The sequence below is a fragment of the Leifsonia sp. YAF41 genome (assembly GCF_052113185.1).
Lineage (GTDB): Bacteria > Actinomycetota > Actinomycetes > Actinomycetales > Microbacteriaceae > Cryobacterium.
Window position 1 is genome coordinate 285,020 of record NZ_JBFRCS010000001.1, and the last position, 56,609, is coordinate 341,628.

The 56,609-nt window shown below is 62.8% G+C and carries 54 protein-coding genes and 1 pseudogene (1 of these 55 cut by a window edge); 26 read left to right on the top strand and 29 right to left on the bottom strand.

What is annotated here, in order from left to right:
• Positions 1–113: 113 nt before the first annotated feature.
• From AB4Y63_RS01315 to AB4Y63_RS01325, 3 genes are read right to left on the bottom strand one after another with little or no spacing between them, the layout of a single operon-like run.
• A complete protein-coding gene (locus tag AB4Y63_RS01315; RefSeq protein ID WP_441789225.1) occupies positions 114–1,196 on the bottom strand; it encodes a phosphotransferase family protein in 1,083 nt (360 codons plus the stop codon).
• The gene (locus AB4Y63_RS01320; RefSeq protein ID WP_441789226.1) at positions 1,193–2,416 is read right to left on the bottom strand and encodes an acyl-CoA dehydrogenase family protein; all 1,224 of its coding nucleotides are present in this window, start codon (positions 2,414–2,416) and stop codon (positions 1,193–1,195) included. Before AB4Y63_RS01320 ends, AB4Y63_RS01315 begins: the two co-directional genes overlap by 4 nt.
• On the bottom strand, positions 2,413–3,204 hold the full coding sequence (locus AB4Y63_RS01325) for an SDR family oxidoreductase (protein ID WP_441789227.1): 792 nt from the start codon (positions 3,202–3,204) through the stop codon (positions 2,413–2,415). Before AB4Y63_RS01325 ends, AB4Y63_RS01320 begins: the two co-directional genes overlap by 4 nt.
• A 123-nt stretch (positions 3,205–3,327) precedes the next feature.
• Between AB4Y63_RS01325 and AB4Y63_RS01330 the strand changes: the two genes are divergently transcribed.
• Positions 3,328–3,948 (top strand): TetR family transcriptional regulator, encoded by a 621-nt coding sequence (locus tag AB4Y63_RS01330; protein WP_441789228.1) that lies wholly within the window; start codon positions 3,328–3,330, stop codon positions 3,946–3,948.
• 114 nt (positions 3,949–4,062) lie between these two features.
• Here AB4Y63_RS01330 and AB4Y63_RS01335 read toward each other — a convergent pair whose 3' ends face one another.
• The 5 genes from AB4Y63_RS01335 to AB4Y63_RS01355 form a co-directional block, all read right to left on the bottom strand.
• On the bottom strand, positions 4,063–5,007 hold the full coding sequence (locus AB4Y63_RS01335; protein WP_441789229.1) for a pseudouridine synthase: 945 nt from the start codon (positions 5,005–5,007) through the stop codon (positions 4,063–4,065).
• Between the two features lie 132 nt (positions 5,008–5,139).
• On the bottom strand, positions 5,140–7,506 hold the full coding sequence (locus AB4Y63_RS01340) for an arylsulfatase (RefSeq protein WP_441789230.1): 2,367 nt from the start codon (positions 7,504–7,506) through the stop codon (positions 5,140–5,142).
• Positions 7,496–8,851, bottom strand: coding sequence for a chloride channel protein (locus AB4Y63_RS01345; RefSeq protein ID WP_441789231.1), 1,356 nt, complete (start codon positions 8,849–8,851; stop codon positions 7,496–7,498). Before AB4Y63_RS01345 ends, AB4Y63_RS01340 begins: the two co-directional genes overlap by 11 nt.
• A 101-nt stretch (positions 8,852–8,952) precedes the next feature.
• Positions 8,953–10,662, bottom strand: a complete 1,710-nt coding sequence (locus tag AB4Y63_RS01350) for an ABC1 kinase family protein (RefSeq protein ID WP_441789232.1) — start codon at positions 10,660–10,662, stop codon at positions 8,953–8,955.
• 5 nt (positions 10,663–10,667) lie between these two features.
• A complete protein-coding gene (locus tag AB4Y63_RS01355; protein WP_441789233.1) occupies positions 10,668–11,213 on the bottom strand; it encodes a PadR family transcriptional regulator in 546 nt (181 codons plus the stop codon).
• Between the two features lie 192 nt (positions 11,214–11,405).
• Here AB4Y63_RS01355 and AB4Y63_RS01360 point away from each other — a divergent pair, with 192 nt between their 5' ends.
• Positions 11,406–11,915: a methyltransferase family protein gene (locus AB4Y63_RS01360; protein WP_441789234.1), complete on the top strand. Its 510-nt coding sequence runs from the start codon at positions 11,406–11,408 to the stop codon at positions 11,913–11,915.
• A gap of 210 nt (positions 11,916–12,125) precedes the next feature.
• Positions 12,126–13,502: an NAD-dependent succinate-semialdehyde dehydrogenase gene (locus AB4Y63_RS01365; protein WP_441789235.1), complete on the top strand. Its 1,377-nt coding sequence runs from the start codon at positions 12,126–12,128 to the stop codon at positions 13,500–13,502.
• A gap of 75 nt (positions 13,503–13,577) precedes the next feature.
• Here the strand turns inward: AB4Y63_RS01365 and AB4Y63_RS01370 are convergent, their stop codons facing one another.
• Together AB4Y63_RS01370 and AB4Y63_RS01375 are read right to left on the bottom strand one after the other, a co-directional pair.
• A complete protein-coding gene (locus AB4Y63_RS01370) occupies positions 13,578–14,576 on the bottom strand; it encodes an alpha/beta hydrolase (RefSeq protein WP_441789236.1) in 999 nt (332 codons plus the stop codon).
• 60 nt (positions 14,577–14,636) lie between these two features.
• Positions 14,637–15,833, bottom strand: coding sequence for a RimK family alpha-L-glutamate ligase (locus AB4Y63_RS01375; RefSeq protein ID WP_441789237.1), 1,197 nt, complete (start codon positions 15,831–15,833; stop codon positions 14,637–14,639).
• A gap of 24 nt (positions 15,834–15,857) precedes the next feature.
• On the opposite strand from AB4Y63_RS01375, the gene AB4Y63_RS01380 reads away from it, so the two are divergent.
• Entirely contained in the window at positions 15,858–16,361 is a 504-nt protein-coding gene (locus tag AB4Y63_RS01380; protein WP_441789238.1) for an ATP-dependent zinc protease family protein, read from the top strand.
• Between the two features lie 35 nt (positions 16,362–16,396).
• Here AB4Y63_RS01380 and AB4Y63_RS01385 read toward each other — a convergent pair whose 3' ends face one another.
• Both AB4Y63_RS01385 and AB4Y63_RS01390 read right to left on the bottom strand, forming a co-directional pair.
• Entirely contained in the window at positions 16,397–16,813 is a 417-nt protein-coding gene (locus tag AB4Y63_RS01385; RefSeq protein WP_441789239.1) for a nitroreductase/quinone reductase family protein, read from the bottom strand.
• Between the two features lie 143 nt (positions 16,814–16,956).
• The gene (locus tag AB4Y63_RS01390; protein ID WP_441789240.1) at positions 16,957–17,559 is read right to left on the bottom strand and encodes an HNH endonuclease; all 603 of its coding nucleotides are present in this window, start codon (positions 17,557–17,559) and stop codon (positions 16,957–16,959) included.
• A 163-nt stretch (positions 17,560–17,722) separates the two neighbouring features.
• On the opposite strand from AB4Y63_RS01390, the gene AB4Y63_RS01395 reads away from it, so the two are divergent.
• Positions 17,723–18,382: a dihydrofolate reductase family protein gene (locus tag AB4Y63_RS01395; RefSeq protein ID WP_441789241.1), complete on the top strand. Its 660-nt coding sequence runs from the start codon at positions 17,723–17,725 to the stop codon at positions 18,380–18,382.
• Between the two features lie 43 nt (positions 18,383–18,425).
• Here AB4Y63_RS01395 and AB4Y63_RS01400 read toward each other — a convergent pair whose 3' ends face one another.
• From AB4Y63_RS01400 to AB4Y63_RS01410, 3 genes are all read right to left on the bottom strand, one after another.
• Entirely contained in the window at positions 18,426–19,187 is a 762-nt protein-coding gene (locus tag AB4Y63_RS01400; protein WP_441789242.1) for a PspA/IM30 family protein, read from the bottom strand.
• Positions 19,187–19,813 (bottom strand): hypothetical protein, encoded by a 627-nt coding sequence (locus AB4Y63_RS01405; protein WP_441789243.1) that lies wholly within the window; start codon positions 19,811–19,813, stop codon positions 19,187–19,189. The genes AB4Y63_RS01400 and AB4Y63_RS01405 overlap by 1 nt, the downstream gene beginning before the upstream one ends.
• Before the next feature lie 159 nt (positions 19,814–19,972).
• Positions 19,973–20,395: a DUF1801 domain-containing protein gene (locus AB4Y63_RS01410; RefSeq protein ID WP_441789244.1), complete on the bottom strand. Its 423-nt coding sequence runs from the start codon at positions 20,393–20,395 to the stop codon at positions 19,973–19,975.
• Positions 20,396–20,528: 133 nt separating this feature from the next.
• Between AB4Y63_RS01410 and AB4Y63_RS01415 the strand changes: the two genes are divergently transcribed.
• The gene (locus AB4Y63_RS01415) at positions 20,529–21,065 is read left to right on the top strand and encodes a dihydrofolate reductase family protein (RefSeq protein ID WP_441789245.1); all 537 of its coding nucleotides are present in this window, start codon (positions 20,529–20,531) and stop codon (positions 21,063–21,065) included.
• On the opposite strand, the gene AB4Y63_RS01420 is transcribed toward AB4Y63_RS01415, so the two are convergent.
• From AB4Y63_RS01420 to AB4Y63_RS01435, 4 genes are all read right to left on the bottom strand, one after another.
• Positions 21,003–21,680 (bottom strand): hypothetical protein, encoded by a 678-nt coding sequence (locus tag AB4Y63_RS01420; RefSeq protein ID WP_441789246.1) that lies wholly within the window; start codon positions 21,678–21,680, stop codon positions 21,003–21,005. The two genes, AB4Y63_RS01415 and AB4Y63_RS01420, sit on opposite strands and share 63 nt — an antisense overlap.
• Positions 21,677–22,222, bottom strand: coding sequence for a dihydrofolate reductase family protein (locus AB4Y63_RS01425; RefSeq protein WP_441789247.1), 546 nt, complete (start codon positions 22,220–22,222; stop codon positions 21,677–21,679). The genes AB4Y63_RS01420 and AB4Y63_RS01425 overlap by 4 nt, the downstream gene beginning before the upstream one ends.
• Before the next feature lie 240 nt (positions 22,223–22,462).
• Positions 22,463–22,945, bottom strand: a complete 483-nt coding sequence (locus AB4Y63_RS01430; RefSeq protein ID WP_441789248.1) for a glutathione peroxidase — start codon at positions 22,943–22,945, stop codon at positions 22,463–22,465.
• A 77-nt stretch (positions 22,946–23,022) separates the two neighbouring features.
• Positions 23,023–23,517, bottom strand: coding sequence for a DUF1801 domain-containing protein (locus AB4Y63_RS01435; RefSeq protein ID WP_441789249.1), 495 nt, complete (start codon positions 23,515–23,517; stop codon positions 23,023–23,025).
• Between the two features lie 280 nt (positions 23,518–23,797).
• Between AB4Y63_RS01435 and AB4Y63_RS01440 the strand changes: the two genes are divergently transcribed.
• Entirely contained in the window at positions 23,798–24,985 is a 1,188-nt protein-coding gene (locus AB4Y63_RS01440) for an alkaline phosphatase family protein (RefSeq protein ID WP_441789250.1), read from the top strand.
• Positions 24,986–25,283: 298 nt separating this feature from the next.
• Positions 25,284–25,907: a YdeI/OmpD-associated family protein gene (locus AB4Y63_RS01445; RefSeq protein ID WP_441789251.1), complete on the top strand. Its 624-nt coding sequence runs from the start codon at positions 25,284–25,286 to the stop codon at positions 25,905–25,907.
• Between the two features lie 71 nt (positions 25,908–25,978).
• Here the strand turns inward: AB4Y63_RS01445 and AB4Y63_RS01450 are convergent, their stop codons facing one another.
• A complete protein-coding gene (locus tag AB4Y63_RS01450; RefSeq protein ID WP_441789252.1) occupies positions 25,979–26,908 on the bottom strand; it encodes an alpha/beta fold hydrolase in 930 nt (309 codons plus the stop codon).
• Positions 26,905–27,375: a MarR family winged helix-turn-helix transcriptional regulator gene (locus AB4Y63_RS01455; RefSeq protein WP_441789253.1), complete on the bottom strand. Its 471-nt coding sequence runs from the start codon at positions 27,373–27,375 to the stop codon at positions 26,905–26,907. The genes AB4Y63_RS01450 and AB4Y63_RS01455 overlap by 4 nt, the downstream gene beginning before the upstream one ends.
• A 65-nt stretch (positions 27,376–27,440) precedes the next feature.
• Here AB4Y63_RS01455 and AB4Y63_RS01460 point away from each other — a divergent pair, with 65 nt between their 5' ends.
• Positions 27,441–28,373, top strand: coding sequence for an NAD-dependent epimerase/dehydratase family protein (locus AB4Y63_RS01460; RefSeq protein WP_441789254.1), 933 nt, complete (start codon positions 27,441–27,443; stop codon positions 28,371–28,373).
• A 137-nt stretch (positions 28,374–28,510) separates the two neighbouring features.
• On the opposite strand, the gene AB4Y63_RS01465 is transcribed toward AB4Y63_RS01460, so the two are convergent.
• Complete coding sequence (locus tag AB4Y63_RS01465; RefSeq protein ID WP_441789255.1) at positions 28,511–29,038, bottom strand: YbhB/YbcL family Raf kinase inhibitor-like protein; 528 nt, start codon at positions 29,036–29,038, stop codon at positions 28,511–28,513.
• A gap of 179 nt (positions 29,039–29,217) precedes the next feature.
• On the opposite strand from AB4Y63_RS01465, the gene AB4Y63_RS01470 reads away from it, so the two are divergent.
• The 4 genes from AB4Y63_RS01470 (at position 29,218) to AB4Y63_RS01485 (ending at position 31,510) form a co-directional block, all read left to right on the top strand.
• Positions 29,218–30,324: a serine hydrolase domain-containing protein gene (locus AB4Y63_RS01470; protein WP_441789256.1), complete on the top strand. Its 1,107-nt coding sequence runs from the start codon at positions 29,218–29,220 to the stop codon at positions 30,322–30,324.
• Between the two features lie 83 nt (positions 30,325–30,407).
• Complete coding sequence (locus AB4Y63_RS01475; protein WP_441789257.1) at positions 30,408–30,644, top strand: hypothetical protein; 237 nt, start codon at positions 30,408–30,410, stop codon at positions 30,642–30,644.
• Between the two features lie 193 nt (positions 30,645–30,837).
• A complete protein-coding gene (locus AB4Y63_RS01480) occupies positions 30,838–31,086 on the top strand; it encodes a hypothetical protein (protein WP_441789258.1) in 249 nt (82 codons plus the stop codon).
• Positions 31,087–31,192: 106 nt separating this feature from the next.
• The gene (locus AB4Y63_RS01485) at positions 31,193–31,510 is read left to right on the top strand and encodes a pyridoxamine 5'-phosphate oxidase family protein (RefSeq protein ID WP_441789259.1); all 318 of its coding nucleotides are present in this window, start codon (positions 31,193–31,195) and stop codon (positions 31,508–31,510) included.
• Positions 31,511–31,637: 127 nt separating this feature from the next.
• Here the strand turns inward: AB4Y63_RS01485 and AB4Y63_RS01490 are convergent, their stop codons facing one another.
• Positions 31,638–32,072 carry a hypothetical protein gene (locus tag AB4Y63_RS01490; RefSeq protein WP_441789260.1) on the bottom strand — a complete coding sequence of 145 codons (435 nt, stop codon included), beginning with the start codon at positions 32,070–32,072 and terminating at the stop codon, positions 31,638–31,640.
• Between the two features lie 183 nt (positions 32,073–32,255).
• Between AB4Y63_RS01490 and AB4Y63_RS01495 the strand changes: the two genes are divergently transcribed.
• Together AB4Y63_RS01495 and AB4Y63_RS01500 are read left to right on the top strand one after the other, a co-directional pair.
• Positions 32,256–32,891, top strand: coding sequence for a Type 1 glutamine amidotransferase-like domain-containing protein (locus tag AB4Y63_RS01495; protein ID WP_441789261.1), 636 nt, complete (start codon positions 32,256–32,258; stop codon positions 32,889–32,891).
• Positions 32,892–33,083: 192 nt separating this feature from the next.
• The gene (locus tag AB4Y63_RS01500; RefSeq protein WP_441789262.1) at positions 33,084–33,992 is read left to right on the top strand and encodes an arginase family protein; all 909 of its coding nucleotides are present in this window, start codon (positions 33,084–33,086) and stop codon (positions 33,990–33,992) included.
• Between the two features lie 20 nt (positions 33,993–34,012).
• On the opposite strand, the gene AB4Y63_RS01505 is transcribed toward AB4Y63_RS01500, so the two are convergent.
• Both AB4Y63_RS01505 and AB4Y63_RS01510 read right to left on the bottom strand, forming a co-directional pair.
• The gene (locus tag AB4Y63_RS01505; RefSeq protein ID WP_441789263.1) at positions 34,013–35,086 is read right to left on the bottom strand and encodes a DNA polymerase IV; all 1,074 of its coding nucleotides are present in this window, start codon (positions 35,084–35,086) and stop codon (positions 34,013–34,015) included.
• 309 nt (positions 35,087–35,395) lie between these two features.
• Positions 35,396–36,187 carry a TIGR02391 family protein gene (locus AB4Y63_RS01510; protein ID WP_441789264.1) on the bottom strand — a complete coding sequence of 264 codons (792 nt, stop codon included), beginning with the start codon at positions 36,185–36,187 and terminating at the stop codon, positions 35,396–35,398.
• A 661-nt stretch (positions 36,188–36,848) separates the two neighbouring features.
• Here AB4Y63_RS01510 and AB4Y63_RS01515 point away from each other — a divergent pair.
• Together AB4Y63_RS01515 and AB4Y63_RS01520 are read left to right on the top strand one after the other, a co-directional pair.
• Positions 36,849–40,544 (top strand): NACHT domain-containing protein, encoded by a 3,696-nt coding sequence (locus tag AB4Y63_RS01515; RefSeq protein ID WP_441789265.1) that lies wholly within the window; start codon positions 36,849–36,851, stop codon positions 40,542–40,544.
• Between the two features lie 680 nt (positions 40,545–41,224).
• Positions 41,225–41,959, top strand: a complete 735-nt coding sequence (locus AB4Y63_RS01520) for a Mut7-C RNAse domain-containing protein (RefSeq protein ID WP_441789266.1) — start codon at positions 41,225–41,227, stop codon at positions 41,957–41,959.
• Positions 41,960–42,143: 184 nt separating this feature from the next.
• Here the strand turns inward: AB4Y63_RS01520 and AB4Y63_RS01525 are convergent, their stop codons facing one another.
• Complete coding sequence (locus AB4Y63_RS01525) at positions 42,144–42,800, bottom strand: pyridoxine/pyridoxamine 5'-phosphate oxidase (protein WP_441789267.1); 657 nt, start codon at positions 42,798–42,800, stop codon at positions 42,144–42,146.
• A gap of 315 nt (positions 42,801–43,115) precedes the next feature.
• Here AB4Y63_RS01525 and AB4Y63_RS01530 point away from each other — a divergent pair, with 315 nt between their 5' ends.
• On the top strand, positions 43,116–44,135 hold the full coding sequence (locus AB4Y63_RS01530; RefSeq protein WP_441789329.1) for a glycosyltransferase: 1,020 nt from the start codon (positions 43,116–43,118) through the stop codon (positions 44,133–44,135).
• A gap of 30 nt (positions 44,136–44,165) precedes the next feature.
• Entirely contained in the window at positions 44,166–46,610 is a 2,445-nt protein-coding gene (locus AB4Y63_RS01535; RefSeq protein WP_441789268.1) for an HAD-IC family P-type ATPase, read from the top strand.
• Here AB4Y63_RS01535 and AB4Y63_RS01540 read toward each other — a convergent pair.
• Together AB4Y63_RS01540 and AB4Y63_RS01545 are read right to left on the bottom strand one after the other, a co-directional pair.
• Entirely contained in the window at positions 46,528–46,953 is a 426-nt protein-coding gene (locus AB4Y63_RS01540; RefSeq protein WP_441789269.1) for a hypothetical protein, read from the bottom strand. The two genes, AB4Y63_RS01535 and AB4Y63_RS01540, sit on opposite strands and share 83 nt — an antisense overlap.
• 215 nt (positions 46,954–47,168) lie before the next feature.
• Complete coding sequence (locus tag AB4Y63_RS01545) at positions 47,169–47,579, bottom strand: hypothetical protein (RefSeq protein WP_441789270.1); 411 nt, start codon at positions 47,577–47,579, stop codon at positions 47,169–47,171.
• 322 nt (positions 47,580–47,901) lie between these two features.
• Between AB4Y63_RS01545 and kdpF the strand changes: the two genes are divergently transcribed.
• The 4 genes and pseudogenes from kdpF (at position 47,902) to kdpC (ending at position 52,488) form a co-directional block, all read left to right on the top strand.
• Positions 47,902–47,991 (top strand): K(+)-transporting ATPase subunit F, encoded by a 90-nt coding sequence (gene kdpF / locus AB4Y63_RS01550; RefSeq protein ID WP_441789271.1) that lies wholly within the window; start codon positions 47,902–47,904, stop codon positions 47,989–47,991.
• Positions 47,992–49,665, top strand: coding sequence for a potassium-transporting ATPase subunit KdpA (kdpA, locus tag AB4Y63_RS01555; RefSeq protein WP_441789272.1), 1,674 nt, complete (start codon positions 47,992–47,994; stop codon positions 49,663–49,665). It begins immediately after the preceding gene.
• Positions 49,665–51,815 (top strand): annotated as a pseudogene (gene kdpB, locus AB4Y63_RS01560) (potassium-transporting ATPase subunit KdpB). Before kdpA ends, kdpB begins: the two are co-directional and overlap by 1 nt.
• A gap of 52 nt (positions 51,816–51,867) precedes the next feature.
• Complete coding sequence (gene kdpC, locus AB4Y63_RS01565) at positions 51,868–52,488, top strand: potassium-transporting ATPase subunit KdpC (RefSeq protein WP_441789273.1); 621 nt, start codon at positions 51,868–51,870, stop codon at positions 52,486–52,488.
• Positions 52,489–52,939: 451 nt separating this feature from the next.
• Here kdpC and AB4Y63_RS01570 read toward each other — a convergent pair whose 3' ends face one another.
• Positions 52,940–53,620 (bottom strand): hypothetical protein, encoded by a 681-nt coding sequence (locus AB4Y63_RS01570; protein ID WP_441789274.1) that lies wholly within the window; start codon positions 53,618–53,620, stop codon positions 52,940–52,942.
• Positions 53,621–54,290: 670 nt separating this feature from the next.
• Between AB4Y63_RS01570 and AB4Y63_RS01575 the strand changes: the two genes are divergently transcribed.
• From AB4Y63_RS01575 to pdxY, 3 genes are all read left to right on the top strand, one after another.
• Positions 54,291–55,274, top strand: a complete 984-nt coding sequence (locus AB4Y63_RS01575; RefSeq protein WP_441789275.1) for an AraC family transcriptional regulator — start codon at positions 54,291–54,293, stop codon at positions 55,272–55,274.
• A gap of 716 nt (positions 55,275–55,990) precedes the next feature.
• Positions 55,991–56,230 carry a CHAP domain-containing protein gene (locus AB4Y63_RS01580; protein WP_441789276.1) on the top strand — a complete coding sequence of 80 codons (240 nt, stop codon included), beginning with the start codon at positions 55,991–55,993 and terminating at the stop codon, positions 56,228–56,230.
• 236 nt (positions 56,231–56,466) lie between these two features.
• On the top strand, positions 56,467–56,609 hold the start of the coding sequence (gene pdxY, locus AB4Y63_RS01585; RefSeq protein ID WP_441789277.1) for a pyridoxal kinase PdxY. The gene runs 709 nt beyond the window's last position; the window shows 143 of its 852 coding nt (coding positions 1–143); the start codon lies at positions 56,467–56,469; its stop codon lies beyond the right edge, outside the window.

The following is a 56,609-nucleotide window of genomic DNA, read 5'->3' on the forward strand; positions in this document are numbered from 1 at the left end:
GAAGTGACCACGCGAGCCGATGTTCAGACGTCACGTTTGAGGTTCGGCTCACGAGGTCTCGAGACGGCCGCGGGCGGCCTCCTCGACCAACGACATGGTCGCCCCGAGCAGCCTTAGCCCATCTCGATCAGGCGGGCCGATTCCCTCACCAGCGCGGGCACTCCATCGGCGAGGGTCGGGGCGAACCTGTCGCCCGGACGCTCACCGTTCAGCCAGCGCGTGTAGATCGCTTCGCAGAACACCGCCGCTTTCCAGAGCGCCAAGGCCTGATACCAACGCAGCTCCGACAGGTCGAGGCCCGTTGCCGTGCCGTAGCGCTCCGCGAGTTCGGCCCGCGTCGGATACCCCTCGAGTCTGGTGACCGGCGTGAGCTCAAGCGGAGTGCTCGTCGCCCCGGCCTCCGCATAAGTCGCGAGAAAGTAGCCGAGATCGGCGAGCGGGTCGCCGACCGTCGCCATCTCCCAGTCCAGAATCGCAAGCACGCGAGGCGGAGCCGAGCGTTCAAACATGAGGTTGCCCAGTCGAAAATCGCCGTGCACGACCGAGGCCCGCTGACTGGTCGGCACATTCGCTGCGAGCCACGAGGCCACCGAGCTGATCTCCGGAACCGAACGCAACGTCGTCGCGTCCCAGAGCGACGAGAACAGTGCGACCTGACGCTCCAGATAGCCCTCGGGCCGCCCCACCCTTTCCAGGCCGCCGCGCGTGACGTCGACCGCGTGTAGCGTGACGAGCGTGTCGACCGCCGCGAAGGCTGTCGCTCGACGCTGCTCGGGTGTGTCGAACCCGGCCAGCTCGGTATCGGTGATGACGGCACCGTCGAGGAAGTCCATCACGTAGAAGGGCACGCCAAGCACCGACTCGTCGACGCACACCGCCACGATGTCTGGCACCGCAATGCCCGCGGCCTTCACCAGCAACTGGATGCGCGACTCGCGCACCATGTCATGTGTCGACTTCGGCAGCGGGGGTCGCGGACCACGACGAAGCACGAGCAAGCGCTCACCGCGACGCAACAGGTACGTCAGATTCGAGTGCCCGTCACCGATGCGCTGCCACGCGATCGCACCCGAACCGAGCCCCTCGGAATCCAGAAACTCGGCGAGCGCGTTGAGAACCAGCAGGGGCGGATGCTCCAGGCCCACCGCATCCGCTCGCGTCGCCACGACCTCCACCCCGTCGGGTGTCGAGATCACGAATCCGCTCCACCCACGATGTCCATCCGTGCGGCGCCAGCCGCCACCTCTCTACGGCGGCGCGAGGAGGCCCGGCGGGAAATCGCCCACTTGTGCGTCTCGTTCGAACCGTCGTAAATGCGAAACGGCCGCACCTCGTTCATGTACGAGGCGAGCGGAAGGTTGTCGGTGACGCCGTCACCCCCGCAGAGCTGAATCGCGCGGTCGATCACCCGGCAGATGGCCTCAGAGCAGTGCACCTTCGCAATTGACGACAGGGCCGATCCGGCCTTCGGGTCGGTCTCGAGGAGGACCGCCGTCTTGGCGATGATTGCATCGCTCGTCTCGATGTCGATGACCGACAGCGCGAGCATGTCCTGCGCGATGCCCAGCTCATTGATGCGGTGCCCGAAGATCTCGCGCTCGTTCGTGCGGTCCAGCACGATATCGAGGGCGCGGCGGGCCAGCCCGAGCCAGCGCATGCAGTGCGTGAGCCGGGCGGGGCCCAGCCGCACCTGTGCGTAGCGGAAGCCCTCCCCCGGCATACCGAGCACGGCGTCATCGGCGACGAAACAGTTCTCGTAATGAACATGCGGATGCCCGCCGGCAATGGCACGGTCGATGGCATAGATCTGCTCGCCGATGCGAACTCCGGGGTTGTCCATGTCGACCAGCAGCATGGTGGCTCCGGCCGGCACTCCGTCGCTGGCGTCGTTCCGGGCCATCACGATCGCGAAGTCGGCCACCTCTGCGCCGCTGATGAACCGTTTGTGACCGTTGATCAGCCATCCGCCCTCTACCCGCACCGCCTCGGTCTGCAGGGCTTCGGGGTCGGATCCCGCACCCGGGTGCGGCTCCGTCATGGCGAAACACGAGCGCTTCTCGCCGGCCGCGAGGGGAGCGAGGTAGCGCTGCTTCTGCGCATCCGTCGCGATGATGCTGAGCATGTGCATATTGCCCTCATCGGGCGCCATGCAGTTCAACACGATCGGCCCGATCGGTGAGTAGCCGGCCTCCTGGAAGATGGCCGACCAGTGCTCGATCGGCACCCCCTGGCCGCCGTATTCACGCGGAACGTGTGGAGCGAAAACGCCGGCTTCCTTGGCTGCGGCCATCAGTGTGGCGCGCAGTTCTTCACTCAGACGCTCGTCGGGGCCGGGCTCGGCGGGCACGACGACGGTGCGGATGAAATCGCGGGTGCGCACGCGAAGCGCTTCCCATTCGGGAGTAAGGGTGCTCATGCTGTTCCTCCGGCCGACAGCAGTCCGCCATCGAGGGTCAGGGTCTGCCCGGTCACCCAGGACGCGTCGTCGGAGGCGAAGTAGGCGACGGCACCGGCGACATCCTCCGGCGTACCGAGTCGGGCAAGCGGATAGGCAGCCGCGACCTCGTCTTCCTTGCCTTCATACAGAACGCGAGCGAACTGGGTTTTGACGACGGCCGGTGCGACAGCGTTGACACGGATGTCGGGTCCGAGTTCCACGGCCAGCGTGCGTGTGAGGTGGATGAGCGCGGCCTTCGTGATCCCGTACATGCCGATACCTTCGGCGGGCACGATTCCGGTCACCGACGCAATGTTGATCACCGACCCGCGCCGTTCCGCGAAGCCAAGAGCGTCGTGGTGGTAGGCGGCCTGGGTCCAGGCGAGCGTGCCGAGCAGGTTGACTTCGACGAGCTTGCGCGCACCGGTGAGATCGAGGTCGATGAGCGGGCCATAGACCGGGTTGATGCCCGCGTTGTTGACCAGGATGTCGAGGCCGCCGAACTCGCGCGCGATCGTGTCCATGACCTCGGCACGGTGTTCGGGGTCATCGCTCTTGCCCGCCACCCCGATCGCGCTCCCCGCGGGGAATGACGCGGCGGCTTCGGCGAGCGGTTCCGGTTTGCGCGCGGTGATGCACACGCGAGCACCCTCGGCGACAAGCCGCTGGGCGATGGCCAGCCCGATGCCACGACTGGCACCGGTGACGAGGGCGGTCTTGCCGGCCAGGCGATGAGCGTTGACTGCGTTGTCGTTGTTCATAAGCATCCGTTGTTCTCGAACCGAGCGAGCGCTCGGTAAGCTCAAGTGTGGAGTGGCACAGCCGGGGCGTCAAGCATTTGCTCCTGGCACGATTCGATCCGGCAGGCGGAGGATTGGCGATGGGGAGCTATGGGCAGCGACGCTGAGTCGGCGGTGCAGTTGGACTGGCGCGACTTCGACGACGACTCGCTGCCGCCGCTGCTTCAATCGGCCGTGCAGACCTTCGTGGCCCACGGCTATCACGGAACCACCACGCGCACGCTGGCGGCAGCCGCGAACATGTCAGTGCCCGGTCTCTACCATCACTTCGCCTCGAAGCAGGCGATCATCGTGGCCATCATGGATTACGCCATGGACGACCTCTGGCGCCGCAGCATCGTGGCGCAGGCCGAGGCGGGGCCCGACCTTGAGCGGCAGCTGGCCCTGCACATCGAGTGCCTCGCCCTGTTCCACGCGCATCGCAAGGAACTCGCGTTTCTCGCCGCGACCGAGCTGCGCAGTCTTGAGCCCGACGCGCGCACTCAGCACATCGCGGCCCGGGATCGTCAGGAGCGGATGCTTGTCGAGATTCTGCGCGCGGGCGCGGCAACCGGAGCCTTCCGCGCAACCGACGCCCGTCAGGTGGCCCGCGCGCTGATCACCATGTGCACGGGAATCTCGCAATGGTTCGATGCGGCCGGTCCGCTCTCCGCCACCGCGATCGCGGAGGACTACGTCGGCTACGCGCGGCGCATCGTCCTCGGTGGTTGAGGAGCACGCGACGAAGGAGCGCGCATCTCGAAACCTCGCGAGCCAATCCTCAAACCCGGGATGCGTCCGGAGATCGGCTCACGAGGTTTCGAGACACTCGCTGGCGCTCGCTCCTCAACCACCGGTCTCAGCAGTAACCGCACTCCGCAACGGAAGCGCACGCACACTCCCAAATTGACGGGAGCTCCCGTCGATCGGGTCAGAAAAGGCGAGGTCACTCGCGAGCAACTGCAGCGGCGTGCTGAAATCGTCGAGCGGAGTCTGGCGATCCACCGGGTAGAGCGGGTCGCCACAGATCGGGATGCCGAGGCTCAGCATGTGCAGACGCAGCTGGTGGGTGCGCCCGGTGCGGGGGCTCAGCCGGTAGACGGCGGTGCCGTCGCCCAGGTCTGACTCCAGCTCGACGAGCGACTCCGCGTTCACCGGGGCATCCGGTACGACAACGCCCTGCAGCTGGCCGCGATGCTTGGCGAGGTGGTTGCGCACGGTTGCCGGCAACGCGAGTTCGGGGCGGAGCGGTGCCTGAGCCCGGTAGGTCTTGGTGACGACACCGTCTTGGAACATCATCTGATACGGCGCCCGCCAGCGCTTCTCGGTGGCCAGCAGCAGCAGGCCGGAGGTCACCCGATCGAGCCGGTGCAGCGGCGCCAGTTCGGGCAGCCCGAGTTCGTGCCGCAGACGAACGACGACGCTTTGCTGCACATGGCGGCCGCGCGGGATGGTGGAGAGAAACGGCGGCTTGTCGATCACGACGATCCGCTCGTCGCGATGCACGACATGGATGTCGCCGGGGACGTGCTTCTCCTCGGACAAGTCACGATGGAACCAGACGAACGTGTGCGGGCCGTATTCGTCGCGGCCGGTCACCACCCGGCCATTCTCGTAGACGAAGCGGCCGTCGCGGAGAAAGCCATCGACATCCACAAACTCGTGCAGCCGAGACAGCAGCCACTCCCCCATCGTCGCCCACGGCCGCGGTCGCTCGATGTCGTGATCGGGGGTGCGCATCCACGCGGCGTCGAGGCCGTGACGCTGCGGCAAGGGGGAACGAGGAGGCACCGGTCGATCTTACGTCGCGGCGAGGCGAGCCTGCTTTGCGGGGCCGTCGGGTGCACTCATGCTTGAGCGGGGCCCGCTGCCGTCACGACGACAAAACGGACCCCGCCCGGTGAGCAACCCCACGTGCCGCGGCTACTGGCGCGCCATGATGATTCGCAAACGCTCCTCAGGGTCGATGAGGTGATCATGGTCGTCGTCGCCGAGGTCGATCTGCACCCAGTTGATCGTGCCGGCGAATCGGCTGCTCGCCGTGTTGTACTCGGGCGACACCGCAGTACCGGATTCGTATCCGACGTCGGTGGTCTCATCGGCAGAGAAAACCATCGCCTGGGTCATTCCCACCCGCCCGCTGCCGACCGCCACGCCGTCGTAGTACACGGTGACGTCGCCGCCCTTCCCAAGCCCTCCGCCGTCGTAGGCGAATTCCATGCGCACCTGGTGTTTTCCGACGGGGATCGGTTCATCGGCCACCGTGACGAACTCCTGAATTCCGAGCAGGTTGTATAGAAATTTGACAGCGCCGTCCTTCACATAGAGAGTCCATCCGCCGAACCGGCCGCCTTGGGCGATGATGACACCCTCCGCTCCATTCACCGGCACCTCAATCTCCGCGGTGACAGAGAAGGACTTGTTCTTGATGCTCACGACGCTGTTTTCGGAGAGGCGCCCCATCCCGGGATAGAGCAATTGCGTGTTGCCCCGGATGAGGGTCGGTCGCCCGGCGATCTCGGGAGTCGCGCGCTCGATGCCACGGTCATCGATCGGGAGAACGTTGTACTTCGTCGCCTCGATCAGCCACAGCCGTTGCAGCTTGGCCAAAAGCTCAGGATTCGAACCGGCGAGATTACGCGCCTGACTGTAGTCGGTACTTCCGTCGTAGAGCTCCCACACATCATCATCGAATGCGGCGAGCGTGCCGCCGACCATCTCCCAGGGGGTGCGGTGCTTCGTCACGGCGCTCCAGCCTTTGTAGTACAGGCCGCGGTTGCCGAACATCTCGAAGTACTGCAGGTCGTGGCGCTCGGGCGCGTCAGGCTTGTCGAAGGTGTACAGCATGCTCGTGCCCTCCATGGGCGATTGCTGCACGCCGTTGACCATCGTCGGTTCCGGCAGGCCGGCCGCGTCGAGGATTGTGGGCGCCACGTCGATCACGTGGGTGAACTGTGATCTCTGGCCACCCTTGTCCGAAATGCCTTTGGGCCACGACACGATCGTTCCGTTGCGAGTTCCGCCCCAGTGGGAAGCCACTTGCTTGGTCCATTGGAACGGGGTGTCCATCGACCATGCCCAGCCGACCGCGTAGTGGTTGTACGAGGTCGGTGTTCCCAGCTCGTTCATCTTCGAAAGCATGAATTCCGGCGATTCAAGTGCAGCCATGCCGTTGAAGTTGGCCATCTCGTTGAAGGCCCCATTCAGCGTGCCCTCTGCCGAAGCGCCATTGTCGCCGAGGATGTAGTAAATGAGCGTGTTCTCGAGCACACCGAGATCTTCAATCGCGTCGATGACCCGCCCGACGTGGTGATCGGTGTGTTCGAGAAAGCCGGCGTACACCTCCATCTCACGCTCGAGCACTGGCTTGAGTTCGGCCGGCATGTCCTCCCACGCCGGAATCTCCGCGTGCCGGGCAGTGAGCTCCGCATCGGCCGGGATGATGCCAAGCTCCTTCTGCTTGGCAAACGTCTTCTCGCGCTGGGCATCCCATCCTTCGGCGAACTTGCCCTTGTATTTGTCGGCCCACTCCTGGGGCACGTGGTGCGGTGCGTGCGTTGCCCCCGGCGCCAGATAGACGAAGAACGGCCGCTCGGGCATCAGCGCCTTCTGCGTGCGAATCCAGTTGACGGCGTGATCGGCGAGGTCCTCGGTCAGGTGGTAGCCCTCCTCCGGAGTGGCCGGCGGTTCGACCGGCGTCGTGCCCTGGTAGAGAGCAGGGTCCCACTGGTTACTCTCGCCACCGATGAAGCCATAGAACGTCTCGAAGCCGCCACCGCCCGTTGGCCAGGCGTCGAACGGCCCCATGGGCGAGGACTGCCAGACAGGCACCTCGTGACATTTGCCGAACTGGGCCGTCGAGTACCCGTTCAGTTTCAGGGTCATCGCGACGGGCGCTTTCGTGTTCGGCTTCAGCGAATTGTTGCCGGGGGCCGAGGTTGCGGTCTCGGTGATACTGCCCATGCCGACCGAGTGGTGGTTGCGTCCGCTGAGCATTGCCGCTCGAGTGGGAGCGCAGAGGGCCGTGGTGTGAAAACGGTTGTAGGTCAGGCCTCCGGCGGCCAGCTTCTCCGCGTTCGGCGTGTTGCATGGGCCACCGAAGGCGCTCGACGCCCCGAAGCCGGTGTCGTCGATCAATACGATCAGCACGTTCGGCGCGCCCTCCGGAGGGAGCAGCGGCTCAATCGGAGGATAAGACGTGTCCGGATCCTTCGCATCGTACGTCGTCAGGCCCGGCTTCGGCCGGTCCGGAATTGGCAACATCGTGCGTGCGTGACGATCAGGACTCATGAGTCTTCCTCTCTTCGTGCGGAACATGCGGAGGTGGAGCGAGCAAACCGGGCGGTCGACGCGTGAACCGCGCAGAGGCGACATGGGCAACGACGACCGCGACGATCACGAGCGGCATGAGCGTCAGCCCGTCCGCCGCCAGGATCAGCGTCGGGAGCAAAACGGAGGTGAGCGGCAGTTTGAGCATGACGACCGACATCGCCCCGATGCCCATGGCGACGCCCGTGATCATGGGCAAGCCCGGCAAGTGTGACAGGGCGGCCCCGCCGACGGCTCCGATGAAGAGAGCGGGGAAGGTGGGCCCGCCGCGAAAGCTACTGAGTGCGAGGCCGTAGGCAAGCCCCTTGCACACGATGAGGAGGAGTAACGCGCCGACGGTGTAGTCGGACGCATTGGCGACGAACGGTCCGAGGGCGTTTTGTCCCGAGAACAGCACCTCCGACGCATTCCTTCCGCTGATCACGGCATAGCCGACGGCCAGCGCCGCGATGCCCAGGCCGACGACGGGCATGAGGAGCACCATCCGACGTTCGATGTGCGGACGAAGAGCGACACCCAGCCAGCGGATTCCGGCGCCGACCGGCACGGCGAGCAGCCCGATCACCACAGCCCAGAGAAATTGCACACCGTTCGGAGCTTCGAAGGGTGGGATGTCGGTGATCGCCAGCGAGAAAGTACCCAAGCCGGTCCAGGCGTCAAGGCCGATGAAGACCAGCGAGCCGATCCCCGCCGCCAGGAGGCCAGGCATGAGCACGAGACCCAGGCTGACGCCGCCGAGTCCCGACGCCTCCATGAGCAGGAACGCGCCGGTGAGCGGCGAGCCGAGCAGTGTGCTGATGGCGGCGAAGCTGCCCGCGGCGGCCATCATCGTCTGCGCTTGAGGCGGCGCGTCGCGCTTGACGAGCCTGACCGTGAGAGCGCCGAGTCCCGCCCCGAGGGCAAGCAATGGTGCCTCGGGGCCGAGCACAACGCCCAGGCTCAGGGTTGCCAGTGCTGCGAGCACGACGCCGGGGAGCATTCGCCCACTCGGGGGGCCTCCCATCACGAATCCGTCGGCCGGGGAATGCCCGCCTTTGCCGGGCAGGTAGCGGATCGCCAGCGCGACGAACACCCCGGCGACCGCGAGGGGAATGAACGGCCACCAAATGGGCGCGGTGCCGGAGCCCAGCGCTTCGGGAACCGTGGTGAAGAACAGCTCCTGCAAGGCCGCGACGAGCGCAAGAAAGTAGTAGGCCACGGCGGAAATGGGAACACCGATGAGCGCCGCCAAAACAAGCAGCCCGAGATAGCTTTTGGATCTCAGTACGGCGATCGGATCAGGCGACGGGCTCGTGGTCGAAGACACGAAAGTGACCCTATCCAGACGGTGCGTGGCCCGTCATCACCCACTTCGCGTGAGAACGAGAAACCCTCTGTGTGCGTCTTATGCCAGATCGGGTGATCCGCTCAGCTGCGACGACCCGAGAACAGCGTGTGCATCAACGGGATGATCGACGCCACCAGCACCACCGTGCCGAACACTATGTCGTCGGCGCGCAGCCGGGAGCCGGCGACGAGAAGTGCACCGAAGAGAAGCGCCGACACCGCCCGCCGTGCGGTGCGCTCCAGCCGGTCGATCCGGCGGTCGATGCTGGGGATCGCCACCGACAAGGTGCCGTCCTCGAGCTGGGTGAGAATCCCATCGATTCGCTTCGGCAGACGCCACACCACGCCGGCCATCTCCATTGCCTGCTTCGCGGCATCCGACACCACGTTGCCGCCTTCCTCGCGCAGCAGCTGTGCCGCATAGGGCTCGATGGAGTCCCACACATTGAACTGGGGATCGAGTGCGCTGCAGACGCCGGAGGTGAGGGACATCGCCCGGATGATCAGCAGAAAGTTCTCGGGCAGCTGCACCGGCAGCGAGCGCACCATGTCACCGAACTGCATCGCGAAGTCGCGGAACTCGCGCGGGTCGACATCGCGCAGCTCGGCGAAGCCCATGCCACCGAAACGGGCGAACAGCTGAACCATCGCTCGCTCGAGCTCTGTCGTCTCGGCGGAGGGCATGAGCACTCCCATGTCGCGCATCGCATCCACCAAGCCCTTGCCGTCGCGCGAGGCGGCAGCGATCAGCAGCTTCCGCAGGCCCCGGCGTGTGCCGGTGGACACCTCACCCATCATGCCGAAGTCGATGAATGTCAGTTTCCACGGCCGGCCGCCGGCTCCATGGGCGGCCGGGGTGACGAAGATATTGCCGGGATGCGGATCGGCGTGGAAGAAGCCGTTGGTGAACAGCTGGTCGAACATCACCGTCGCAAAGGCGGGGGCCACCTCGGCCGGGTCGATGCCCGCCGCGCGCAGTGCCGCTGCATCGGTGATCTTGATCGCCGTCACGTCTTCGAGGGTGAGCACCCGCCGGGTCGTGCGCTCCCAGACGACCGCGGGTACGGCCATCCGATCGTCACCGGCGAAGTCTGCCGCGAAGCGTTCGGCGCTCGTCGCCTCGTGCAGGTAGTCGATCTCCTCGAGGCTCGTTGACGCAAACTCCTTGATGAGGGCAGGCATATCGACACGGTCGGAGACCAGTCGCACCCGGCTGAGCCAGCCGGCCACCTTGCGCAATGCCGCCAAGTCGACATCGACGATCTTGTCGATGCCCGGCCGCTGCACCTTGAATATCACCTGGTCCATGCCGGTCTCGGCGGCATCAAGCGGCGCGAGCCAGGCGCGGTGAGCCTGACCGAGGGAGGCCGCGGCCACCGGCGTCTCGTCGACCGCTGCGAACGCGCGCTCCAGCGGCATACCCAGCTCCGCCTCGGCGAGCGCACGGATGGCCGGGAACGGCACCGGCGGCACCTCGTCTTGCAGCCCTTCAAGCTCTTTTGTGATCTCGGGCGGCAGGATGTCGAGCCGCGATGACATGAACTGACCGACCTTGATCATCAGCCCACCCAGGTCAACCGCGAGCAGATGGAACCGCTGCGCGAACCTCCCCAGACGCTTCGTGCGCGTGCGTTCGGCGACGCCCGCGAGTCCGATGCGCGGGAGGACCAGCTCATACCACCAGGTCTGCGCCAGGTACCGGCCAGCAAAGCGCAGGATACGGCGGTAGCGAGCGCGGGTGTTTCCGGCGCCGGGGATCGAATCTGCGCGCTCCCGACGAACCGACGCCACCCTCGTCAGTCCTGCGCGAGAATCGAGTAGATCCGACGACGCGCTTCGTCGAGCGCTGTCACGGCCTGCTGAATCTGCTCCGGCGTCCCGGTGCGACCAACCTGGGCTGCAGCCTGGGCGAGTTCGAAACCGGCCTTAGGCAGAGCAGTGAATCCGGTGCCGTCATCGGCGCCCATGGTCGCCCACGGCGCCGTTGCGCTTGCTGCGGGAGCTTCCGCGCGACCCGCGTCGGTGAGTGCGTATGTCTTGCGGCCGTTTGACTCCTCCGCGCTGATCAGACCCTCATCAGCGAGCAATTGCAGCGTCGGGTAGACGGAACCTGCGCTGGGCTTCCACCGGCCGCCGCTGCGCTCCTCGATCTCGCGAATGATCTGATAGCCGTGCATCGGCTGTTCGGCGAGCAGCGCGAGCACTGCAGCGCGCACGTCGCCTCGGCCCATGCGACTGCCGGAGCGCTTCTCGAAGTTTGAGCGCAGCTGCTCCATCATCTGCCACATGCCTTCACCGCGACCGCCGGGTGAAAACCCGCTGGTTGGGAACGAACTGCCCATGGTGACCTCCCGTGAATTCCTCCGTGAACTGCGAACGATACTTAACGCTATGTCGCGAGGCGGCTTTGCGATAGGGGCGCGTGAGAAGGTCTACTCGTGTCGGGCCTCGACCGCGCACGGTCATGGCGCGAAGCGCTCGGAGCTGTACTAGGTGCACCACTCGACCGAAGGAATCGGGCTAGCGTGATGCCTATGGTCCAGGCAGCCTCGCCCGCACGAGCATGGATCGGGACGATTGTCTTCCTTTTCCTCGCGCCTGGCGTCGTTGCGGGCCTCATTCCCTGGCTCATTTCTGACTGGCAACGGTTCGCATGGGGCGGTGCGACGTGGGTCGTCGTGCCGATCGCTTGGATCGCGATCACCGTCGGGGTGGCCTTCCTCCTGCACGCCTTCGCGCTCTTCGCCCTGCACCGCGGAACGCCTGCTCCGCTCGCTCCGACCGAGACGCTTGTCGTGACCGGGGTCTACCGCTTTGTGCGCAACCCGATGTACCTGGCGGTGCTGGCGATCATCCTCGGTCAGGCACTGCTGTTCGGCAGCTGGTGGCTCCTGCTCTATGCCGCGATGGTCTTCGGCGCGGTCTTTGCGTTCGTGAAGGGCTACGAGGAGCCGACCCTCACCCGCACCTACGGCGAACAGTATCTCGATTACCGGCGCAATGTTCCGGGGTGGTGGCCGCGGGCCTCGCCGTGGCAAGGGTGACCGCGCACCCGCGAGCCACCTGGCGTCGATAGGGAATACGCCGGAAACATCGGAACCAATCGAGCAGCGGTTGCAGGCCGATGTCGTTCTTCCACTAACCTCAAACCATCGGTACGCACAAGACACGCAGCCGCAGAGAAGCGACAGCAACCGGCGATAGCCATGGTTCGTCGCGTGTCGTGCGTGCCCCTATCTGGAGGAAAGATAAGCATGTCCAAGTACCGGGTGCAGAATCCTGCCACGGGCGAAGTTCTCGAGACGTTCGAGAACGCGACCGATGCGCAGATCGAAGAGGCGCTGACTAGCGCCGACGCCGTGTACCAAGAGTGGCGGGAGCGCAGCGTGCAGGAGCGCGCCGCCGTCGTCAAACGAGTTGCCGAGCTCTTCGAGGAACGCAAGGACGAGCTAGCGCGCCTCATCGCGGTCGAGATGGGCAAGTCGATTGCCGAATCGATCGACGAGGTCGAGTTCGCGACATCCATCATCGACTACTACGCGGTGCACGGCCCGAGCCTGATCACCGACTACGAGATCCCGAGCACAGTTCCGGGCAAGGCCTACATCGAGCACCGCCCAGTCGGCACGTTGCTCGGCGTGATGCCGTGGAACTTCCCGTACTACCAGGTCGCCCGCTTCGCAGCGCCGAACCTCGTGCTCGGCAACACGATCCTGCTCAAGCACGCAGACATCTGTGCCGGCTCGGCCCTCGCGATCCAGCAGATCATGGAGGATGCCGGCGTGCCCGTCGGCGGGTACCAGAACGTGTTCGCTTCGCACGATCAGATCGCAACGATCATTGCGGACCCGCGCGTACAGGGCGTCTCGCTGACCGGCTCCGAGCGTGCCGGCGCGATCATCGGTGCGCAGGCCGGCCGAAACCTCAAGAAGTGCGTGCTCGAACTCGGCGGCATCGACCCGATGGTCGTGCTCGACTCTGACGACGTCGCGGCCGTTGCCAAGCAGGCGTGGGACTTCCGCGTCTACAACGTCGGCCAGGTGTGCAACTCGAACAAGCGCCTGATCGTCATGGATGACATCTATGACGAGTTCGTCGCCGAGCTGAAGAAGCTCGCCACGGGTCTGGTGCCGGGCGATCAGCTGAACCTCCCCGACGGCGCCTTCACACCGATGTCGTCGCGTGTCGCAGCCGAGACGGTGCACGCGCAGGTACAGAAGGCCGTGTCAGAAGGAGCGACGCTCGAGGCGGGCGGCGTGCTGTCGGACGGTCCGGGCGCGTACTATTCGCCGGCCGTGCTCACCGGCGTGCCGCGCGACTCCGAGTCGTACGGCGTGGAGATCTTCGGGCCGGTTGCGACCGTCTACAGGGTGTCGAGTGATGAGGAAGCGCTGGAGCTCGCGAACGACTGCGCGCTGGGCCTGGGCGGTTCGGTCTTCTCGACCGATGTCGCTCGCGCGACGCGCGTTGCCTCGCAGCTTGAGGTCGGCATGTCGCATGTGAACACGATCGCAGCGGAGTCGGCCGAACTGCCGTTCGGCGGCGTGAAGCAGTCCGGCTTCGGTCGTGAGATGGGTCCGGTCGGCATTGGCGAGTTCGCCAACAAGCGACTGTTCTTCGTCTCCGCATAACCCGCAGTAGAAGCATTTCGAGGGCCGCAGGATTCCTGCGGCCCTCGTTCTGTTTCCCTGCCTGACCGTCAGGCGCTATTCGCTGAACGAATCCACGAACGCGAGGGTCGCATCGGTGATTTCAGTGCGTGCGGCGTCGCGGGTGATTGTCGGCTGACCGTCGCCTGCTTGGGGTCCGTAGTCCCCGAAGTACGCATGGATACCGCCGTTGATGACGGTGAAAGTGGTGTCCTCGGGCAACAACTCTCGCGAAGCATCGATCTTCTCCGGAGTTGCCAGCCCATCATTCGAACCGGAGATCGAGAGCACCTGTGCCTCCAGCGTGCTCATGTCGGTTGCCGGATAGGAAGCGTAGAAGAACACTCCGACGACCGGATCAGTCGGTGCTGCCGAGAAGGATTCCGCGTCTATCGCGGAAACGACGCCTCCCAGCGAATGGCCACCGACCACCCACCGGTCGACCGGAGGGTGGTCGGCACGTGCGGCGGCGAATGCGCCCGTGGACAAGAAGGCGATGCCGAACGGCTGCTTCGGGATGACGACGGTATGACCGTTCTCCGCGAGCGGCCGCAGAACCGCCGCGTAGGCCCGGGCGTCGACGCGGGCCCCGGGCTGGAAGAACACGCCGACATCCCGTGCGTCCTTGGTCGGAGTCATCACGATCTGGGTCGGAGTCTCGGTGACGGTGACCGTGGCATCCGACTTCATGGCGGCGAGGGCCGGCTCAATTGCCGCAGACGGGACGAGCCACCAGACAAGGGCCAGTATCCCGGAAAATGCCACAATCGCAGCCCACCGGAGAACCTTGAGCTTTCGGTGGGTCGCAGCGGGCTTCAGCCAGAAACGCACAGCAGACACGGCGCTGGCCAGGAAAACGACAGCAAGCAGAACCACAAACGCGGGATGCCCGTGGGTGAGCATCGATCCCGTGGCAGCGGCCGCCCACGCTGTCACCATCACTCCGAGCGTGGACACAATCCGGGCTGCCCCGGAGAGCACAACATCGGCTCGGGTGACGGTCGAATTGCTCCCCGGAGGCCGAACCTCGATGGGATCAGGATCCGGACTTGTCACATTCTCTCCGAACGTACGACGATTGCTGACAGATTATGGCCTCACCCGCGGTACGTCGGATTACACCTCGGCGGCGGGAATGGGCTCGGTGGGGAGCTTCCGCACCTTGGTGCGGCGACGACGTCGTTCGGGCACCATCGAGCGCATCTCGTCGAGCTTGCCGAAGCAGAGCAGCCTGTCGCTGTCTTCGAGCACGAGATCCCCCTTGGGGTTGGGCATGACGGTGGCCCCGCGGTGCAGCGTCAGCACGGTGATGTCACGTTCCCCCAATCCGGAGTCGGCCAACCGTTTTCCGACGAAATCGGCGTTGCTGTAGACGATGATCTCGGCGACGCCATATCCCGTTGAGACGCTGAGACGCTGGCGCACGTCGATCTCGGGAAAGCCGACCTGGTCGGAGATGTAGTCGATGATCGCACCGGCGACATCCAGGTTCGTCGCCCGCTCAATTCCCTCGAGACCCGGCGACGAGTTGACCTCCATGATCAGCGGGCCATCGTTGCCCTCAAGCATGTCGACACCGGCGACGCGCAGGCCCATGATCTGCGCGGCTCGCACGGCTGCCCGGTGGTATTCCGGGGCCAGTTCGACCGGCTCGACCGTGCCGCCACGGTGCACGTTCGAGCGGAATTCATCGCCGCTGGCCACCCGGCGCATAGCCGCCACCACGCGGTCGCCGACGACGAGGGCACGGATGTCGCGACCGCGGCTCTCCGAGATGAAGCTCTGGATCAGCACGTTCTGCTTCGTCGAGTGCAGTGTCTCGATGATCGCCTCGGCCACCTTCACCTCCGGCGCGAGGATCACGCCGATGCCCTGGGTGCCCTCGAGCAGCTTGATCACCACGGGGGCGCCGCCCACTCGTTCGATAGCCAGACGCACATCGGCGCGGCTGTGCACGAACGCCGTCGCGGGCATGGCGATGTCGTGGCGGGAGAGAATCTGACTGGCCCGCAACTTGTCGCGCGCGTTGGTGATGCCGTTCGCGGTGTTCGGTGTGTAGACATCCATCTGCTCGAATTGGCGAACGACGGCGGTGCCGAAGTAGGTGATCGAGTTGCCGATGCGGGGCAGGATGGCGTCGTAGTCCGACAACAGCCGACCGCGGTACTGCAGGTCAGGCTCCGGGCCCGACAGGTCGATCGCGAAGCGCAGCGTGTTGAGCACCTTCACCTGGTGACCGCGCTGCAATCCTGCCGCTTTGAGCCTCTGGGTCGAATACGACTGTGGGGCGCGCGAGAGGATAGCCAATTTCATCGATGAACCTGCCAAAATAAACGAGTGAGCGAACCGATCTATTCAACCACCATCGCGGGCTGGCGAGAGTGGGTCGGCCTACCCGGCATCGACGTGCCCTGGATCAAGGCGAAGCTCGACACCGGCGCACGCAGTTCGGCCCTGCACGCCTTCGACGTCGAGGAATTCGTCCGCACGAGCGAAACGGATGGCGCGGCCGTCGACTGGGTGCGCTTTCGGGTGCGACCCTGGCAGCGGTCCGTGAACGACGTCGCCGTTGTCGAACGCCCAGTGCACGATCGCCGCGTGGTGCGCAGTTCCTCGGGGCACAGCGAGGAACGCATCGTGGTGCTGCTCGACATCCAGCTCTTCGGGCGCACGATCACGGCCGAGACGACGCTCAGCAATCGCGATCAGATGGGCTTTCGGATGCTCATCGGCCGGGAGGCGTTGAGCCAGGGATTCCTGGTGGATGCCGGCAAGTCATTTCTCGCTGGACGAGCACCGAAAGAGGTGCGGCGCCGCAATCGTGCGCCTCGCGCCTCGTGACGCCGTCCAGGCATCCGAGAGCCGCGTCCTCCTAGCTATGCGCGGTTGAGCGCCAAAACCGGGATCGTGCGAATGCCGGCGGTCTTCGCCTCGTACTCCGCGAATCCCGGGTAGCGACGTGCCTGCTCGGCATAAACCCGATCACGCACCTCGCCCTTTAGCTCGTGCACCGTGACGGGATAGGTTTCGACGCCGATCTCGACTTCTCCCTGGCCGGCAGAGACCAAGTTCCAATACCAGTCCGGGTTGGTGGGGGCGCCGGCCTTGGAGGCAAAGACATAAATGGTGTCCGATTGCTCGTCGGCCAAGTACATCATCGGTGTGACGAACTCGCGATCACTCTTGCGTCCGCGATGATGCACGAGCACGATCGGCGCTCCGGCGAAGTAGCCGCCGACCTTGCCGTCGTTCGCTCGGAATTCCTCGATAATCGGTGTGTTCCAATTCGCCATATACAACTCAACCCGGCGAGCGCCGCAGATATTTCAAACGTCGGGGCCTTGCGAAACCCGGACGAGCCGTTCGGGCCAGAGTGATGCGTCAACGCGCAAGGTACGACACGGCGCCATGGAACCTCAGACGTTCCTTCCAAGGACTAGACCTCGGGAAGCACCGCGGTCGTTCCCTCACCCGTTCGTGATGTTGCAACCAGTGCTCGAATCAACTCGACTGTCGTCTCGGCGTCTCTCATGGCTTGAAGAATGGCCGCATGGTTGCGCCAATGTTGAGCCCACAGTTGATCGCCGACAACAGAGGCAAAATCGATGAGGGTAGGTGACTCCCACATTTCATATGCCGCAAGGCGATTCGCTCGCTCCTCGAGCCCAGCGATCCCACGAGTTTCAGGTGAAAGCCGAGCCGAACTGAACATCCACACGCGCCATGGCTTATTGCCCTTGCTCTGATTGCATTTGCCGCAGGCCGGCACAAGGTTGTGAATCTCCGAGATGTACCCCGTTGGTTGTTTGCCGACTACGAGAGGACGCAAATGGTCCCATTCTGTTGCTCCATCGCCACAGTACGCGCACGCCACCGCGTCCTCCATGCCAAGGATTCGCAGAGCTTCATCGATCTGCTTAGTCGTCGGCGGCACTACCGGAATGATTCCATTCACGAAAGAATTTGTGATGCTCGAGGAACGACCAGAAATGCGCACGGGCTTGGGCATGGCAAATCTGAACATTTCACGGTCGGTCACACGCACGATCATATGTGACGTCCTCAACGATCGATCGTCAAAGACAATTCGGCGACCGCTTGCCTCGGAGGCCAGTCCCTGGTCGAAAACCGCATCCAATCCTTGACTGACCATTCTCCGCAACTACAGTGAGTGCAACCTTGCAACCTCACTCGAAGGAGAAATGATGACTGTCCGCGCCGACCTGAACATCTCGCTCGACGGGTTCGCTACGACCACCGATCAAACCCCCGAGAATCCGTTCGGCCTCGACTGGGGCCGGCTCGTCGGCGCCTACACGGCGACCCGCACTTTCCGCGAGCGAGTGCTGCACGACGAGAGCGGCGAGGGCACGACCGGCGTCGACGACCATTACGCACAGGCCTACTTCGCCGAGGTCGGCGCTGAGATCATGGGCGCCGGGATGTTTGGACTCCACAACTTTCCGGACGACCCCGACTGGCGCGGCTGGTGGGGCGACGAGCCACCATTCCGGGTGCCCGTATTCGTGCTCACGCACACAGAACGCCCACCGATCGAGATGGCCGGCGGCACAACGTTCGAATTCCTCTCCGCCACACCGATCGACGCACTCGCACGGGCACGGGATGCGGCTGGCAGCAAGGATGTGCGGATCGGCGGTGGTGCAACGGTGGTGCGCGACTTTCTCAAAGCGGGACTCATCGACCAACTCCACGTCGCAATCAACCCCATCCTGCTGGGCAGGGGCATTCGCCTCTGGGACGACCTCCGGGAACTCGAGTCGAACTACGACGTGAGTTCCGAGGTCGCGGAGAGCGGCATCATCCATGTCACTTTCCAACGAAACAGAAATCGCTCCTGACAAGTAACAGGAGCGATTTCTTCTGCGTGGTTCCGTGGCGCCGCTACGGCGCCGTCGGCCCCTGCCCGATACTGAGCCATCCGTCGGAAGAACCTCCCGGCGCAGCGGTCCCATTCGACTTCATTGCCTTGAGTTGACGCTCAATGTCGGAGCGTGACGCCAACTCGGCCAGCTGGCGCTCGATGTCGGCATCCGGCGCCGCCGTCAGGTCCTGGAGGGCGCCGCTGGACAGCAGTTCGTCGGTGGCCTGCGCTCGGGCCTGCATTTGGGCGACGCGATCACGCGCCCGATCGAGGCTGGCGCCGATATCGTTCATGTTCGCGCCGATCCCCGCAACTGCCTCGTTCGTCCGAACCTGTGCTTCGGAGGCGCTGTAGGTGGCCTTCATCGTCTCTTTCTCGACGCGGAACGCGGCAATCTGCTCGGCCAGCCGACGTTCCCGCTCCTGCAGCTGGGACATTTGGTTCTGCAGCGAGCTGTGCTGCGCTTGCAGCTTGCCGACCTGCCCTTCGAGCCCGGCGCGGCGTTCGAGGGCAGCGCGAGCGAGATCCTCGCGCCCCTGCTCCATCGCTTCCTGAGCCTGAGAGCCCAGGCGCCCGTAGCGCGCGCCCATCTCCTCGCCCTGCAGCTCGATCCGCTTCTTCGCCGTGGCGACTTCGGCGACGGCTTGGCGCACCTGGTGGAGCAGCTTCACTTGTTGCTCGTAACTGTCGTCGAGGGCGTCGCGCGGGTCCTCCATGCGGTTGAGTGCCTTGGAGGTCTTGGTGCGAAAGATGGTGCGCATCCGTGCGGTGTTGTCGCTCATCACTGGACTCCTCTGGTCTGGAAAGGATCATTTGATCGGTACCGGGTGGTGGTGTCGGCGCGTGCGTCGCCGCCATTCAGGTGTGCCAACTCCACCAGACCCGCGTGCAGGGCAGTCACCTCGAGGTCGACCTCGGCACGAAGGGAAGAGAGCGCAGCCCCGGTGGGGTCGCTGAGCCCGTCGGCGACGGCTGCCCGCAGCTCGCGGATCATGTCGGAGATCTGGTCGACCGCCAGGCCCGCTGCCGCAAGCTCATCGGTCAGTGCGCCGGAATCCGTCTCGCTCTCCATCAGAAGTAGCTGCGCCTGCAGCGCGGCCCCCTCCGCCTCGATGCGCCGGAACAACCGGGGAAGGTCGCCGCGACGGCCGTTACTGCGAACGGCGAGATCGATGGCCGCCCGTCCGCTGTCGAGGGCCTCGTCGAGTTGCAACTGCAACGCGAAGACCTTGCGTCGTGGACCCCAGCTCATCTGCGCGCGACTCTTCAAGACCGCCCCGTTGACTGCGCGACTGCGGCGGATGCGGCGATACAGCATCCGCACGATCAGAAACAAGGCGATCCAGGAGAAAGCGGCGATGGCAGCGATGGCTGCGAATGAGAACAGCATCCCGAACAGGATGTCCATGAGTTGCACCTCCGTGAAGTCTCCGCCGCGGCCGCATTGTCGCAATCGCGATATAACTCAACTTACGCGCGTGGCGGCGCCAATGAAAGAAGTCTCGACAGATCCTCAGTGACGAAGCGAACCGCATCCGCGGAATCGCACACGTGCAACGCTTGCTGCTCAGAGCGCCTGCGACCGCGCCTCGGCGAGCGAGAGCTCAAGCAGCGTGCGCAGCGCGCCGCGATCCACTCCCGTCAACCGCGTGAGGTAGAGGCAGACCTTGCTCGCGCGAGCATTGCCGAGCCTGGCCACGAGATCAGGCCAGCGCTCCGAGAAGTTCTCGGGGAGGTAGATCGTGTGCTTTGTCGGGCCTGGTGCGAAGGCGAGCAACGGTGAGCGGCCGCCGTGCCCGCTCTGATAGTGATACCTGAACTCACCGAAACCGATGATGCGGCCCGCCCACACGACCGGCGGCTCACCGCTGATCTCGCTGAAGAGCGCAAGCAGTTCGTCGGCTTCGGCACGCCGGGGACCTGTGGCGCGGTCGAGCACCTCCGTGACCGGCAGGTCGGACGGCGACATCGCGGGCTGCTTCGCTCCCATGGGGGCTCCTCACGATCGTGTTGGATGACCCAGCGTACTGCGGGGGCACAGCTGTGCCGCGGCGGATGTGGCTGCCTGGGCTGGTCGGCGCAAGAGCCAAGACTTCCGGAGAGGATCGGGAAATACTGGGCGCATGGGAAAAGTGACGATCTCCTTTGAAATGACTCTCGACGGGGTGTTCGACCAGATGGAGCGGTGGTTCGATCCGAATGACCCCGGGGTGCAGCGAGCCTCCGACAAACTTGTCTTCGGTGCGGACGCAGTTCTGCTCGGTCGGGAGAGCTACGAGTTCTTTCGCGAGTACTGGCCGGCACAGACCGACGACCGTGGCTTCGCCGCGCACTACAACGCGCTCCCCAAATACGTGGCCTCCCGCACGCTCTCGGGTCCGCTCGACTGGAACGCGACACTCATCGAGGGAGACGTGGCCGAGACGGTGCGGCGCCTCCGTGACCAGTACGACTCGATCGTCTCCCACGGCTACGGCGAATTGGCCGCCACGCTCGTCGACGCCGGGCTGGTCGACGAGATTCACGCCGGCATCCATCCGTTCATGGTGGGCAACGCCGAGATTCGGCTGCGCACACCGCATCCCGTCGGCCTACGCCTACTCGAGGTGCAGAGCTACGACTCGGGAATCATCGCCGCTCAGTACGCACCGGTTCGCTGACACGCTGGGGGCCTCATGCGGAGGGCCAGGCGATTCCGAAGCACGCACGGCAATGGGTAGCGATTCGGTGCGGTGCGTGGCGGTGGGCGGTGCCTGCCACATTTCGATGAAACGCGGCAGGCTCCTGCCTTGCTTTGATACCGATGACAGAACAGACACCGGTGAAGGCGGTTCCTTCCAAAACTGCACCAGGTGCCGCTCGAACAGTGATTCCACGACCGCGTCAAAGGCTGCGTCCCGCCCGTTGGCGTGGAGCCGAGCGCGATAGCTGCCCTTCTCCTCACCCCTGATCGTTCCAACGTCCTTCCGTTCGAAGCTCGCCAAATCACTGAAAGAGGCCCGACCTTCCGGGAGCATCAGGGACAGCTCGTGGATGTCTTCCCACCCTGGCGGCGCGGTTGTCTCCGGTCTCGCGTCGAGCACCTCGACAGTCAAGCCAATGGGGCCCGCATAGATGCCTGTGGAAACCAAGGGCACTGTCAGCGAGGTGTCCTGCTTCTCGCCGCGCACCGCCTCATGCAAGGCAGCCACTGGGTCCACCGGAGGAAAGGGTTGCATGACGAAGTACACGACATGCTGCCATGCACGAATCTCGAAAGCGGCAGCTTCGATCACATCACCAGCCTCACAACGCGATAGTCGACGAGCAGAGAGCCAGTCGGCGACATCTCGCTTCTGATCGTTTCGAGATGAATCGACGGCAAGCCATCGAAGAGGCGTCGTCCGCGGCCGGCAATCTTCGGCGCGATCACGAGCCGGAGTTCGTCGACAACGTCAGCGGCGAGCAACGACTGCGCGACCGAGATGCTTGCGTGCACGCCGACATCGCCTCCGCCCTCCTGCTTGAATTCCCGAACGAAATCGATGAGCCCTCCGTCGATCGCGGACGTATTGGCCCAGTCTCGGTCAAGGGGAGTCGACGTCGCGACATACTTCGCGACCCCATTGATGAATGTCGCGAATGGCTCGATCTCACTGCTCGGCCAGAACTGCGCCCACTCGGCGTAGCTCCGCCGACCGAGAATGACCGCGTCTTGTGTCGCGATCACTGCGGCAAGATTGGCGTCCATCGCGTCATCCCAGTCAGCGAAAAAACTGTCTGGGTTCTCGGCAACCCCGTCGAGGGACAACAACTCGTACACGATAATCTTTCGCACGCTCGGCACCTCCGATTTGGCCTCGATGCTACTCGCCGACTTGCCATTCTCCGAGTTCGGACCCCGGCCGTGCTGAACGGCAGCGACACGGATGGTCTCGCCACGGAGGGCATGTCAACACTGACCGCCATCGGCTTCCAGACCATTGGGCCGGCTCGACTGAGACGCACTCGACTGACATGCAAGCGACGACCACCATCGAGTATCCGGCTGGGAAGGAACCGGAGGCAAGGCACGTGTTCAGGAGGGCAGGCTCGCCTCAATCGCAGCGATGACGGCCGGGGCGTCGGGCACCGTGCGAGGGCGGAAGCGGTGGACCTCACCGGCGGGAGTCACCAGAAACTTCTCGAAGTTCCACTGCACCTTGCCCGCCTTACCGTCCGCATCGGCGGTCTTCTTCAGCTCGGTGTAGAGGGGGTGCTCATGACGCCCGTTCACTCGCACACGATCGAAGATCGGGAAAGTGATGCCATACGTCGTGGAGCAGTACTCCTTGATGGCGTCGTTCGAACCGAGTTCCTGTAGGAATTGGTTGCTCGGAAATCCCAGAATTTGGAGTCCGCGTTCGCCGTACTGCTTTTGCAGCGTTTCGAGCGTCGCGTACTGCGGAGCGAGCCCGCATCGGGACGCGACATTGACGATCAACAGCGCCTTACCGTCGAACGCAGCGAGCGAGGTCTCGTTGCCCTCCATAGTCATGAAGGGGATGTCGCGAATAGTCATGTCAGTAGCAACGTCAGGTGAAGGTTCGACATTCCGTCCGCGCACCAAAGTAAGCCTTCGGCCCTTTTGCCTCGGGCCTAGCGCTTCTTGCCCCCAACACCAGGCACGGATGCGACCTGCTTCATCCACGCGGCAACCTGGCGTTCGTCGAGGTCGTCGACGGACTCAAGCTCCACACCCCGCGTCGATTTGCCCATCCCCACCGGCGTCACCGGCGGTACTGGCTCGAGCGCCGCGCCATTGATGAACATGAGCTTGACATGGCCGGCGAAGCCGCCGCAGCTGAAGCACCATCCGTCGCCGACGCCGTAGTACGCCATGCCCCATTTCACGGAGCGCTGCAGGTCGGGCAGCGTCTTCGCCGCCAGCGCATCGACCGCTTCGGCGATGCCTCGCTGCGGCTGCGGCAGGCTGGCGATGTAGGCGAAGACCGGCTTGTCGCCGACCGCCGCCTTCGCGGGGCTTGCCCTTCCGGTCATGGCTTCTGGCAGCACCCAGGCGGCGTCCCCCTGTGCCGCAGTTTGCGTGGCCGGTTTCTGGGCTTCGCTCTTGCCGATCTCCTCGCTTGTCATGGCGGAATCCTATTCCTCACATGTTCCTCACATGTCGCGAGAAGAACCTCGGGCTCAGTCAGTGCAAGGGCCCCATGAGTCGCCATATGCCCCGATCGAGAATTTCGAGTGGGGCATCTCGCAGTCACCCGACATTCAGCGCTTCGAGAATCACGACATTGAGCGCTGCTGATCGCAGAAACACCGAGCGCTTTTAGCCTTCACACTCTGGCCATCTGCGGCCCGGCATGGTTCGCTGGGATCGCGGCCCGCTCGTGCCGGGCCGTATGAAGGGGATGTGATGTCTGCGGCAAAATCTGGGCATCGGGTGATCGTGTTCCTCCAGGAGAACAAGACCACGGATTTCTATTTTCCGACCATGGCGGCATGGGGTGCCGACGTGGCCGATCACGGCAACCTTCTGGCTATGCCGCCGAATTTTGATCAGCCGCATGATCGAAACGCTTGGGTGCACTATGCAATGGGCGACTATCTTGCAGTGGCCGCACAGATTGACAATGACTCGGTGATCCCCTTCTACAGCTGGTTGGCGAAGCAATTCGTGTTCAGCGATCACCATTTCGGGCCTGGTTCGAATTCCACGCCGGGGCATATGCTCGCCGTTGGCGGACAGATGCCGACGCTGAAGAATCCGCCGTTCGTCGGCCCGGGCCCGGTATGGGATATCCCCTCGATCTTCACAGTCGCGGAAGCGGCGAAGGTGTCCTGGGCTGCGTTCCCCGACCAAAGCGGGTACCCGACGAAGTTCTATAAGAGTCTGAGTGAAGCACCGGGCAATGCGAACGTGTTTCCACCGAACGCGTTTATTCCGATGGCGAAGGCGGGAACCCTGCCGCAGGTCTGCTACGTCTGGAGTCCGGCGGGCTACGACGAGCATCCGCCGCACGTGAGCGACCCCGGCTATGTGACCAAAGGGCAGGACCTGGTCTGGTCCCGAGTCCAGGCGGTCATCGACGGGGGCGGCTGGGAAGAAACCACGTTCATCCTTACCTGGGACGATTGGGGTGGTTACGCCGACTCGGTCCCGACGCCGGTCATCGAAACGGTTCCCGATCAGCTGCATCCGAACGGATTCTCCATCATCGGCGGCTCGCGGATTCCGTTGGTCATGTTCGGCGGCATGGTGCCACAGCGCATCGACTCGGAATGGCATTCGCACGCATCCATTCCCAAAACGATCATCGATCTCCTGGGCCTGCCGTCGATGGGGGTACCCCGGGTGGATGACGCGCCTTCACTAGCGCACCTCGTCGAGGCATCACTGAGAAGACCGATCCCACCGGTGCCGGGCGCGACGATCAGCCAGCCCACCACGCCGCAGCCGACACCGACACCAGGTGCACCACAACCATGGCCGGGACAGCTGGATGTTCAACTACCGGCGCTCGTGACCTTGGACGGCAGTGTGCTTCCCGCGCCGACCGACGGTGTGGTGCATCCCAACCCTCCGAAGCCGCCCAAAACGTAGAACCCCTGCCGATCCGGGAGGGTCGCAAGGCCGGCCTACGGGCGACCGGACTGAAGACGTCGCACCCAGGACAGAACAGTCACCGTCAATACAGTCACCGTCAATCCGACAATCCGCCGCTCACCCGGTTGAGAACCGTCGCGCTCGGAAGTCAGCCAAGAATTCTTCCGCGCCTGTCGATCTGGGGTCGCGCCGATCGACCTCTGGGTGAGAAGGTCGAACGGCAACCTTCCAGTCAGCCCGCAGAGCGTCGCTCAAGTTAGCAAATCAACAATGTACCGGAATGGGAATATACAAAATGTCACTCAAGAATGCTGACCCTCAAGTCACCCAGTACATCGATAACTCTGAGGATTTCGCCAGACCAATCCTCAATTATCTGAGAGAGCAGATACATGAAAACTGCCCCGATGTAGTGGAGTCAATTAAGTGGGCTATCCCGCATTTTGACTACAAAGACGATTTCATGTGCGTGCTGGCTTCAGCCAAGAACCACTGTTCCCTCACATTCATAAAGTCTGAATTCATGAACGATCCCCGGTTTGCAGGCGGCAAAAAGGTAAAGCCGGGCCAGCGATTTTTGAGCAGAATCACGAGTATGTCCGAGCTGCCATCAGATGAAGAGCTCGCAGGCTTTTTCAAAGAAGCGATGGATCTAAATGACAGGGGCGTAAAACTCGACAAGACAGCCAAGGCTGCACCGAACAGCAAACCAGTGGAGACTCCGGCATATTTCTTAGAAGCACTATCGACAAACTCCGGTGCCAAACAGGTTTTCGAAAACCAATCAGCGTCATTCCGCAAGAACTACATCGTTTGGCTTGAAAGTGCAAAGACTGAAACCACACGACAACGGCGAATAGATGAAGCCCTGGAATGGATCGCCGGAGGCAAGGGTCGATTCTGGAAATACGAAAAGTAGAAAGGCTCGCAAGTGCACGCGCCATCCAGACTCCGAGCGCCAGCGTCGAGCGCCGAGGTAACACAGTGCTACTAGGACTGGGTCGCGAGGGCGTGGCCGATGAGCCGTGCAACGCCCGCGGGGTCGACGAGCCAGGGGGCATGCCCCGCGTTCATCTCGTGGAGGGTGGAGTTCGAAATCCGCCGGATCGAGACTCGTGCGCGCTCGATGGTGAGGTAAGGGTCGTTCTGCCCAAGGACGAAGGTCGTCGGCGTCATGATCGCGGCGAGTTCCGATTCGTTGAGCGCGCTCTCGGCGCGGGGCGTGCGAAAGTGGTTGATCGCGTGCATGACACTCGCCACCGATCGCGCGTTCCCCGCACGGCGCGAGGAGAGCGAGAGGACTGCGGCGAGTTGTTCTGGCAGTGCCGCCGACTCTGCCCGTCCGAGGGCTCGCTTCAGCAAGAGCTGATAGGCGCGTGCCGGCATCGGCGTCCGAAGTATCACCTCACCCAGCCCGGGGACGTCCAGCAGTGCGAGCGGCATCCGCACTTGCGTGCCCGCAAGCGCGACGGCTGGGGCACCGGTCACGACCAGTCGTGAGATCCGCCGTGAGCCGGTGGCGGCGTGCCAGAGCGCGAACATGCCGCCCAGGGAATGGGCGACCACAGGCGCTGCGTCCAGTTCCAATGCATCGAGGATGTCTTCGACGAACCCCCGGGCTTGTTGTCGCACCGTTCCACGCGTGAAGGTCATCGGGTCGGACAGGCCGTGGCCCGGCAGGTCCACGGCGTGCAGGCGGAGGTTGGGGAGAGCGACGAACAAGGGGGCCCAAACCGCGGCGCTCAATGCCACACCGTGCAGCAGAACGACCGAGGGGCCGCTCCCATGTGAGAGCATCCGCACTCGCACTCCGCTTCGTGAGAGCCGATGCATGGACTCGTCCACCTCGACTCCGAGGTTCGCAAAAAGTTCCCGCTCCGCCTCACGGATGCGGTCGTCCAGGTGGTCGTGCCTGCTCATTTCGCGCTGCTCTCATCGGCGGCAGACACCACGGCGAGCTGGGACAACCACGTCCGAATCGTTCGTTCGTCAGCGTCGCTGACGCTGCCGAATGCCGCATGTTCGATCGCCCTGGCCTGTGCGGTCGCCGACGCGAGCAGGGCGCGGCCATTGAGCGTTGGCCACATCAAGACGAGCCTCTTGTTCACCGCTCGTCGCTCAAGTAAACCGGCTTGCTCGAGCGCTCGGGTCGCGGTGTGCATCGTCTGCCGCGTGACCTGTGCGAGGCGGGCGAGCTCCGAGGTGGAGAGCTCCTCACGGGTCTCGAACAGGCTCAGGATCGAGTACTCCTGCGTGGACAGCCCCACGTCTGCCAATGCGTCGCCCAGCCGCGCGCGGAAACGCTGATGGGCAAGACGAAACAGGTACCCCAGGTTCGCGTCTGGACCAGGGCCATCCAATAACTGAGTTGTAAGCTCATCTGACATGTGTGCTAGCGTAGCAGATGTCAGTCACCCTGACATGGAGGTTTCGGCAAGAAAGCGAGCACCCCATGAAGATCGTTGTTGCTGGCGCGAGCGGTGTGCTTGGCCGTCAGTTCCTGCCCCTTCTCACCTCGAGCGGCCATGAAACCATCGGGCTGGTTCGAACAGAGCGAGGGGCAACGCGAGTGCGCGAGCTCGGTGGCGAGGCCGCGTTCGCCGACCTGTTGAATCGAGATGCGGTGGTGCAGGCGCTCGAGCGATCGCGACCGGACGCCGTCGTCCACCTCGCCACCGCGATCCCGCCGAAACTAGATCCTCGGAAGATGGCCCGCCAATTCGAGGCCACCAACCTCCTGCGCACCACAGGCGCAAGAAACCTGCTGGACGCGGCGGACAAGGTCGGAGTGCGACGCGTGATCTCCCAAAGCCTCGCCTACGGCTACGACCCGGATGCTGCCGGCCTGGCAGTGGAGGACGACGCCTTCTGGGCCCGGCCGCCGGCGCAGTTCCGGCCCATTATGAACTCCCTGCAGGAGCTTGAGGCGCGGACGCGGGAGTCCAACGGGGTGATCCTCCGGTTCGGCCACCTCTATGGCCCGGGGACCATGTATGCATTGGGCGGCTCCTTCGCTGCCGATGTCCGCGCCGGAAAGCTCCCCATCGTGGGCGGCGGAACCGCCACCTTTTCCTTCATCCACGCCCACGATGCCGCCATGGCGCTTCTCGCAGCGCTGGAATCCGACGTAACGGGGCCGTTCAACATCGTCGACGACGAACCCGCGCCCATGAGCACCTGGCTGCCCTATTTCGCCGAGCAACTCGGAGCGCCCGAGCCGAAACGGTTCCCGACTGCCATCGCCCGGCTCGCCGTCGGCGGTTGGGGTGTGGCCTACACGACCCGGCTGCGCGGCGCCGACAATACGCGCGCCGAGCAGGTTCTCGGATGGAAGCCGAGTATTTCGAGCTGGCGCGCTGGTTTTGCGAAACCTCACACCGGGTAGGGTCAGGGACTCACGCAGTTCATGAGGCAGGCGGGAAGTCGTCGGCGATACCAGCAATGTCTGTCTCGATGTCCGTGGATGCGGTGTGGAGCACGGCCGGCTCCGGAACTGCATGTCGGCCAAAGCTCGCGTGAGGCCTATCTTTCGTACCAGCCCTCGAGGAGAGCGCGTCCAAGGGTGCCGTTGAAGAGGTTGAACATCAGCCAGGCGGGCGTCGCTTCCCGGTCAATCTCGACCCTCTCGGCGGCGAGTGCGATGACCGCGAATATGTAGCGATGCCTCCCAGTGCCTGGCGGCGGTCCGGCGCCGCAGTAGCGCGCCATTCTGGCGTCGTTCGGCAGCTGAAAAGCGCCCAGCGGGAGCCCCGAGCCGGACTCGTCGCCAGCGCCGTCACGCAGGTCGGTAACGTTGCCGGGAATGTTCACCACGGCCCAATGCCAGAAGCCGGTTACTGTGGGCGCTTCAGGGTCGCACATGGTGACCACGAAACTCTTGGTCGCCGAGGGGAAGCCGCTCCAGGAGAGCTGCGGGGAAACGTCCTCGCCGCCTGCGCCGAAGATGCCGCTGACCTGGGGCATCGCAAGCTTTTCACCTTCCCGCAGGTCGGTGCTTGTCACCAAGAAGTTGGCCGCTGGGGGAAGATTCTCGTAGGGATTCCAGCTCATTTGGATCTCACTCATCATGAACGAGGGAATTGATCGGCAATAACCGATTCTATTACTCATGAAGCACGGAAGCACGGTCCCTGTGCATCGACTGGGCCGCACGGGATGTGTCATGTGGACCGGCTTGTAGGCACATGTATCCTGGGCCCACGCACAGTCTTCCAGCAAAGGAGCGCCACGTGTCCGACGCCCTGCACGACCTCCTCACCCGTCACGTCGAGGCGGGAACGATGCCCGGCGCCGTCGCCACCATCGGGGCGCAGTGCGAACCGGTTGCCATCGGCCTCGCTGCTCCGGGAGGGATGCCACTGCGAACCGACGCGATCTTTCGCATCCAGTCGATGACGAAGGCGATCACGGCCGTAGCGGCGCTGCGTCTGGTGCAGGACGGCGTGATCGCCCTGGATGATCCGGTCGCCACCTGGTTGCCGGAGCTGGCCGAGCCGCGCGTGCTCGTTCGCCCCGACGCTCCGCTCGAGGACTCGAGACCGGCACGCCGCCCGATCACCGTGCGGCATCTACTCACCAACCAGTCCGGTTACGGCATGATGACCACCGACACCCCGCTACGGCAGGCAATGGTCGACGCCGGGGTGGAGGCCGGCGCCGAGCCTGTGGATCGCGGTGCACAAGACTGGCTCAACGCACTCGCTGCTCTGCCGCTCGCGTTCGATCCGGGCGACGGATGGCGCTACCACCACTCGTTCGGACTGCTGGGCATTCTGCTCGGCCGCGTGACCGATCGCAGCACGCAGGATGTGCTGGATGCGACGGTGTTCACGCCGGCGGGCATGACAGACACTGGGTTCGCTGTCCCGCTCGACCAAGCGCATCGCCTGCCGGCAGCATTCCGGCATGGGGCCGACGGCCTCGAGCAGTCCGAACCCGCCGGGGCCGGCTTCTACGTCGCACCGACGCCGTTCGACGTGAGTCACTCCGAGCTGGTCTCGACCATCGCCGACTATCACGCGTTCCTTCGGGCGCTGCTCGACGGCCGATTGATCGGCCCCGATCTGCGGGACAAACTGCGCCGCGACCAAATTCAGAGCGCAGCGAAGGCATCCGACAGCTTCTTCCCCGGCTTCTGGGAGAACAACGGTTGGGGATACGGCGTATCCGTCGTGACGGATGGTGCCCACCGTGGACGGTTCGGCTGGTCCGGCGGCCTCGGCACCGATTTCTTCGTCGATCCCGACGGAACGATCTGCATCGTCATGACGCAGGTAGAGATGGACGAGCGGATCTTCGCGCTGCTCGGCGAACTGCAGGGGCTGAGCGGTTCTTAAACTCCGTCCCGGTAGAACGAACTGATGGGATCATTTTCCCGCTGAGAGTCCCCCAACCGCACGTGCGGTGTCAGAATGACGCCATGCGAATTGAAGACTGGTGGCCATCTCTGGACTCGTCAACCCAGCAATGGTTGATCGACAACAATGGCGACGTCGTGCCGCCAAGCATTCTGAACCAGATCACGGCCGTGGCAGGCGAACCCGCTGCCGATACTTCCTGGGTTGGGGACAACCTTCCGGAGGGGTTCTTCCTCTCGGATGAGGCAATCGACTGGATCGAGAAAACGGCGAACGATGAGGGTTCAGTGGACGAGTAGCCGGGCCCGTGTCAGGACCGGCTTGCGGGCGGGTTCTCTTGGCGATATCAGCGGCCTAGAGAGGTGAGAGCCTGGGTCGGGAGCAACGCCGAAGGTGCGACCAACTGACTAGTCCTCCGCCGCGGAATTCTCGACTGCGAGTTATTTCGTCCGGTTTCTTTCTGTCGTCGACGATCGTGGGTGAAGACTGGCCATGGTCAAGACGGGGCGCGCACGTGTCTGGATGTGGACGCAAGTGTTCAAAACGTGCCTTTTGGGCACCCTCGGGATACTGCTTCTGGCGCATGGCATTTTCGAGGTGCGCGACGGCATCAATGTCATCGGAGGACTCATCTATCTGGCGGCTGGTTTGTTCATAATCGTTCTCGAACTGGGCCTCCTGGTGTTCACAATCTGGCTCCTCCGACGGGTTTCGGCCAGCAACGCGTTGGAAGAGGTTTGAGCTGATTGAACGGCAACTTGTTCGTCCGGCATTGTTGGCGACTCTCGGCCGTGTTGCTAAAGCGGGTGTCGAGTCAGCGGCAGGTGGTCCCAATAGAATCGCTTGCATGCGGCACGCATGGATCACGACGATACGACGCGATGGAAGCCCTCGGACGTCGCGCGTCTGGTTCGTCGAGAGTGGCGGCGGCGTCTGGATAGCGACAGCTGAAGCGAATCGCAAAGTCGCCGATATCCGCCGCGATTCGCGATCGACGTTCGCGATCGAGGGCCACCACGGCGCGCAAACGATGACGGCGAGTATTGAACCCATCGACTCCGAGCCGAGCGTTCTGGCGTTGTTCAAGCGGGACTATGACGGTTGGGATGCCGCCGACCCTGCGGCCGACGGACCGCGTGTTCTGATTCGACTCATGCGCGCGTAGCTAGTCGGCCTTTAGTAACACGACCTAGTTGACTCGCTCAGAATGCAAAGGGAGTCGACCTATCACCTGCAGACCGCGGGATCCTCGAAGACACAGGACAGATGCCGTCGCCCCATAACCCGACAGGTCAGCCAGCTGCCTTGCGAATGTGCTCTGCGATCGTCCGCTCCGTCCCAGGGGTCAGTGCGAGCACAGCGAATGATGTGACCCAGAGGTCGCCGTCATCAAGTTGTGCTGACTCCTCGAACCCGAGCGTTGCGTAGCGAGTGGTGAACTTCGAGGCAGCCTTGAAGAACACGACGACCTTCCCATCCGCGTCGGCGTATGACGGGAACCCGTACCAGGTTTTTGGAACGAGATGCGGAGCCACCTCGGAGACGATCCGATCGATTCCTTCGGCGAGAGCTCGATCATCATCCGGCAGCGCAGCGATCGCCTCGCGGACTGCCTGCTCCCCTGCGGCACGGCTCTTCCCGGCTTTCTCCTGCGCTCGCAGCTCGGCGGCGCGCTGCTTAACGGCCTCACGTTCTTCTGTGGACAGTCCAGCGGTCTTCTCAGCCATGTCTTGCTCCTCATTCATCGATGTGTGGTGGCCGCTCCCGGCCTACAATCACACTACGGCTCGCCACCCAGGGCGCACTTCTCGAATCCTGATCGATTCCGCTGGACCCTCAAAATGGTTCCGCTCGCGATGAGCAGGCGGATGCAAGCGTCTCTGTCGGAGGTTCCATTTACGGTGTGTGATATGAAGATGCTCCTACTGTCCCGATTTGTCGGCGCTGTTCCGAAGTTCCTTGGCGCAGCCAGCGCGGGTTCTCGAGCTGCATTACGTATCGCTTATGTCGATGATGCTTCGCAACCTCTGGGTGATGCCCCGTTCGTTGGCCGCGAACGCGCCCAGCTCCAGGACCTGGGCTATACCCTCGTCCCTGTGACGATTGGTGACGGTACCGCTGCTGATCTTTCCGCCATTCTTGACAGCGCGGATGCGGTCTATGTTGCCGGAGGCTTGGCCGACCATCTGATGGCTGTGCTGCGTCGTACAGGTGCCGACTCGGTCTTGGTCGAACGGATTCGCGCCGGACTCCCCTACATCGGGGCCAGTGCCGGCGCGATGATCATGGGAACAAGCATCGACCCGGCGATTGCCCTCGATGGTCACACTGATGGAGTTTCCCTCGGGGATCTCAGTGGGCTCGGGCTCGCGGACGTGGTGATTTTGCCCCATGCTGATGGGCAGCTGCCGCCCTATCCTCCCGCGACGATCACTGAGGTGGCTCGACGGTTAGAAGGAACGCCCGGCTTGACGCTTCTCGCTGACGACGACGGTTTGCTCGTAGAAGACAATCATCTGAGCCGCGTGGCGTCCCCTGCCACGTGACGCACCTCCCCGATGACACGGGCGGCGTCGGGGAAAGCTCCGGGGTTCACGCCGGGGCAGTTGAGGCGAAGCTCAGATCCTGTTCGTTGCTGCGGCGACGGCTTCGATATAGGTTCATGCTGTTCAGCGTTGAAGCTTCTTTGGTGACTCTCCGGGGTGAGGGACAGTTGCCTGCGCGGAAGGATGTTGCCAATGGCGGAGCTGGAACTGATCGGCGTCCCGTTCGACGGGTACGGCCGTTCCGGCAATCTGGCACGCGCGTCACGCGTGCTGCGAGCGGCAGGCTTCGTCGATGCCTTCGAGATGCACCGTGTGATCGACGCGGGAGACCTCGACCTGCCCGAGCCGAACGCCGACCGAGCACTCGGTTCCGGGTTGGTCAACGAGGGCGCCCTCATCGCCATGGCCGATGCGCTCAACGATCAGGTGACCCGTGCAGTCAGGGGCGGGCGCTTTCCCGTGGTCTATGGAGCCGACTGTTCGACACTGCTGGGCTCGGTCACCGCGCTCAGAGACGCGGTCGGCACCAGCGGACTCCTATTCATTGACGGGCACGAAGACACCATGCCGCTCGACGTATCCGAGGACGGGGAAGCAGCGAACACTGAGATCGGTCTACTCCTCGGGCTGACCGGTCGCTTCGCGCCAGAGTCACTCAGAGCAAGGATGCCAGCGATCGAGCCGGATGCCCTCGCGATGCTCGGCCCACGGGACGAAGAGTGGCGGCGCCAGTTCAACGTCGGATCGTTGCGGGAACGCGGCATCTGGCAGCGAAGCGTCGAGGAGATCGCCGCGGACCCATCGAAAGTCGCCCGGGAGGCGGTTGCTCACCTGCGAGTGACCGCGGAGAACTGGTGGCTGCACGTCGATCTCGACGTGCTCAACCCGGACGAGTTCACGTCTCAGGGCGTCCCTGGCGTCGAGGACGAGCCAGGCGGACTCAGCTGGCAGCAACTCACCGACCTCGCCGTGACCGCAGCCGGAATGGAAGGATGCCGCGGCTGGAGCGTCGCCATCTACGACCCGGATCAGGACGTGAATCGCACGGACGCCGCGAAGATCGTTCGGTTCGCCCGTGAAATCGGATCCGTGCTCACCTGAACGCCTTCCATTTTGCGCCGTCACCAACCGCCGCGCGTCGGCGTATGGCCCTTGCGGGCATCGTCGGGCATGGCCATTTCGGCCCGCAGACCCAAGAGTCGGATCGGACGCCCCTCCTCGATTTCGGCTGCCAGGTCTAAGACCCGCGCGAGGATTTCGTTCCCGTCGGACGTGTCAGGAATCTTCCTCGCGCGGGTCGTGGTGACGAACGGCGCGTAACGAATCTTGAGGGTCAGCCCGATCACGGGCCGTCCTTCGGTCACAACATCCTCAAGCACACGCGCGGTCAGCTCCCTCACGGCGTCATCCACCTGGGCGGGGTCGGTCAGGTCGTGCTGGAAGGTGATCTCTCTGCTATGCCCGCGCGCAACCCAGGGGGTGTCGTCCACAACGCTCGCGCCATCCCCACGTCCGAGCTGCGCGTACCAAGGCCCCATCTTGGGGCCGAATTCTGGGACCAGTTCTTCGGGGTCGCACGCAGCGAGCTCAGCGACCGTCTTGATACCGTGTTTTGCCAGCCGGCCCGACACCTTGGTCCCCACTCCCCACAGCTCTTTGGTGGGCCGACTGCCCATGACGTCGAGCCAGTTTCCCGCTGTGAGACGGAAGACGCCGGACGGCTTGGCAAAACCGGTGGCGACCTTGGCTCTCACCAAGGTGTCGCCGATGCCCACGCTGCAATGCAGCTGAGTTCGCTCCAGAACAGAGGCCTGCACCCGCCGGGCGTAGGCTTCCGGATCCTCTGACTCAATGCCCAAGAAGGCTTCATCCCAACCCAGCACCTGCACGGTGGCGTCGGGCCGCGCGCGCAGGGTAGCCATCACCGTTTCCGACGCCTCGAGGTACGCCTCCTGATCGACGGGCAGGATCACAGCGTCGGGCACCTTTCGGGCCGCAATGCGTAGGGGCATTCCGGAACCGACGCCGAACGCCCTCGCTTCGTAGGATGCGGTCGACACCACAGCTCGTTCCGTGGGGTCACCCCGACCGCCGACGATGACCGGCTTGCCCGCAAGCTCCGGTCGCCGGAGCACTTCGACCGCCGCGATGAACTGGTCAAGATCGACGTGCAGCACCCACCGGATTCCGCTCACGCCACCAGTGTGCCCTGAATCTCCCTCGCAGGCATCGGCTCTCGATCTCCATGGCTGCCCCGCTCAGCGGGCATTTCAACGGGCGAGTCAGGGCTCGGGATGGCCGGACGCTGGCGTTGGAAACGATGAAGCGAATTGCGGCCACTGCTTCGGGCCATGGCATTGAGCCACGTATTAGAGGATGGCGTGGTCGGGATGTTGAGCGTCGTACTCTACCCGTGATTTTCCGATGCTCTCCCGGTGTTCGAGGTTCGAGCGACCAGTCTGCGAATTACTTAGTCTCGCGATCACCCACAAGAAAATCTCCAGTCATACGCGCAGAGTAGCGGAGCGTTCTGAGATGCGCAGGAGAAGATCGGCGAGATGAATAATATCGGCGGCCTCGGTCGGGTCTTCGAACCGCACGATCCTGTGGCTCGCCGGATTCTTGAACGCGCCTATTGTTCCGGCGAAGAGCGCCTGTATGGCTTGGCGTTCCGCTGCCACATCCCCTGTGGAGAGCACGCCCTTCTCCGGATGGAATGCATCTCTCATCATCTGTGTGCCGTAACTTTCTGGCCCTAGCTTTGCGAGTTCTCTAACCCGCACTTCGATTTGGTGGGTGGCTGCGAAAACGGCTGTCTGATAACTACCGCGTTCGAACAGCAATCGGGCCTCACCGAGAGCGGCGTGGAGGTCAGCGTGCAGCCGGTATGTTGCTTCAGCATGCCCGGCGCTGCCAGATTCGGCCGCCGCACGCCCCGCAGACGTGAGCCGGTACTCTCCGGCCGAACCACTTTGTTGGGACGCCGGACCGACGAGGCCTCGTGAGATCAACCAGCCGAAGGCATCTGCGAGTATCTGGGAGAGGTCCAAGTCTACGTATGACAACGGCATCACAGTGCGACCATTGATGCGCAGTGCCTTGTCGCTCAGGCTCGCTTCTGCGTGCGCGCGCAAGTCTGGAATCGACCACTCCGGCCTAGGCGACACTGCCATTGACTGAGCTAACAGCATGCCAGCCTCCGAAGCCGACATTTGGGCAAGCGTCCGGATAGAGACATCAACACCCTGCGCGATGGTGAGCGTCATTTGGTCTGATTCTTGGACCTTCACTGGCATCCCCTTAACCTGCGTGCCCGACTACCGGGGCATGACGCCACCGTATCTCACCCACAACGACGCCGGACGTGCGTCGATGACAGGACCAGCTGGGTAAGCGTTGACTGTTGCGGTAGTCGGGGGTTCTCCCGCAACGATGCAACTCTCCCGGCCAGCGAAAAATACACCGCGTCCGCGTACGTAGCGGTCCCAACCGCGACGTGAGATTGAGTTTGTTTCAGCTGAATTGCCTCTCACCTTTCGCCCTGGCCGAATTGCAATCTGCTCAGCATCCTCCAAGATTTAGGAATCTGGTGCACCCCATGGTTGACCATTCCATGGGAGCTCTCCCTCCACAACTCATCAAAGGTCTCCAGCGCTAGGGGATGGTGATGGAGGATGCGAATAGTGCCAGCCCTTTGATTTGAATCTGGGGCCATCGCCAGCAGCGTGCATGGCGAGCAGAACCCAATGCCGCTCGACCACGCCAGAGGGCCCCCTGGGCGTGCCTTTGATTTTCTGTCCTCTTCCTCTTATGACTGCTAGATCCCAGCCGTATTTTCAGTCTCGAACCCATCAGCTTCGTCCAAATACCCCCGTCAGGGTTACAAAACAGTCAGATGTCCGATTCGCTAGGCTCTAGAAGCGCGTCGCCTTGGGGCGCCCAACCGAGAGGCTCCTCATGCCGTACCTTTTCGAGAGTCTCGGCGCAGAGAGCTTTCAAAAGTTCAGCCAGGCGCTGCTTATCGGCGACTTCCCGGATCTGCAGTGTTTTCCCGTGGGTCAGCCTGACGGTGGTCGGGACGCGCTAGGGGACTCATTGTCTGAGGACGGCGAATTTGTCGCAGTTCAGGTGAAGTTCCGGCGCGACGACGAACCTGAGAACGCCAAGTGGATGATTGCCGCTCTCGAAGGCGAGCTTCCCAAGATCAAGAAGCTCATCGAAGGAGGCGCAAAACAGTACATTATGGTCACCAATGCGCGCGGTACAGCCCATCCCGGTGGAGGTCGAATAGACCTAGTTTCAGCCTGGTTGGCGGAGCATGTCGCGATCCCGGCAATGTGTATGTGGCGAGATGACTTGGAAGGTCGGCTTGATCGTGCGGACTCCAACCTTAAGCTCTCGTATCCGTCTCTCCTGAGCGGGAATGACACTCTCGTTCTAATATCAATGGCCCTGATCGGTCAACGCAGCGAGCGAATCGGCCGGACGCTCCGCGCATTTGTTTCGGAACAGTTCCGGAAGGACGAGCAGGTGAAGTTCAGGCAAACTGAGCTTGCCAATTCCCTTCTGGGCCTCTTTGTCGATGTCCCTCTCGATGTCCAAGATATTTACTTCAATATGAACCGTAGCTCGTCAGATCATGACGCAGTGAGAGGAGCGGTCGGGCGTCACGTCAACCTCGCGAAGAGCCGGCGGCGCGGCACGTTCGACACCCACTCCGACTTTGCCTTCATTCATACACAGGTGACAGCCGGTGCCGCCGATTTGCTTCTCGACCGAGATATCCAGCGACTAGTGCCCTGGATTGTCCTGCAAGGGGCTCCAGGGCAAGGCAAGTCCACTCTCGCCCAATACGTCTGTCAGGTGCATCGTGCACGCTATCTGGGAAAATCGGACTTCTTGGCGAAGATATCGGAGCCCCACGCGGCCGCAGCTTTTCGTTTACCTTTCAAGGTTGATTTACGAGACTTCGCTGGATACATCGATGGGCGGGGATTTCTCTCGATCCCTGCAGAAGAGACTCCATCACCCCGCACATTAGAGCGCTTTGTCTCTCAGCTTGTTCAGCTCCAGTCAGGCGGCCTCGATTTTTCGGCTGACGACCTCGCTGAGACCGCGGTCGCACTCCCCGTTCTTCTCTTCCTAGACGGGCTCGATGAAGTAGCTGACCTAGATCTGCGGGAAAAGCTGGTTGAGCAGATCAATGAAGGTTTGAATCGCTTGCGTGAACTCGGGTCGGATATTCAAGTTGTGGTCACGAGTCGCCCTTCACTGTTTGGGAAACGTCCGCTTCTATCGAACAAGCGGTTTAGGAAGTTCGATCTTGCCCCTATCGAAGAGGAAACGATTCGGGAGTACGCCGCGAAATGGGTTGTTGCGCGGCGCTTGGAGGAAACGGACGCAGAGGAGGTTGTCGAGATTTTGGAGCAAAAGCTCGATCTCCCTCATATCCGTGAGTTGACGCGCAACCCGATGCAACTGACGATTTTATTGACTCTGATTCACTCTCAGGGCCACTCGCTGCCCGACATGAGAACAGACTTGTACCGGCAGTACATGGACACATTCATGGCCCGTGAGTCCGAAAAAGATCAACGAGTAAGAGAGCACCGGCTCCTTCTTCTTGAGATCGTCGAATTCCTTGCGTGGACGCTGCAGAGTGGTGCTGAGGCAGACGGGTCAGCGGGCAGCATCACGCGCGAGGATCTCCGTCAGTTGGTGGCCGACTACCTGTCTGCAGGGAGCCACAACCCTGGAATTCTCGAAGACCTGTTCTCGGGCGGACTGGAACGGGTATACGTCCTCGTTCAACGGGTAGAAGGCCTGTATGAGTTCGAGGTTCAACCGCTCCGCGAGTACTTTGCTGCGCGGTACCTTTATGCCAGTGCCCCGCAGTGGACCTCGCGGCACAGGGTTGCTAGCGGCGACAGGGCCCAGCGATTCGAGGCGATTGCAATAAGCCCGTACTGGGCGAATGTGACGCGATTTTATGCAGGATTTTACGACGGTGGCGGTTTGGGGGCTCTGGTATACAGCCTGCAGGCTCTCATCGGGTCCAAGGACGTTGCGGCTTCTTTGAACGCCAGAAGCGTGGGTGCGTCGCTACTTACAGATTGGATTTTCAGAGCGAAGAAGCGCCCCCAAGCTGATCTCGTCCGCACGGTTTTTGATCACCTTGGTGTACATTTGGCGGCGAACGGACAGCTGCCCGGATTCGAGCTCGGAACGCTCGATCTTGAGTGCGGGCGAGACGAATTGGCGGACATTATCTTCACCGAGCACATCATCGGAGATGAAAATGTGCCTTCCAACGTGATGTGTGCATTGCTCCGGCGAAATGGAGGAGAAGTGCTCGCGACGAGATTCGTTGAATGGTGTGGAAAGGCCACCGGCGAGGAGCGAACTCGTCGGCTCTCAATCGCTTGGCGATCCGGCGCAGGATCTGGTGTGTCCTCTGAGGACGCGGCGCAACTCGTCTTGGGCGATACTTCAGACGAGCTTCATCACAGGAACCGTATCTCGGATCTAATCAATCATTCGCCAGCGACTCTGGAAAGCTCCGAAACGCTCGGGACGACAGCGAAACGAATCATCCTCGAGTGGGGCGGTGCGGTTTCGAACCACCCTGTCACGGAGCTCTCACTACTCTCGACTCTTCTGTCGGCAGATACATACGCAGGCGCTCGAATGCACGAAAAATTGATCAGGCCGATAGACATCGGACACGAGGCGCCCTCAGGTGACGTAATCGAGAAGCTGCTTGCCATTCGCGAAACGCTGGAACGCCCGCACAGCCGGCTTGGGATCGCGGCCTGGTATCAGATCCTCTCAGTCGTCCGAGACGAATTCGATCTCACGTGGGGTACGTACAAGCTGATGCTCGATGCAATAGCCAGTTTTTCCCCGAAAGCAAGGGATGCCGGGATTAAGAAGGGCGAAATCGAAGGTTTTGATCCAATCTTCCTCGCTGGGCTGCAGGCGAGAACCAGAGTCTCTATTTCTTGGTGGCGTAGCCACCTGGCGACGGGGGATGAACGTCAGCAACTTTTCTGGCTCGCAATGGCCTTGACCTGGGCGTCGTCATCTCAGTTGATAAGTCTTCGAGACGAGATCGTATCCCGAGCTGATGGCCTCAATAATTTAGACTACGCTCGGCTGCTCCTTGCCGTGAGATACAGCCGCCATATCCGGCGGTTCGCGGGTGTTCGTGACAGAAGCGCAGTTGCTCTTCCTGAATCGACGACCGTACGGGTTTCCGGACTGATGCTTGCGGTGATCGGCCCCAACGAACGGGAGTCAATACCTGGTTCCGCGCTTGGTGACGCCGAAATAGGCAATTATCTGGCGCATGCAGATGCGATGAAGCGTACCGAAGGGTTCGAGGGGTGGAGGGGCCTGAATACGAGGCAGTCAAACAAATGGCTGGAGATTTTCAGCGCAGCACACTTGCTTCGGGCCCCCATCGACGGAGTGTCGCTGAGGCATCTATATCCGCGAAACCCCATGGGCAACGTGCCGGCCGGAAAGGTTCTCGCTGCACCGGAGCATTACCAGGGGCACCTTTTGGAGGCAGCGGTCTCAACCTTCCAATCCACCTATCGCGTAACCGCAGTTCGTGACGTCGCTGTTGCCGAGTCGTGGACCTTCGAGTAACTCAGCTTCTTCGGGAAAGAAATCTAAACCCGGTGCCGCCACCGTGGCGGCACCGTGGCGGCACCGCGTTCAGTCTCTGTCCTGCGCGAACGCCCGATTGGGAGCGCGGCGGTGGCCGGTTTCACCAGCTCGCTCCATTGGATGCATTGCATCCCCCTTACCCTCGTGTCCGTACGGCCGAGCAGTTCCGCGGCGAGTTCGATGCTGGCGTTGTCGTTGACTGCGGTCGCGACCGTGCAGCGGAGCATGTGCAGGGTCACATCGTCGTTCCCCGCTCCCCCGAGCACCTGTCGAACCAGAAAGTCCCGGAGACCCTTGAGTTTCCGGGACATTTTGGTGGGCTGATCGCGAAACCCGTCAGGTCGCGGATCACGGAAGTTGACGAGATGCATTTTCCTCCACGACTCGCGGGATCTTCCTCCAACAGGCACGCAGAGCCGCATGTCCGATGAGGTATGTCCCTGTTCGCCGAACTCTCCCTGACGTTCCTCACTCCCCTGGCGGACTTGACTACGACGGTGACCCGACGCTCGGGCCTGCCGTACTTCCTCTTGTGAGCAGGCCGCTGGGACGTAACCAAATCCCACTGCGATCGCTGGCCGCGCATCGGAAGCCGATGCGGCGAACCGTTCAGCCAGTTAGCCCAGCGAGCGCCCATCTTGAGCAGGCACGATGTCGAGGTGCCGCAAGTCACTGTCAATGTCGATCTTTCACTTCGGTCTCTGCTGCCCAGGCGAGACCGGGGGGACCACGTCGTCCGTGACGCCGCTCCCACAGAAACGGTGGCCCATCTCCTGCAAGTCTTGGGCGTGCCGGTGACCGAAGTCGGGTCCGCATCCGTGGATGGTCACAAGATCGGCCACGAGGCACTTCGTACGACACACATCGGAAACTCGTCAGCGGTCGACGTCGAATCTCGGGAACGACCGCAGCCGAGCTCCGGTCTTTTCCTGCTCGACGTACACCTCGGCACGCTGACGCGACGGATGCGGCTACTCGGCCTCGATGCGGCCTATGAACCTGATGACGATGACTCCAAGCTTGCCGCCCGTTCCGCAACCGAGCAACGGGAGCTGCTCACCCGAGATCGCGGACTGCTCTTCCGCAAAACCGTGCACGACGGTGCGCTCATCCGTTCAGGCGACGTGGACGCGCAGCTGGACGACGTCCTCAGTCGCTTCGCCCCGCGACTCGCGCCGTGGACGCGGTGCCTGCGCTGCGGGGCGCTCCTCGCAGAGGTGCCCGCCGCAGAGGTCGCGGCCCAGCTCGAGCCAGGAACCCTCCGCACCTATCGCTCGTTTTCGCGGTGCACCAATTGTGATTGGGTGTACTGGCGCGGCGCGCACAGCCAACGACTTGAGGCGCTCGTGCGTCAGGCCACCAGACACGAGCCAGGAGTAAGTTCCTCGCGGTAGCCGACAACATCGTCGACTCATGGCGAGGAACAGGAGACGAAGCTCGGCCCAGTACACGAGCGCCATGCACCGATGCTAGCTGCGGAGCACACAGATGTTCGGAATCACGCAGCGACCAGAGTTGCCCTGATCCCCGCATGGGCGATGGGAACTGGGCGACCGAGACGCGTTCTGGACGGTCCCGCTATGGCCAGAGCCGTCGCGACGTCCATTCGGTACCGTGACGTTGGTACTGAATCCGCAGGTGGTTGCGGGTGGCGTCCCCTTGCCAGAACTCGATTGAGATGGGTCGCAGCCGCCAAACTGTCCATCCGGCTGAGGTCTGCTCCGGGTCATGCTTGAGGCGTTGACGGGCCTCCTCGATCAAGTGAATGACGCTCGAGGGTTCGCGAATGGCGTCGCTTTGCGTGCCGGCCAACGCGATTGCCCGGGCTCCGACACCGCGCTCCCGAAAGTCCTTTACGCTCTCGTCGACTGAGGCGACTTCAATGTGTCCGCGGAGGCGAATCGATCTGATCTGAGACGACCAGTAGAACGTCAGCGCCGCGACAGGATTCGCGTGCAGTTGAGAGCCCTTGACGCTACTGATCCCGCTTGCGAACGCCCAGCAGCCGTCTTCGGTCACGTCTTTCAGGATCAGGACCCGCGCATCGGGGATTCCGTCTGCGCCGAGGGTTGAGAGCGTCATCGCATGAGGTTCAGGAACACGGGCGTCGACGGCGTCTCGAAACCAGTCGATGAAAAGCGCGCGAGGGTCGAGAGGAATGTGCTCCACATCGAACGTGGGAGCCGTTCCCACCAAGCTCTTGAGTTGGCCCAGCTCGTCTCGCATCTGCGTCATCCGTACAGCGTGGCACGCTCTCGTTCGGCCAAGAAATCAGACCGATAGAGGTGCCGTTTGCCCCACTTGACACCAGCCCCGAACACTCGAGCGGATCACGAGGTGATCGCGAACTCACACGGACCCGATTCGCCGCCGACTCGAGCACCCTCCAGGTTGACTACTACCGACTCGATGGGACTCTTCTGGCCAGTAATCGTCGCGATGTCCTGAACCCCGGCACCCTGGGCGGTCGCTCAGTCGTGCTCTGCGACAGGGCCGGTCGACCGGTGAGGTCCTGGGGGTCGATCTGGGGGCTCTACCGGTTCTGGCTCGATCGACTGCGCGGGGGCACCCCGTCACAACCTTGCCGCATTCGATGCCGTCGTCGTCCTCACCCGTCGTCAGCAGTCCGATATCGAACAGCTGCTCGGGCCGGTGCCCAATTTGACTGTGATCCCCAACAGCACTGACCTGAGCGTCAACACTGAGGTTTCGGTCACTCGCCCCGTGGGACATGGCGTTGTCATCTCCCGGCTGAGTGAATTGAAACGGGTTGACCATGCCGTGCGCGCCACCATCGCCGCAGCCGGAGCCAGCACTCAACCCGTATCGCTCGACATCTACGGGGATGGTGACCAGCGCCCCGCACTCGAACAGCTAATCCAGGCGCAGGGTCGGTCGGATCTGATTCGGATGCATGGACACCGTGATGATGCTCGAGCGAACCTCGCCTCAGCATCGTTCTTGCTCCTCACCTCACGATCCGAGGCGTTTGCGCTTGTTCTTCTTGAGAGTATGGCCGCGGGCTGTATCCCCATCGCCTACGACGTCCCCTACGGGCCCGCCGATATCATCACCCACGGCCGCAACGGATTCCTGGTGCCGGCAGGCGACGAGGCCGCCCTCACCGAAACGATCCTGACACTGCAGCGTCTGAAACCCGCGCAGGTGACCAGGATGCGACAGAACGCGCAGCGCACAGCCCGAAAATTCTCCGATCTCGCCGTTACCCGGCTCTGGGCTCGACAAAATTCAGCGCGCCATGCGGCGAAAACTCAAGCACGCCAGCAGCTCATAGCCTCGTACGTGAGCTCAGCTCGATCGCGAGTGTCGCGTCCGTCCCCTTCGGACTCTGCGTGCTCGCACGTGCGTCCGCCGGCATCAGCCATTCAGGCTGCGTGCCCGCGGGCAGCGCATTCATGCTGCGTGCCCGCGGCCACACGGCGCCTAGCCGATTGGACCAGACGTGAGGATCCCACCTCGCGTGGTGTCCACCGATACCGTCACCACCAAGGGTGCGGCGGCACGGACTGTGAGATTTTTCACAGAGTGTCGGCGACGCGCCGAAATTGAGCAGTAATCTCCAGTTACGAGGGGAAAAACATGACGATCGTCCCTACGGACGCTGTTCAGGGGCTGAGTTCGGCCGACGTCGCCGAGAGGGTCGCCAACGGCCAGACCAACGCTTTCAAAGACGCGTCAAGCCGCAGCGCGTGGAGCATCATCCGCGCCAACACGTTCACCCTGTTCAACGCGATAATCGGTGCGTGCTTCCTCGTACTGCTTCTGCTCGGCCGGTGGCAGGATGCCCTGTTCGGTTTCAGCGCGATCGCAAACATGGTCATCGGCTCGGTTCAGGAATTCCGTGCCAAGGCAGCCCTCGACAGGCTCGCACTCCTGCATGCACCGTCTGCTCGAGTAGTGCGGAATTCTGAAGTCGCTGAGATCGCAGTCGCCGACGTCGTGCTCGGCGACCTGCTCGTTCTACGCGCCGGGGACCAGGTGGCGGCCGACGCCGCGGTCACGGTTGCCACGCGCCTCCAGCTCGACGAATCGATGCTCACCGGCGAATCCGACCCGATCGACAAAATGGCAGACGCCGACGTGCTCTCGGGGTCGATCGTCGTCGGTGGCGAAGGGAACGCTGTCGTCACTCGCGTCGGCGCGGACTCCTTCGCCAATCAACTGGCCACGGAGGCAAAGAAGTTCTCGCTTGTCACGAGCGAGCTGCGAACATCCATCAACAAGGTCCTGAAATGGTTGACCTGGGTGATCGGCCCCATCTCACTACTCGTCTTGAATGCCCAGATGTTCGTGTATGGCGGATGGTCGACGGCGATCGCAAGTGGCCACTGGCGAGAGGCGGCAGTGAACACCATCGCCGCCGTCGTCGCAATGATCCCGCTCGGCCTGGTGCTGATGACCAGCATCGCGTTCGCGTTCGGAGCGCTGAAGCTGGCCACACAGCAGGTGCTCGTCCAGGAGCTGCCGGCGGTCGAGGGCCTCGCCCGCATTGACGTGATCTGTCTCGACAAGACCGGCACGCTCACCGAGGGCGACATCGTCTTCGACGCCGCGCATCCGGTGCCAACAACCCCGCCGACCGGATGGGATCGCGTGCTTGCCTGGTACGGGTCGGAACCCGACGCGAATGCCACCGCCCGCTGCCTCACTGCCGCGTTCACTGTGCAACCGGGCTCGGATCCGGATGCCCGCATCCCGTTCTCATCTGCCCGCAAATGGAGCGCCGTCTCGTTCGGCGACGCCGAGTCGGGCACCTGGATACTGGGTGGACCGGAAATGGTCTTCCCTGCGCGCACCGGCGAAGCCCCGAGTAACACGGAGTTGCGGCGACAGGCGGTCGAGTTGGCGGCATCCGGGCGGCGCACGCTCGTCCTCGCGCGCATACCGCAGCGACTCTCCGATGACGATGTCCAGGCCGAGCGATTGCCGGGAGCGCCTACGCCGGTCACCCTTCTCACCTTCCAGGAGCGCATACGGCCTGACGCTCGCGAGACCCTTGCTTACTTCGCCAATCAGGGCGTGACGGTGCGCGTCATCTCGGGCGACAACCCGGAGACCGTAGCGGCCATCGCGCGCGAGGTGGGACTCGACGCACCGCACGGATACGACGCGCGAGAACTCCCTGAAGACCAAACACAGCTGGCCGAAATCCTCGAAAACACCGTCGTCTTCGGCCGAGTGACTCCGGCACAGAAAAAGGCCATGGTCCAGGCACTCCAGACAGCAGGCCATACCGTTGCGATGACCGGCGACGGGGTCAACGACGCGCTCGCGATCAAGGAAGCCGACATCGGCATCGCAATGGAGTCCGGTTCAGCCGCCACGAAAGCGGTCGCCCGCATCGTGCTCCTCGACAGTAAGTTCTCCCACCTGCCCCGGGTTGTCGCCGAGGGCCGGCAGGTGATCGCGAACATCGAACGGGTATCGATGCTCTTCCTCACCAAGACGGCCTACGCGACCGCGCTTGCCGTCATCTTCGGGGCGCTCCTGCTCGAATTCCCGTTCCTTCCCCGGCAACTGGCGCTTACTGACGGACTCACCATTGGTATTCCGGCGTTCTTCCTCGCCCTCATGCCCAATACCCGGCGCTATATCCCCGGGTTCTTGAACCGGGCGCTGAGCTTCGCCGTCCCCGCTGGCCTGGTGATCGCAGTCGCGCTTGCACTATATTCATTGGCTGCGACCAGCGCCGGCATCAACATAGACGAGTTGCGCACCGGCTCCACCCTCATCCTCACTGTTGTCGGGCTGTGGGTGCTGATCGTTCTGTCGCGTCCGATTGACGGATGGAAAATCCTGATCATCGGCTCGATGCTCATCGGACTGATTCTGGCCTACTCGATACCGCTCGCGCGTCACTTTTTTGTGCTGGTCGACCTGTCGCTGACGACGGCATTGCTGGTGCTCGTGGTGTCGACTCTGACGATCGGCGCGATCGAGATCATCCGGTTCGTGCACCGCCGCTACGTGCGAAGAAGCGTGCAACGCGCCCCGTCCACATCACCACAACGATCCCCGCGCTAAGGAACAGGTCGACGAGTCGAAACCACATGTCGTCCGGATCAAGCACCAAGACAAGCCCCCCGAGCACGAACGAGATCGAGAACAGAACGGTCAGCAAGATACGTGCATCGCGTCGTCCACGTGTAAGACCAGAGGCGAGCGCGATCACGAATAGCCCCAGGAGCACGGTCGCAGCACCGACGATCGTGACGATCGAGCCGACAGACGAGTGCTCCAAGTTCGGCAGATAGCGAATGAACATCAGCAGGATGCCCAGCAATATCCCCAAAACGCCCACGACGTACGTGAGCACCGTTGCCGCGACAAGCTCGACCGGCGGCTCGGTCGGTGCCACGTTCGACATACGAGCATCCTATGATGTGACTCTTCGAACCGCACCGGCAACGACAACGAATTGCCGGGAGGCCGGGCAGAAATCAGAAACCGGCGCGCATCATTCGTGCTGACGCAGCATGCTCGTAACTCGACGATTCCAAGGCAGCACTGGGGTGAGCCTGCTGTTCGGACGGGATCGACCCGGCCGAAATTGCGCAGACCACTCCACGTGGGCCATCGGGACTACTCCTCGCGCTTGGCCTCGTTCACGATCCGCTTCGTGAAATCGTCGGTGAGCCGAGAAGTCTCAGACTTCTTCTCGGCGAGATTCTCGGTGGTCACGGACTCCCATTCGGCGGCCAACCGGTCCTCGAGGTCTTGAATCTGGACTCGGATCGCCTCGTTTGACTGCTCGTTCGCGGTACGGACCACACGCACCGCGTTGTCGATGATCCGCCGCTCCAGCAGCACCACGATGCCCACCAATAGCAGCGTGGTACCGACGTTGGCCAGCACGCCGGCGAGATAGCCCAGGTGCGAAGCGGCAGGTGCCGCGAACCACCCGATCATGATGGCGATAAGTCCCAGCACGATGCATACGAAGAACCAGCCCCAGCGAATGCGGAAGCGGGTGGGGGTCGATCTTTCGCTCATGCCGCCAGCGTAGACGGTCGGCGGGGTCCGTAATGGGCCAGCCGACGACTCCGAGATCGCCCCGTGACCCGCGAGGTTCTTCGCGAATCAGAGCCGAACCCATAACGACGCCCCCACGAGGAACAGCACTTCCGATCCATGACGTTGTGGAGTTGTATGGCGCTGTCGATCGTTCAATTCGCGCACGAGACAGCTGCACACGCAACTGATGAGTGAGCGACTGCGGAACTGAGGTGGCTCCTATGTTGGACCTCTTGTGCGTTGTCGGGATTCTCGCGCTGGCCGCCATCGTCGGCCTGATCGGCAAAGGAATTGAGAAGCTGTGATCTTCTTCAACATTCTCGCTGCCCTGCTGGCTGTCGCCTCGATCGGCTATCTGATCTACGCGTTGCTCAAGCCGGAGAAGTTCTAAATGACTCTCTGGCTGTTCCTCGCCCAGCTCGCTGCGCTCATCCTTCTACTCGGCCTGTGCTATCGACCACTCGGCGACTACATGGCCGCCACGTTCACGAGCACACACGATCTGAAAATAGAGCGCGGGTTCTACCGACTTGTCGGAGTCGACCCGTCGGGGAGTCAGAGCTGGCCGCTCTACCTACGCAGTGTGCTCGCATTCTCGACCCTCGGCATCCTGCTGCTCTACGGCTTGCAACGCGCGCAAGCGGTTCTGCCCTACTCACTCGGGCTGCCGGCGGTCCCGGAGGGGCTCTCCTTCAACACCGCGATCTCGTTCGTCACCAACACTAACTGGCAGTCGTATTCGCCCGAGGTCACCGTGGGCTACACCGTTCAGATGGCGGGCCTTGCCGTGCAGAACTTTCTCGCCGCCGCCGTGGGGCTTGCCGTCGGCATTGCCTTGATCCGCGGATTCGCCTCCGTGCGATCGACGACGATCGGCTCAATGTGGGTGGATGTCACGCGCGCGATAGTGCGCATCTTGCTCCCAATCTCGCTGATCTCCGCGGTCATCTTGATTGTCGGCGGCACGATTCAGAACTTCAACGGGTTCGAACACATCACCTCCCTGACCGGAACCCCGGCGACGATCCCGGGCGGCCCCGTCGCCTCTCAGGAGGCGATCAAGCTGCTCGGCAACAACGGCGGCGGGTTCTTCAACGTCAACTCGGCGCATCCGTTTGAGAATCCGACGGCCTGGACCAGTCTCGTCGAGATTTTTCTGCTGCTGCTCATCCCGATCTCGCTTCCGCGCACCTTCGGCAAGATGGTGGGCGACAACCGCCAAGGTTACGCAGTGCTCTCCGCGATGGGGGTTATCCTGCTGACTTCGCTCACCGCGTTGACCCTGTTCGAACTGCAGGGAAGCGGCGTCGCAACCCAGGCCGCGGGCGGTGCGATGGAAGGCAAGGAGCAACGATTCGGTATCCTCGGCTCCACCTTGTTCGGCACCGCCACGACTCTTACCTCGACCGGCGCCGTCAACTCGATGCACGACAGTTATACGCCGCTCGGCGGCATGATGACAATGCTCAACATGATGACCGGCGAGGTGGCGCCGGGCGGCATCGGGGCGGGAATCTACGGCATCCTGATCGTGGCAATCGTCGCCGTCTTCCTGGCGGGGCTGATGGTCGGGCGCACACCCGAGTATCTCGGCAAGAAGATCGGCTCACGCGAGATCAAACTGGCGAGCCTCTATATCCTGACCACCCCCGTCCTCGTGCTCCTGGGCGTCGGGCTGAGCTTCGCGATCCCGGCGATCGAAGAGAACGTCGCATCAGTGTCGATTCTGAACCCCGGCCCCCATGGCTTTTCCGAGGTGCTCTACGCGTTCACCTCGGCGGGGAACAACAACGGATCGGCGTTCGCCGGTCTGACTGCGAATACCCCCTGGCTGAACGCCGCACTCGGGGCAGTGATGTTTCTTGGCCGACTCCTGCCGATCGTCTTCGTGCTCGCGTTGGCCGGCTCCCTCGCCGCGCAAGACAAAGTACCCGAAACCTCCGGAACTCTCCCCACCCACAAACCACTTTTTGTCGCCTTGCTCATCGGGACCATCGTGATCGTCACCGCACTGACCTATTTCCCGGTACTGGCCCTCGGACCGCTGGCGGAAGGACTCCACTAATGTCCACGCCCACACTCGCCGCATCCCCGACCGAACGCCAGCGGCCGGGCCCGAAGAACGCGCAAGCTCCCTTCAGTCTGAAGCAGCTGATCAACGGACTCCCCGGCGCGTTCAGAAAGCTCAGCCCGATCGAGATGTGGCACAACCCGGTCATGTTCATCGTTGAGATCGGCGCCCTGCTGACCACGGTGCTGGCCATCGCTCAGCCCTATCTCAGCCAGTCTGCTAGCTCATCGACGCCGTCGCTCGCCTTCACCTGGTCGATCGCGGTGTGGCTCTGGCTGACCGTGCTGTTTGCAACCCTTGCTGAATCAGTTGCCGAAGGGCGCGGCAAGGCCCAAGCGGCAAGCTTGCGTAAGACACGCACGACCACCAACGCGAACCTCGTCGTCGAGTACAACGATCAGAGCGATCCGGATGCGTCGCACGCGACGACGAAGCAGATTGCGTCGGCAGACTTGTCACTGGGCGACGTGGTCATCATCACAGCCGGTGAGCTCGTCCCCGGCGATGGTGACATCGTCTGGGGCATCGCTTCGATCGACGAGTCGGCCATCACCGGGGAGTCGGCCCCCGTCATCCGTGAATCCGGTGGGGACCGCAGCGCCGTTACCGGCGGCACCCGTGTGCTGTCAGACCGAATCGTTGTGCGCATTGCGAGCCGGCCGGGCGAGTCTTTCGTCGACCGGATGATTCAATTGGTCGAGGGTGCATCCCGTCAGAAGACGCCGAACGAGATAGCTCTGAACATTCTGTTGGCCAGTCTGACAATCATCTTCGTCGTCGTCGTGCTGGTGCTTGGCCCCGTCGCAGCCTTCGCGGATGCCGCGGCCAGCGTTCCCGTTCTCGTCGCACTGTTGGTCTGTTTGATTCCGACCACGATCGGCGCCCTGCTCTCGGCGATCGGAATCGCCGGAATGGACCGGCTGATCCAACGCAATGTGCTGGCGATGTCGGGCCGGGCCGTCGAGGCGGCCGGCGATGTCACGACGCTTCTCCTCGACAAGACCGGAACCATCACCTACGGAAATCGCCAGGCAACCGAGTTCCTCACCGTTGGTGGGGCCGACCAGCAGCAACTGATCGAGGCAGCGTCGCTGGCCTCGATCAGCGACCCCACTCCCGAGGGCTCTTCGGTCGTGGCGCTCGCGCAGAAACTCGGCTTCGAACAGACCGGCACGCTTGGTGGTGACGTCGTGCCGTTCAGCGCACAGACGCGCATGAGCGGGGTCGATTTTCGTGATGGACATCAGATTCGCAAGGGTGCGGCAGCGTCGGTCATCGCCTGGGCGCAAGAGGTCGCCCCTGTTTCGTAACCGGTGTTGGATGACCTCGCCGAGCACGTCAATCGGATCTCTGCGGTGGGTGGCACTCCGCTGGCGGTGGCGTCGAAGAGTGAAACCGGAGTCGTCACGATTCACGGCGTCATCTACCTGAAGGATGTGGTCAAAGCCGGACTCGCAACCCGGTTTGCTGACCTGCGACGCATGGGCATCCGCACCGTCATGATCACCGGCGACAACCCGCTCACGGCAAAAGCGATCGCCGCCGAAGCGGGCGTCGACGACTTTCTCGCCGAGTCGACTCCGGAGGACAAGCTGGCTCTGATCAGACGCGAGCAAGTGGGCGGAAGCCTCGTCGCGATGACCGGCGACGGAACCAACGACGCGCCGGCTTTGGCTCAGGCGGACGTCGGTGTGGCGATGAACACGGGAACGTCGGCGGCCAAGGAGGCCGGCAATATGGTCGATCTCGACTCCGACCCGACGAAGCTGATCGACATCGTCGGCATCGGCAAACAACTGCTGATTACCCGCGGCGCTCTGACGACGTTCTCGATCGCCAACGATGTCGCGAAGTACTTTGCGATCATCCCCGCCATGTTCGTCGCAACATTTCCGGGGCTGGAAACGATCAACATCATGCGGCTGCATTCGCCGTCTTCGGCGATCCTCTCGGCCGTGATCTTCAACGCGATCATCATCCTGGCGCTGATCCCACTGGCGCTGCGCGGTGTGCCCTACCGTCCGACCTCGGCCTCACTGCTGCTGCGCAGCAACTTGCTGATCTACGGCGTGGGCGGAATCATTGCGCCCTTCATCGGAATCAAACTGATCGACCTTCTGATTGGTTTGTTGCCAGGGTTCTAACGACTACTTTGACTGACTTGGGCGACGAGAAAGACGGGATTGGAGACGGATCATGAAGTCACCGCGTGGTGCTGTACGGCAATATTGGGCTTCTCTGCGTGCGCTTCTCGTCTTCACCCTGGTTCTCGGCATCGGTTATCCGCTCGTCGTCACGGCGATCGGCCAACTGGCATTCAACGCGCAGTCGAACGGCTCGACAGTCAGTTCGCAGGGTGCCGTCGTGGGTTCGAGCCTCATCGGCCAGTCGTTCACCGACTCTGAGGGCAATCCGTTGCCGCAGTGGTTTCAGTCGCGCCCCTCGGCCGCCGGCACTGGCTACGACGCAGGAAGCTCGAGCGGCAGCAACCTGGGGCCGAACAATCCGGACCTCCTGAAGGTGATCCTGGAGCGCAAGGCATCCATCTCAATGCTCGACCGTGTGTCAGCCGGTCGCATTCCGGCCGACGCAGTGACGGCGTCCGGTTCCGGGCTCGACCCGCACATCTCGACCGACTACGCGATGCTGCAAGTCGCCGCCGTGGCCGCGGCACGCCATCTCAACCCGGGCATTGTCGCGAAGCTTGTCGCCTCGCAGACGCAGGCGCGGGATCTCGGTTTTCTCGGCGAGCCGACGATCAACGTTCTACAACTGAACATCGCACTGGCCCAGCTCAATCCGGCGGGCAACGGCTGAGCGGTTCCGGAGAAGCATTGCCGATGAGGAGCCAGAATGGCGCCATGCTCCGAAACCGTCGACCACCCGACAAAACAAGAAACCATCGCTGACTTCGAGCTTGATGGAAGCTTCAAGACGCTCCTGCTCTAATGAGAACGTAGTTGATTCCGTCCGGGCCATAGTCGCGGCTGTCTCCAAGCCAGACCCCCTCGATGACCGATCCAGCAACACTCTTCGGGTCGACCAGCACAGCGGGAATCTGGCCATGCCTGTTCACCGGCACGCGCGTCTCGACGTAACGAAATGAGATTCGGGTCAGGTACAACCTGACGATGGTTGAGCCCGTTATGTTCATCATTTCCTTTGGCGTGTTGCTTTCTCGCGCGTCGACGGTGCCTGAGTCGCCCGAGCCGCAGTCGCATGAGGAGTCACGTGAGAGCCATCCGGTACTTGCACGCTGCGTGGGAGTTCACGTTGGTTGTTTGGAAGACGGTTGCCTCAGCAGGGAGCCTGCGACGTGCGTACCGATACGGCGACCCCACTTTGCATAGGTGCGGGATGTGAGGTCGGAGGCGGCATCTAATGGAATCATTGGCGTATTTGTTTGTGCGCAGATTCGACTGGTCTCGACATTGAGCGTTCGCGCGTGCCTCCCGGTTATCCGGCGAACGAGCGGGGCGAGAGGCCTTGCCAAATGCAGACTGGCGGCGCTCGTCACGAACACGGATGATGCATCCGTGGATTTCAGGGCGTGCACGAGGGCGGTCATGTTGCGCCGCCAACTGCGGCGACTAGTGAGGCAAAAAGCGTCGGTTGTTGCGAGCATGAGCACGATGGAGTCATAGCCTTCGACGTCAATATCGCCGAGGCGTTTGCGGGTCGAGCGAGCCGACGCGGCCGGCTGTGCCACGACAGTCACCACAACTCCGCCCTCGATCTGTCCGGACAGGTGTCTGGCCAGATGTCCGCCGATTCCCAGTTGGTGGGTCCGCACGCCGAAACCGGCCGCGGGGCCGTCGCCAATTACGAGGATACGGGCGGGGCCGGTTCCGGCGATGGTGATCTCGGATGGCCCTGTCGGGTATCGCCATTCGTGTTGCTCCTGCGCCTTCGCTTTGAACCATCCCCAGAAAAGTGGACCCAGCACCATGTGCTGACATTGCCGCAACCGATGTGAAACTGACTGGCATAACTGACGTTTGGGCGCGTGCACGAGTGTTCTACGACTTTCAGTGGCGTTGCGGGAGGGTACCGGTGCGTACGGAGGTCCTTGCCGTTCGGTACTACGGCTGCAGTCAACGACTCGGGACACTTCCATCAATGACACTGCGCTTGGGGATGGGACGGCCAGAGGTGGTGTCAACTACCGCGTGTGCGGGGATGTCGCGACCATGGCGACCTCCAGACGCGTCGAAGCGCGCGCCGGAGACGGTCCCACTGGCGAGCGTCCGGCTGCTCCGCCTCAAGTCTCGGCTCTGCGCCGGACTCGAAGGCGATCCAACCACACTGATCGCAGATGCGAATGAAGCGATGAACGGCGAGGCCCATTCCAAAGAACTCGTTGTCGGCAAGGCGAGTCCGCGCTTGACATTTCGGGCACTGCATCATGACGTCTGTCCTGTCCTTTGCTGTTGGCCGCTGGAATCGCTCCTGGCAGATCCGCGTTCAGACGGGGCCGACGAAGTCCCCGGCGATGTCCTTCCAAAGCTAAGGGTCCGCAGGTGCGCACGAAATCCGAAACGCGCGGCGTACGTGATCCCATTCACGCGAGACGTAGCGGCCCCAGGGCCTACGGAGCTTCTCTACGCGAGAATCGAGATATGCAGTCGACATTTCGTAAGGCGTTCAGTCGTCATCCCGTCGTCTCCTCCCGAGACCTCGATGTGGCGCGACAGGCGCTGAGCGAGGTGTACTTACCGGTGGACTTCCCGTCGGCATCCGCTTCGACCTCCCTCGACATGTCCCTGAACGCAATCAAGATTGGACGCGTGACTGTCGGGTACCTGGAGTTCGGGGTCGCCATGCGAATTCAGACCGGTGAAGCCGCGAACTACCATGTCGACATCCCCGTCGCAGGCAGGGCGAGGATGCAAGCCGGCCCTCGTGACCCGGTGTACGCAACTCCACAGACCGCCGCAATTTTCGCTCCCGGTCTTCCCGTCGATCTCGACTGTGACGACGAATTCGCCCAGATCGCCCTCATGCTCCCGAAGGTTGAACTGCGGTTCGAACTGGAGAGCCTTCTTGGACGCAACCTCGGGACACCGCTGGAGTTTTCAATGGCCCTGGACCTAGCCTCTGCGGCCGGAGGCACAGTGCTGCAGGCACTCCGACTCATCAATGCCGCGTCAGACCAAGCGGACGGGATGCTCCAGCACCCGCTCGCGGCGCACCGTCTTGAACAAGCATTGGTGCATAGTCTGCTGTTCGCTCAACCTCACAACTACTCCGAAATTCTTCGGGCCGCTCCGCCGCTCGCGGGCGCGCGTGCAGTGTCTGAGGCGGTGGAACTGATGCGTGCCCGCCCGGCTCACGCGTGGACTGCGGCCGAACTCGCCGCCGCTTCCTCGACGAGCGTACGCAGCCTGCAGCAGAACTTCCGCAGTTCACTTGGCACCTCCCCCCTGCAATACCTTCGCGACTTGAGGCTTGAGGAGGTGCGCAAGGAGCTTCTGGCCGCCGAGCCTGGTACCGCGACCGTGACGCAGGTAGCAGCACGATGGGGTTTTGTTCATCTTGGCCGCTTTGCGGCCGCATACCGAAAACGATTCGCCGAACGCCCGTCAGACACCTTGAGGCGCTAATCGCCCCTCAAGAAGCTGGGTTCAGGCTTGATTTGCTCATCCCTTCGGGGCATGGTGTCTCCGGGGCAGTTGACGACATGCTGACCATTGTGAATGCGGCGAGGATCTACGGGTAGGTTTCGGAAGGAACCAGCCAACAGGCTGACATCAAGTCGCGGAAAGCTAGTCCTCCACATGCCCTCAGGGAAACACCTGAGGAGTTCCTCTTGCACGCATTTCATCGGTACGGTATGGCCGCTGTCGCCGTGGCTACTTGCGCTCTCGTGGTCTCAACCGGAGCTTGGCATCTGGGTGCTCCGAGTGCCACAGTGAGTCAGATCGTGATCGCGGACACAGCAGCCGGCCGGCCCGTTGCCGCGGATTCTCCCTCGCCGGTCCCGCCGCCGGCCGCTGAACCGTCGACGACGGATGCTCAGCCTCCCTCAACCTCGTCTGACTCGAGTTCGTACCCTGTGCCAGCCGCCCCAGCGGTACTCCTCGGCGAACGTGGATTAGAAGCCCAACTTGCATGGGTGTCAGAGAACGCTTGGACGAAGAATTATTCGTGGGGTCACTCCTACATCCCAAATGAAGACTGCGCCAACTTCGCGTCCCGATCGCTTCTGATCCGAGGTCTTCCGGAAAATGTGCTCCACATTTCGTCAACGAAGCTTCGGAACTGGCTGACTGGGCACGGGTACGTCGAAACACCGGACTCCCCTGCAGCGCGCGGCGCCGTGAAAGTCGGCGACATCATCCAGTTCGACTGGCAGCCTTCCGCCTCGAACCCGTCCGACCGTGATCACACCGGCATCGTCACCAAAATAGAAACCGGAGTAGACGGCACCATCACCGTTCGGTACACCGCCCACACCGACCCAGACAACGACCCGAAAGTCGACCAGAGCATCGAGGCGTCACTGGCCGACTATGGCCATGACATCAACGGACTGGTGTACTTCATCAGCATCCCCTGAGGCCGGCCGTACGTCAGTACGTGTTGGCTTCAGTGAGTTTGTGAGCAACGAACGTGGCTTCTGAGATTGCCTGCTGCCGCGTGTCATCGTTCGGCACCGTCTCGAGGATGTCCTCGATCGTCCAGTACGTAGAATCCTCGCCGGTTTCTTCGGCGAACTCACGATCAGCCGCTTCAGCCGCATGCCGGCGAGCTCCTCGGCGGCCCGGACTGTTCAAAGGGAGGAAGATTGACGTCGTGAAGATTCTCTCGATTCAGTCCGCCGTCGCATTCGGCCACGTTGGCAACTCGGCGGCGGTGTTCCCCCTCCAGCGCATCGGAGTCGAGGTGCTGCCGGTCAACACGGTGAACTTCTCGAACCACACGGGGTATGGCGCGTG

Excerpts from the sequence above, each read along its gene's own strand:
- AB4Y63_RS01320 (WP_441789226.1), bottom strand. The coding sequence starts at position 2,416 with ATGAGCACCCTTACTCCCGAATGGGAAGCGCTTCGCGTGCGCACCCGC.
- AB4Y63_RS01325 (WP_441789227.1), bottom strand. The coding sequence starts at position 3,204 with ATGCTTATGAACAACGACAACGCAGTCAACGCTCATCGCCTGGCCGGC.
- AB4Y63_RS01330 (WP_441789228.1), top strand. The coding sequence starts at position 3,328 with ATGGGCAGCGACGCTGAGTCGGCGGTGCAGTTGGACTGGCGCGACTTC.
- AB4Y63_RS01340 (WP_441789230.1), bottom strand. The coding sequence starts at position 7,506 with ATGAGTCCTGATCGTCACGCACGCACGATGTTGCCAATTCCGGACCGG.
- AB4Y63_RS01355 (WP_441789233.1), bottom strand. The coding sequence starts at position 11,213 with ATGGGCAGTTCGTTCCCAACCAGCGGGTTTTCACCCGGCGGTCGCGGT.
- AB4Y63_RS01360 (WP_441789234.1), top strand. The coding sequence starts at position 11,406 with ATGGTCCAGGCAGCCTCGCCCGCACGAGCATGGATCGGGACGATTGTC.
- AB4Y63_RS01365 (WP_441789235.1), top strand. The coding sequence starts at position 12,126 with ATGTCCAAGTACCGGGTGCAGAATCCTGCCACGGGCGAAGTTCTCGAG.
- AB4Y63_RS01375 (WP_441789237.1), bottom strand. The coding sequence starts at position 15,833 with ATGAAATTGGCTATCCTCTCGCGCGCCCCACAGTCGTATTCGACCCAG.
- AB4Y63_RS01385 (WP_441789239.1), bottom strand. The coding sequence starts at position 16,813 with ATGGCGAATTGGAACACACCGATTATCGAGGAATTCCGAGCGAACGAC.
- AB4Y63_RS01395 (WP_441789241.1), top strand. The coding sequence starts at position 17,723 with ATGATGACTGTCCGCGCCGACCTGAACATCTCGCTCGACGGGTTCGCT.
- AB4Y63_RS01400 (WP_441789242.1), bottom strand. The coding sequence starts at position 19,187 with ATGAGCGACAACACCGCACGGATGCGCACCATCTTTCGCACCAAGACC.
- AB4Y63_RS01405 (WP_441789243.1), bottom strand. The coding sequence starts at position 19,813 with ATGGACATCCTGTTCGGGATGCTGTTCTCATTCGCAGCCATCGCTGCC.
- AB4Y63_RS01410 (WP_441789244.1), bottom strand. The coding sequence starts at position 20,395 with ATGGGAGCGAAGCAGCCCGCGATGTCGCCGTCCGACCTGCCGGTCACG.
- AB4Y63_RS01415 (WP_441789245.1), top strand. The coding sequence starts at position 20,529 with ATGGGAAAAGTGACGATCTCCTTTGAAATGACTCTCGACGGGGTGTTC.
- AB4Y63_RS01430 (WP_441789248.1), bottom strand. The coding sequence starts at position 22,945 with ATGACTATTCGCGACATCCCCTTCATGACTATGGAGGGCAACGAGACC.
- AB4Y63_RS01435 (WP_441789249.1), bottom strand. The coding sequence starts at position 23,517 with ATGACAAGCGAGGAGATCGGCAAGAGCGAAGCCCAGAAACCGGCCACG.
- AB4Y63_RS01440 (WP_441789250.1), top strand. The coding sequence starts at position 23,798 with ATGTCTGCGGCAAAATCTGGGCATCGGGTGATCGTGTTCCTCCAGGAG.
- AB4Y63_RS01445 (WP_441789251.1), top strand. The coding sequence starts at position 25,284 with ATGTCACTCAAGAATGCTGACCCTCAAGTCACCCAGTACATCGATAAC.
- AB4Y63_RS01450 (WP_441789252.1), bottom strand. The coding sequence starts at position 26,908 with ATGAGCAGGCACGACCACCTGGACGACCGCATCCGTGAGGCGGAGCGG.
- AB4Y63_RS01455 (WP_441789253.1), bottom strand. The coding sequence starts at position 27,375 with ATGTCAGATGAGCTTACAACTCAGTTATTGGATGGCCCTGGTCCAGAC.
- AB4Y63_RS01460 (WP_441789254.1), top strand. The coding sequence starts at position 27,441 with ATGAAGATCGTTGTTGCTGGCGCGAGCGGTGTGCTTGGCCGTCAGTTC.
- AB4Y63_RS01465 (WP_441789255.1), bottom strand. The coding sequence starts at position 29,038 with ATGAGCTGGAATCCCTACGAGAATCTTCCCCCAGCGGCCAACTTCTTG.
- AB4Y63_RS01475 (WP_441789257.1), top strand. The coding sequence starts at position 30,408 with ATGCGAATTGAAGACTGGTGGCCATCTCTGGACTCGTCAACCCAGCAA.
- AB4Y63_RS01480 (WP_441789258.1), top strand. The coding sequence starts at position 30,838 with ATGGTCAAGACGGGGCGCGCACGTGTCTGGATGTGGACGCAAGTGTTC.
- AB4Y63_RS01485 (WP_441789259.1), top strand. The coding sequence starts at position 31,193 with ATGCGGCACGCATGGATCACGACGATACGACGCGATGGAAGCCCTCGG.
- AB4Y63_RS01490 (WP_441789260.1), bottom strand. The coding sequence starts at position 32,072 with ATGGCTGAGAAGACCGCTGGACTGTCCACAGAAGAACGTGAGGCCGTT.
- AB4Y63_RS01495 (WP_441789261.1), top strand. The coding sequence starts at position 32,256 with ATGAAGATGCTCCTACTGTCCCGATTTGTCGGCGCTGTTCCGAAGTTC.
- AB4Y63_RS01500 (WP_441789262.1), top strand. The coding sequence starts at position 33,084 with ATGGCGGAGCTGGAACTGATCGGCGTCCCGTTCGACGGGTACGGCCGT.
- AB4Y63_RS01510 (WP_441789264.1), bottom strand. The coding sequence starts at position 36,187 with ATGCCAGTGAAGGTCCAAGAATCAGACCAAATGACGCTCACCATCGCG.
- AB4Y63_RS01515 (WP_441789265.1), top strand. The coding sequence starts at position 36,849 with ATGCCGTACCTTTTCGAGAGTCTCGGCGCAGAGAGCTTTCAAAAGTTC.
- AB4Y63_RS01525 (WP_441789267.1), bottom strand. The coding sequence starts at position 42,800 with ATGACGCAGATGCGAGACGAGCTGGGCCAACTCAAGAGCTTGGTGGGA.
- AB4Y63_RS01535 (WP_441789268.1), top strand. The coding sequence starts at position 44,166 with ATGACGATCGTCCCTACGGACGCTGTTCAGGGGCTGAGTTCGGCCGAC.
- AB4Y63_RS01540 (WP_441789269.1), bottom strand. The coding sequence starts at position 46,953 with ATGTCGAACGTGGCACCGACCGAGCCGCCGGTCGAGCTTGTCGCGGCA.
- AB4Y63_RS01545 (WP_441789270.1), bottom strand. The coding sequence starts at position 47,579 with ATGAGCGAAAGATCGACCCCCACCCGCTTCCGCATTCGCTGGGGCTGG.
- kdpA (WP_441789272.1), top strand. The coding sequence starts at position 47,992 with ATGACTCTCTGGCTGTTCCTCGCCCAGCTCGCTGCGCTCATCCTTCTA.
- kdpC (WP_441789273.1), top strand. The coding sequence starts at position 51,868 with ATGAAGTCACCGCGTGGTGCTGTACGGCAATATTGGGCTTCTCTGCGT.
- AB4Y63_RS01570 (WP_441789274.1), bottom strand. The coding sequence starts at position 53,620 with ATGGTGCTGGGTCCACTTTTCTGGGGATGGTTCAAAGCGAAGGCGCAG.
- AB4Y63_RS01575 (WP_441789275.1), top strand. The coding sequence starts at position 54,291 with ATGCAGTCGACATTTCGTAAGGCGTTCAGTCGTCATCCCGTCGTCTCC.